This is a genomic window from Kitasatospora sp. NPDC041988 (assembly GCF_055588525.1).
In genome coordinates, this window is the sequence record NZ_JBVJCO010000002.1 from 277,420 (window position 1) to 327,537 (window position 50,118).

Sequence of the window (50,118 nt, forward strand, 5' to 3'; positions counted from 1 at the left end):
GCCGGGTTCGAACTCGCCCTCACCAAGGACATGCTGCGCGAGTCGATGCAGCTCTCGCTGCGCGCCGAGGGCCGGCTGCTGCCCTCGCCGGTGGAGGGCAAGGAGAACCGCCTCTACCGCCTGCCGGTCGGCGTGGTCGGCGTGATCAGCCCGTTCAATTTCCCGCTGTTCCTGTCGCTGAAGGCCGTCGCCCCGGCGCTGGCGCTCGGCAACGGCGTCGTGCTCAAGCCGCACCAGGAGACCCCGATCGTCGGCGGCACCCTCATCGCCAAGATCTTCGAGGAGGCGGGCCTGCCCGCGGGCCTGCTCAACGTCGTCGTCACCGACATCGCCGAGATCGGCGACGCCTTCATCGAACACCCGGTGCCCAAGGTGATCTCCTTCACCGGCTCCGACAAGGTCGGCCGGCACGTCGCCACCGTCGCCGCCTCGCACTTCAAGCGGACCGTGCTCGAACTCGGCGGCAACAGTGCACTGATCGTCCTCGACGACGCCGACCTCGACTACGCCGTGGACGCCGCCGTGTTCAGCCGCTTCGCCCACCAGGGCCAGGTCTGCATGGCCGCCAACCGGGTGCTGGTCGACCGCAGCGTGGCCGACGAGTTCACCGAGAAGTTCGTCGCCAAGGTCGCCACCCTGCGGGTCGGCGACCCCAGGGACCCGGCCACCCAGATCGGCCCGCTGATCAACCCCGTCCAGGCCGACGCCATCACCGCCCAGGTCGACCAGGCGATCGCCGCCGGCGCCACCGCCCTGCTGCGCGGCGAGACCGACGGCAGCCTGATGGCCCCCGTCGTGCTCGGCGACCTGCCGGCCGGCGCGCCTATCCTCCAGCGCGAACTCTTCGGCCCCGTCGTCCTGGTGGTGCCCTTCGACGGTGAGGACGAGGCCGTCCGGCTCGCCAACGACACCCCCTTCGGCCTCAGCGGCGCCGTCCACACCGCGGACGTCGAGCGCGGCGTGCGGGTGGCGCAGCGGATCGAGACCGGCATGGTCCACGTCAACGACGGCACCATTGCCGACGAGCCCGTCGTGCCCTTCGGCGGCGAGAAGAACTCCGGCGTGGGCCGGCTGAACGGCGACGCCACGGTGGACGCCTTCACCACGGTGAAGTGGATCTCCATCCAGCACGGGCGCAGCCGCTTCCCGTTCTGACGCCTCGACGCGGCGGAGCCCCCGGTACGGCGGAGCCCTCCAGCGCGGCGGAGCCCCCTGCCGTCTGCCGGGGGCTCCGCCGCCGTCTGCCGCGGTGTGCGTCGCAGCGCCGGCTCAGGCGGCCGGGCAGCGGATCAGGTCCTCGGTGGCGAGGTCGAAGGCGAAAGGCGCCGGAATCGGCACCCGGTCGCCGAACCTGCCGGTCCACCTCGGCGCGTACGCCAGCAGCCGGGCGTGCCGTTCGGAGCCACGGGACCCGGTCATGCCGCCATCCTCTCACCGCCGGGGTCGTTCTCCCGGGGTCCGGCCGGACGACGGCAGCCCCGGACCGCCGATGCGGTCCGGGGCTGCCGTCGTGCTCAGCGGGCTCAGAACACCGGCTGGCCGGCGCGGACGAGCCGCCACGACTCGCCGGCGAAGTCGGCCGGGTCGATGACGCCCTTGGCCTTCACCCAGGCGATCATCGCGTTGCGGATCTCGTCGGAGTTGGCCCACACCATCTGGGCCTTCGCGACGTGCGGGAAGTTGCCGCCGCCGTTGGCGCGGTAGTTGTTGACGGCCAGCACGAACTGGGCGGCCGGGTCGATCGGCTTGCCGTCGAACGACAGGTTGACGATCCGCGAGCCGACCGGCTGCGAGATGTCGATGTCGTACGAGACGCCGTACACCGCGTCGTAGTTGTAGTCCGGCGTGGTCTGCGCGTTGGTCAGGGCGTCCTTGTCGATCGGCGCGCCGGGGGCGACCTGGGCGTAGTACTTCGCCGAGTACTCCAGGTAGTCCTTGATCTGGGCGCCCGTCAGGATGCGGGCCTCCAGGGTGTTCTCGTAGATGTACAGCCCCGCGGCGTCCCGCAGCTTGACCTGCCCGGCCGGGATCAGGGCGGTGCGGTTGAACGGCGCGGCCTGCGCCAGCACCGGAAGCTTGGCGTACTGGCCGCCGGACAGCGCCTCCCGCACGACGTCGGCCTGGACACGGCCGATCAGGTCGATGATCGGGGTGTCCCTGAACCGGGCCTCGGCGATCGACAGCTCGGCCTTGCACGTGCCGATCGGCTGGTTGACGTACGCGACGACCTTCTTGTGCTGGTCCGCCAGCGCGTTCGCGATCTCCGGGTCCTCCGGCACCGTGTTGGAGTTCAGCACCCGGGAGGAGAGCGAGACCAGCTTCCACGCGCCCCGGTCGAACTCCACCTCGAAGTCGAAGCAGGTCAGCCGCTGGCCCCAGCAGAGCGGCTCGGAGAGCACCACCGTCTTGCCGGTCTGCTTGTTGACGATCAGCCGCTGCGCCACCTCCTTGTGGGTGTGGCCCACCAGCACCGCGTCGATGTCCGGGACGGTCTCGGCCATCTCGCCCGAGGCGTCCTCCGGCCAGGGCAGCTGGTCGCCGTACGTGGTCGGCTCGTCGATGCCGGAGTGGGCGGACACCACGATGATGTCGGCGCCCGCGGCCTTCATCCGGGGGACGTACTTCTTCGCCATCTCCACGATGCCGGGGAAGACCATCTTGCCGGCGACGTTGGCCTTGTCCCAGATCGCGATGCCGGGGTTGGTCAGACCGAGGATGCCCACCTTCAGGGGCCGCCCGCCGCCCAGGTGCAGCTCCTTGATGACGAACGGCTTGAAGGCGGGCTTCTCGTCCTTCGCGTGCAGCGCGTTGGCACCCAGCAGCGGGAAGTCCAACTGCTCCTCGAAAGCCCGCAGGGTGGGGATGCCGTAGTTGAACTCGTGGTTGCCGAGCGCTGCCGCGTCGTACTCCATGAGGTTCATGGCGAGCGCCATCGGGTGCTCGGGGGCGGTGTCCGCGTCGGTGGCGATCGGCTCCACGCGGGCGAAGTAGTAGGTCAGCTGGGTGCCCTGGATGATGTCGCCCGCGTCGATGAGCAGGCAGCGGTCCCAGCCCTTCTCCTCACGGACCTGCTTGGCCAGGCTGGAGATCTTGGCGAGGCCGACCTCGTTGTGCGCCTTGTCGGCGTACACCGCGTCGGTGAAGTAGTCCCAGTTCAGCACCCGGCCGTGCAGGTCGGTGGTGCCCATGACGGTGAAGGCCTGCTTCTTGGCCGGCTTGCCCTTGGCGCGGGCGTCGTCCGGACCGGCCGCCGCGGCGGGGGAGGCGGCGGCGAGCGTGACGCCACCGGCGAGGGCGGCGCCGGCGGCGGTGGCGGCGGACCGGGTGACGAAGTCACGGCGGTTCAGGGGCATGGACGACTCTCCCGGGTGGGGACTGCGGACGGACCGTCAATAGTGTGGTGACGCGCGTAGAGGTACGCGCGTAGAAGTTTGCCGCGCGGCCTCGCGGATTGATAGCCCCGGGACGTTTCCAGCAGGTGAGATCTTGGCGACTCGTTCGTGACACGGCCGGGCGGATGCCGCAGGGTACGGCCGGACCCGAAGAGCGCGGCCGGGCGGGCGCCGCAGGGTACGGCCGGACCGGAAGAGCGGCGCCGCGGGGTACGGAAGTGCTCGCCCGGAAAACACGCCACCCGCCACGCCGTGCGGGCACGGCGGGCGGGTGGAATGGCTGCCCGAAAGGAGAGGACCAGCGTCCTAGATGTAGCCCTCGCGCACGGCGTGGGCGACGGCGTGCGCCCGGTTGCGCAACTGCAGCCGGGTGGTCAGGCCGTGCAGCACGTTCTTGACGGTGCGCTCGGAGTACGACAACCGGGCCGCGATCTCCCCGGTGTCCCAGCCCTCGGCGACCAGCCGCAGCACATCCGACTCGCGCTCCGACAGCCCCGCCGGCGCGTGCCCCGGCATCCCCTGGACGCTCCGCTGCAACCGGCCCACCTGGCTGATCAGCCGGCCCAGCAGGTCGGCCGGCAGATCACCGTCGCCGCGCGCCGCGGCGAGCACCGCCCGCCCCAGCCGCTCGGCGGTCGCCTCCCGCCGCCAGAGGATCGCGGCCACCCCGCACTCCACCGCCTCCAGCAGCTCGGCCTCGCGCATCCGCTCGACGACCAGCACCACCTTCTGGTCGGCGCCGCGCACCAGCCGGCGCAGCGTCGCCACCACGGCGGCGTCCGCCGACTCGGCGAGCAGCACGGTGACGGCGCCGGGCGCCCCCGCGTCGTCCGCCACCAGCTCCAGGCCCGGGTGGCGGCGCAGCTGCGCCTCCGCACCGGCCCGCGAGATCGGGTCCGCGGCCCGCACCACCACGCCGGTACGGACGCCGCCGGCCGGGGAGGCGGCGGGCGCGGGGGCGTGGCGGGCGGGCGCGGGGCGCTGGGACGGGACGGTGCGCGGCATCGTCGTCGCGGGCACCCGCCGGGCCGTGCCGCGGTGGTCGGGCTCGGTGTGCAGGACAGTCAATCTGGCCCCCTCCTGGAGAATCCCGGCCCGCCACCCGGACGACCGGTATGCGGCGCCTGAGGGCGTTGCATGGACTCGACCGGACGGGGGGCCGTGCGGTGACGCGTCCCGGGGCAGCGGTGCCCCCGGGTACCCGGAGCGGCGTGCCCGAGTTGACTCCCATGCTTTCCCGCCGTGGGCGGCCCCGGCCATCGTGGTCCACCACGAGATCGGGCCGCCCGGCGGCCCCGGCACCTCGGCACGGCACCCCGGCGCCATCCGCGCAGCAGGGCACCACCGCCCCGGCACCACCGCCCCGGCACGATGGCAACGCCCCTGGCGGCGGGCCGGAGGTAGGGTGCGGAGCGGTACCGGACGGCCGGTTGGACGGACAAGGTTGTACGGACAACCAGGGGCCGCGCCGGGCCCGGGGCGGGCCCCGCCGTACCCGCCCGGACGGGGTGCGACGAGAATCACATCACTAGCCCAGGCGTTGACACACCGTCAAGCCGTTTCCCCGGATGAGGGCGAAGAGTGCCCGACCGGCCACGCCGGAAGGAACCACGGGGAGGGGAAGCAGATGAGGACCGTCAGGATCCGCCGACCGCAGCAGGCCGCCCGCGCGCCCCTCACGGCCCGCGACCCCCAGCTGGACCGGATCGCCGCCCTCGCCGACCGCGCCCGGACCGGCGCCGGAGGCGTCCTGCTGCTCACCGGCGCCGCCGGCACCGGCCGCAGCACCCTGCTCGCCGAGGCCGCCCGCCGCGCGGCCGCCGAGGGCACCACCGTGCTCTGGGCCCGCTGCTCGGCCGACGAGGCCGGCACCCCGTACGCGGCCGCCCGCCAGCTGTTCGAGACCGGCCCCGAGGCCGGCCCGGTCCGCGCCGAACGCCTCGACCGCGCCGACCGTTCCGACCCGTCCGGATGGGCCGGACAGACCATCAGGACAGGCCGGACGGACCAGCCCGACCGGCCCGAAGAGCCCGCAGCCGCCGACCTCTGGGCCCTGCTGCGCCTGCACGCCGCCCACAGCCCCGTCCTGCTCGCCGTCGACGACATCCACCACGCCGACCGCCCCTCCCGCGACTGGCTGCTCCAGGTCGCCCGCCGGATCGACCGCCTGCCCGTCCTCCTCCTCGCCACCGAACGCCGCCAGTCCGTCCTCGGCACGCCGCACACCCGCTTCGTCCGCGACCTGCCCCCCGGACTGGCCGAGACCGCCCCGCTCGGCCCCCTCGACACCTCCGCCACCACCCGGCTCGCCGAACACCACCTCGGCCCCGGCACCCCCACCGCCCTCACCGCCGACTGCGTCCGCGCCACCGGCGGCAACCCCCTGCTCCTCACCGCCCTCCTCACCGACCTGCACCACCACCCCGACCGACCCGCCCCGCCGGCCCTCCCCGACACCTGCGCCCGGCTGCCCGGCGACGCCTTCCCCGAAGCCGTCGAGGCCTGGCTGCGCAGCGGCGGCGACCGCGCCCTCAGCGCCGCCCGCGTCATCGCCCGGATGCACGAACACCCCGCCGCCCGCACCGCACCACTGCCCGGCGCCGGCCACAGCGACCCCACGCCCATGCTCGCCGAACTCGCCGACGCCGACCCCGACCAGCTCGCCGGCTGGCTCGCCGACCTCACCACCCAGGGCCTGCTCGACGACCCCGGCCCCGGCCACTGGCCCCGATTCACCCACCCGCTGCTGGCCGACGCCGTCCTCACCGGACACGAACCCGGCCACCGCGCCCACGTCCACCGCGCCGCCGCCGCCTTCCTGCACCGCGCCGGCGCCCCCGACGAACGCGTCGCCGGACACCTGCTCTTCACCCCCGCCCCCGGCCCCCGCTGGGCCGCCGACACCCTGCGCTGCGCCGCCCGCAAAGCCGCCGACGCCGACCGCCCCGCCGACGCCGTCACCCTGCTGCGCCGCGTCCTCGCCGAACCGCTCGGCGACCGCCGGCGCGGCCTGGTCCTCACCGAACTCGGCAGCCTGGAGGTGACCCTCGGCCCGGACGAGCGCACCGCCGGCGTCCGCCACCTCGCCGAGGCCGTCCACCTCCAGCAGTCCGACGAGGGCGTCTTCCGCACCGCCAACACGCTCGGCGCCGTCCTCGCCGCCCGCGGCGACACCCCCGCCGCGCTGGAGCTGATGGAGGAACTGGCCGAGCGCTTCGCCGACCGGGACGACCTCGTCCACGCCGTGCAGGCCGCCGCCGCCCTGATCGCCGCGCACGACGGGAAGAGCTGGCTCCAGATCGTCGAGGGCGTCCGACGGTTCGCCGCCCGCAGCACCCAGCGGCCCGCGCCGCCCGCGTACGCGCTGCTCACCGAGTTCGACTCGACCAGCGGGGTGCTGGCCGCCACCGAGGTCGCCGGGCGGATCCGGGAGCTGCTCGACGCCCCGGTCGACCCGCTCTGCCGCTCCTACGTCCTGGTCTCCGCGGCCACCCTGGCCCAGTGGGCCGACCTGCTCCCCGAGGCAGACCGGCTGGTGGAGCGCGGCCTCGCCGCGTACCGAGGGCCCTCGCTGGACCCGGGCTACCAGTGCCTGCTGAGCGTCCGAGCCGAGGCGCGGGTGATGCGGGGGGAGTACCAGGCGCTGCTGGACGACCTCGCCCTCACCGGCCCGGCGCCGTCCGGGGGCGCGCACCCCGGGGCGCGCGAGCTCGGTGAGGCCGTCGGCCGGACGCCGCAGGTCAGGCCGGAGTGGCCCGAGTGGCCGGAGCGGTCGGAGCGGTCGGAGCGGCCGGAGCGCCAGGAGCGGTCGGTCTGGTCCTGGTGGTGCGGCACCCCACCGGAGAACGGGCCCGCCACCGGCCCCGACGGCCACGGGCCGGACCGGCACGCACACGACCCCCACCGACAGCACCGGCACGGAACGGACGGAGCCGCCGGCACCGAGGCCGCCCGCGCCCGCTACGCCGGACTGCTCGGCCAGCAGAACGCCCACCTGGTCGCCCAGGCCGTCCTCGCCCTCACCGAGACCGGCCGGTACTGGCAGGCCCATGGCCTGGCCCGCGCCGTCGCCGCCGACCGCGCCCAGGGCTCCTGGGAGTGGAACGAGTACCTGTACGCCCGCGGCATGCTCCGCCTCGCCACCGGCGAGCCCGCCGAGGCCCTCGCCGACCTGATGGAATGCGGACGCCGACAGGACGAACGGCAGGTCCTGAGCCCGATCGTCACCCCCTGGCGGTCCGCCGCCGCCGACTGCCACACCCTACTCGGCGAACCCGGCCCCGCCGTCGCCCTCGCCGAGGAGGAGCTGCGGCTCGCCCGCGTCTGGGGCACCCCGCGCACCGTCGGCCGCGCCCTGCGCGCCCTCGCCGCCGCCACCGGCGGCCGACACGGGCTCGACCTCGCCGCCGAGTCCGTCGAACTCCTGCGCGGCGCCGAGATCGAGACCGAACTGATCCCCGCGCTGATCACCTACGGCCGGCTGCTCGCCGACGGCGGCCGGCGCGGCGCCGGCCGCCGGGCCCTGCGCGAGGCCGCCGTCCGCGCCGAACAACTCGGCGCCGTCCGGCTGCGGACGGTCGCGGTGGAGTCGCTGCGCGCCTCCGGCGCCCGGCTCGGCCGCGGCGAGCACGCCGGGGCCGAGGCACTGACCGACAGCGAGCTGCGGATCTGCCGGCTGGCGGCCGCCGGGAACTCCAACGCGGAGATCGCCGCGATGCTGCACCTCGCGCTGCGGACGGTGGAGACGCACCTGACCAACAGCTTCCGCAAGCTCGGCGTCCGGCGCCGGGCGGAGCTGGCGGGGGTGCTGGAGGGCTGAGACGGGCCCGCAGGCTCCACGCCCCGGCTCAGGCCCGCCCCGGGCTCCACACCCCGGCCGATCAGCCGGTCAGGCCCGCCGCCATCAGCTCGACCTCGTGGGCGAGTTCCGCCCCCGCGTCGCCCGCATCCGTCCGCCACGGCTCCCACGTCCGGGCCCGCAGGTAGCCGTCCACCGCCACCGGCAGCCGCCGGCCGACCACCAGCTCGGTGGACGGCCGCGGCCCGAGCTCCGCCAGCCGGTCCAGCAGCCCCTCCAGCACCGCGTCCAGCTTCGCCCGGTCCTGCGGCCGAGGCACGCCCCGCAGGTAGACCCGCAGCTCGTCCAGCTCCTCCCAGCCCCGCGGGGGCTGCGGCCGGCCCGGACCGCCCGCACCGGCCTGCCCGCCGGTGCCGCCCTGCCCGCCCGACGTGCCCGTGCCGCCCCGTCCACCCTGCCTGCCCTGTCCGCCCTGTCCGCCCGGCCCTCCCGGCCAGAGCAGCACCCCCGCGCCGTACAACGCGGCCACGATCCCCGGCCACCACGCACCGCCCAGCCCCGCGAAGTGCAGCCCCAGCCCGCCCGCACCGGCCGCGCAACCGACCAGGTTCCGGGTCGACTCCAGGTACCCCAGCACCCGCCGCCCGCCCGAACCCCCGCCACCCCCACGGCCGTTGGAACCGCCAGGCCCATCAGCCCCACCGGGACCGGGACCAGGACCAGGACCAGGACCAGGACCGGGGCCGATGGGACCGGGGCCGGTACCGCTACTGGTACCCACGGATCTCCTCGAACGCCCCGTCCAGAGAACCCGTCCCGTCGAACAACTTGCCCCCGGTCAGATCCGCGATCCCCTGCAACTGCCCCTTCGCCGCATCACCGAACAGGATCGGGAACACCGGCACCGCCTTCTGCGACGACGAGAGCCCGTTGTAGAAGTCCTTGAAATCCCGGTCCGACGCACCCTCGTTGCTCTCGCCGTCCGTCATCACCACGATCGACGTGAACCGGTCATCCTTGGCATCGGCCTGCTGCCGCTCGATCAGCTTGTACGCCTCCTCCACCGAGCTGTACACCGCCGTACCGCCATCCGCCGACAGCGCCTGCACATCCGCGTTGATCGACGCAAGCTCCTGCTGCGAATCGGTCGCCGGCACCGCATGCGTCTTCGCCGACTTCACCTTCGATGCGAAAGACATCAGCGTCACCTCCTCACGGTTGCGGAACCGCCGCACCCCCCGCGTGTCATCCACCCCCGTCAACCGCCCCAACGCCTTCTTCAACGACGCCAACCGGTCACCCGCCATCGAACCCGACGTGTCCAGCACATACACCGTCCGCGACGGGCGCCGTAGCTCGTTCTGGTACGACGCGAGCAGCCCATCCGCCACCGACTTCGAACCAGGGAACGGCAGTTCACGCCGCCGGTCGGCCGGCAACGACGACGCAGGCGCCGCACCCGCCGCCACCGGACGGCGCAACGTCAGCTCCGAAATCCGCTTCTGCACATCATCCTTCAGCAGATACGCCGTCAACCGCTGGAACGAATCCCGCTCACGCTGCGCCGACGAACCGAGCAGCGTCAACGGATAGTCCGCCGACACCACCCCATCCGTCGGCCGCACCACCGTCAACCGCTGCCCCTCCGACAGCGTCCTGTTCATCGACAACAGCACCGACTCGTAGTTCACCAGCGCCCCCACCCGGCCCTGCTCCGCCCGGCTGTACGCCTGCGCCAGCCAGCCCGACGAACCCGACGTCAGCTTCTGCCCGGTGAAGAACTTCTTCAGCGACGGCGTCGCCTTCTGCACATCCGCATCGGTGAGCGCCGACTCCGCCCCCGAGAACGCCGACGCCACCGCGACCAGCGCCGAGAAACCCGAATTCGACCGCGACGGATCCGCCATCCCGTACGCCAGCTTGCCGGCCGAGGCCGCGTCCGCCACCTGCGCCCAGCTCACCTTCGAACCGTCGCCCCAGCCGAGCTCGCCGAGCGTCGCCGAACGCACCCCCACCGCCACCGGCGACACCATCACCGGCGTCTCCGACAGCAGCTTCGACCGGCCCGAATCGTCCAACCGCAGATAGTGGTTGGACGGGAACCACACCGCGTCGTACTTGCCGTCCGCCCGCCCCGAGGAGACCGCGTCCGCACCGTCCAGCGAACCCGTCCAGGCGAACTGCACCGTCACCCCGGTCGCCTTCTGCGCCTCCTCCAACACCGGTGCCATGTCCTGAAGTTCACTGCCGGCCAGAATCCGCAGCACACCCGCCTGCGCGGTCGGCGCAGGCGCGTCCGTCGGCCGGGGGGCCGGAGACGAGCCCGATGAGGAGGTGCACGCCGTCGCCACCAGCAGAGCCAGCCCCGCCGCGAGCACCCGGCCGCCGCGCCTGGCCGCGGTCTTCACACGCATCGCCGTCGCCATCCCCCGTCACTTCCCCTTGGCCGCGTTGATCAGTTTGTTCAGGACCGCCACCGTCGGCACCTGCGCCTGCTGCACGCCCGCCGCCGCCAGATCGGGCGCGTAGGCCGGGCCCGGCTTGTTGCGGACGGCCTTGCTGAGCGCCAGCGGGTCGGCCTGCGGACGGAAGCCGTACTTGGCCTCCAGATCACGCAACACCTGGTCGTCCCGCAGCAGTTCGGCGAGCTTCTCGGCCCCCGGCTTCAACGCCACCAGCGTGTGGTCGCTGAACACCGTGGTGTCCGGATAGAGCACCACCAGATCGCCCGCCGAACCACCGGGCGTGGACACGCCCTTCGCGGTCAGCGCCGCCACCTGCGACTCGTACGCCAGCACCGGCCCGTTGCCCACCCCGGACAGGAAGTCCTTGAACGGGCCGTCACTGCTGGTCTTCTGGTCACCCTGCACCGACGTCACCTGTCGGACCACGTCCTTGACCAGGCCCACCCCGGCATCGTCCGACACCACCTGGTGGCCGTTGGCCAGGTACGAGATCGTCGCCAGGTACAGCGCCCCGGAGGAGGAGGTGGACGGGTCGGTGGTGGTGAGGAAGAGCAGGCCCTTCAACTCGTTGTGGCTGCTCGCCCCCTTGAGGTCCTGCCACTTCCGGCCCTCCTGGACGGCCTTCAGATAGGCGTCCATCCTGAGCGTCCAGACCTTGGGATCCGACTCGCTCTGGGCGGCCAGACCGTTGTCCTTGAGGACCTCCGCCATCGACTGGTGGGCCAGCGCCACCAGCGGCGAGTAGAACGGCCGCACCGGCTCGCTCTTGATCTGCCGCTGCTTGCGGATCTCCTCCGCGGGCGACAGGCTGGCCGGGAAGGCGAAGTCGTACCGCGCGAGATCACTCTCCCCCATCAGCCACGAGCCGGTGGTGTCGGTGATGACCTTGAGGCCCTGCTTCTGCAGCTCCGCGATGACATCCGGGTCGGCGAAGAACTCCCGTTTCTCCGAGCCGATCAGACCGGAGATGGTGACGACCTTGCCCGAACCGGGAGGATCGTCATCCGACCAGAGCAGCGCGACCCCCACCCCGGCAAGCAGCGCCAGCGCCGCCAGTACCCCGAACACACGCCTCATGCCGGACGATTCCCCCTCGTCGGATCCCTGCCCGGGCTCCCACCCGGGTGACGAGCGTCCCGCCGGGCCGCGAGCGGCGGCGGAAGTCACGGTGAACCGGGGGTGAACACCCCTTCACGGAATCGCATCGGCGAACGGCTGCCGGCCGCCCGCGCGCACATCTGTCCGAGCATGTGTCAGATTGTTCAACTCGCCTTCCGGCAAAGGTCATCCCCCTGTCCGGACGCACGTCGATGTTACGCGCCGGTAATGCCTACGCTCAGGGGTATGCGCCGAGCAAAAATCGTCTGTACCCTCGGGCCCGCCACCGACTCGTACGACCAGATCAAGTCCCTGGTCGACGCCGGGATGGACATCGCCCGATTCAACCTGAGCCACGGCTCCCACATCGAGCACGAGGAGCGCTACCGCCGGGTCCGCAAGGCCGCGGACGAGACCGGCCGCAGCGTCGGCGTGCTCGCCGACCTTCAAGGCCCGAAGATCCGACTCGACACCTTCGCCGACGGGCCGGTACTTCTCGAACGCGGCGACGAGTTCACCATCTCCACCGACAAGGACGTCGTCGGAGACCAGAACATCTGCGGCACCACCTACGCCGGCCTCGCCGCCGACGTCACCCAGGGCGAGCGGATCCTCGTCGACGACGGCCGGGTCACCCTGGAGGTCGTGAAGGTCGACGGGCCCCTCGTCCGCTGCACCGTGATCGAAGGCGGCCTCGTCTCCGACCACAAGGGCCTCAACCTCCCCGGCGTCGCCGTCTCCGTGCCCGCGCTCAGCGACAAGGACGTCGCCGACCTGCGGTGGGCCCTGCGGACCGGCGCCGACCTCATCGCCCTCTCCTTCGTCCGCAGCGGCCGCGACATCGAGGACGTCCACCGGGTCATGGCGGAGGAAGGACGCTTCGTCCCCGTCATCGCCAAGATCGAGAAGCCGCAGGCGGTCGAGAACCTCGACTCCATCGTCGACGCCTTCGACGGCATCATGGTGGCCCGCGGAGACCTGGGCGTGGAGATGCCCCTCGAACAGGTCCCGATGGTCCAGAAGCGCGCGATCAAACTGGCCAGGCGCAACGCCAAACCCGTCATCGTCGCCACCCAGATGCTCGACTCGATGATCAACGCCTCCCGCCCCACCCGCGCCGAGGCCTCCGACGTCGCCAACGCCGTCCTCGACGGGACGGACGCCGTGATGCTCTCCGGCGAGACCTCCGTCGGCAAGTACCCCGTCGAGACGGTCAAGACCATGGGCCGCATCATCGAGGCGGCCGAAGCGGACATCCTCGCCGCCGGCCTGCCGCCGCTCACGGCCTCCAACAAGCCCCGCACCCAGGGCGGCGCCGTAGCCCGCGCCGCCGCCGAGATCGGCGACTTCCTCGGCGCCAAGTACCTCGTCGCCTTCACCCAGTCCGGCGACACCGCCCGCCGCCTCACCCGCTACCGCTCGCCCATCCCCGTCCTCGCCTTCACCTACGAACCCGCCGTCCGCAGCCAACTCGCCCTCACCTGGGGCGTCGAGACCTTCCTCGGCCCCTTCGCGGCCACCACGGACGAGATGGTCGAACAGGTCGACGCCGCGCTGCTCTCCCTCGGCCGCTGCCGCAAGGGCGACATCGTCGTCATCACCGCCGGCTCCCCGCCCGGCCTCGCCGGCTCCACCAACCTCGTCCGCGTCCACCACGTGGGCACGCTGGACGACTGACACCGCTCCCTGATGGCGGCACGCTCATGGAGCGTGCCGCCATCAGTACTTGGGGCCGATGTGGGTGTCCATGAGGGCGACGGACTCCTTGCGGGCGACGGAGACGTTCACCTGGCCGGTGGGACGGGGGATCGACGCCTTCCACTGGACGCCGACGGCGTCGAGGGTGCTGGTGAAGAGGCGCGTGATGTCGGTGGAGGTGTTGGTGAAGAAGTAGCGCGGGTACTCATAGCGCTTTTTGACGCCGCCGACCGTGCGGGTCGCCCAGTTGGTGATGCGGCAGCCGTCGGAGTGGATGAGGCCCCGGAGGAACTCCCAGGGGTGGGCGTCGACGATCTCCTGCTGCCAGGGTTCCAGGGCTATGAGGCGCTCATGTTTCTTGCCGGGGCCATGCTGGGGGAAGTGGCAGGTCAGGTGATTCGAGTAGACCTTGACGTCGTGGCAGCCGGTACGCCTCACGCGGCAGGGTTTGTTGTTGGGGAGGACCTGGCGGATGGCACGTTCGACGGAGTCGGTGATTCCGGGCCAGTGGTCGTCGCAGGTGATCTGAAGGCTCTGGGTTCTGCGGTAATCGTTGGGAAGCAGGATGTGGCCGTCGCCGAGGTAGAGGCCGAGCAGGTAGGCGTAGGCGGGACGGTCCAGCTCGTCGCCGTAGCAGTGCATGCAGGCGGAGCGCTTGCGGCCGGGGAGCTTGCCGTGTCTGGCGAGATCCTCGTGCTTCCACCAGGAGACCGTGCCGGGAGGGACGCCGAGGCGCCTGGCTACTTCGGCATTGCGGACGCCGCGGCGCAGGAGGTGGACGGCTTGTTCGCGCACAGATGGGGTGGTCATGTGCGCCAGCATGGGAGCCGAGCGGCCGGGCAATGGATGGTTCGCGCATGGACCATCAGATGTGATGAACTTCCCATCACCTGGGAATAAGAGGGAAAATCTGGTGCCGAGTGTGGGATTCGAACCCACACGCCCTTTCGAGCAATCGCTTTTGAGGCGATCGTGTCTGCCCTTCCACCAACCCGGCAAGTTCGCGCCCGTGAAGGATACCCTGCGCACGTTGTCCGGCGCAGCTAGGTACCCTCGTGCATGCAGTACCCCGCCGGAATGAGGAGCCCCGTGAGCACCGCCGACGAGCAGGCCGAGCCGCTTGAGACCGATATGCCCCAGATCACCCGGATTGTGATCGCCGAGGACGAGGCGTTGATCCGTCTCGATCTGAAGGAGATGCTCGAAGAGGAGGGGTACACCGTCGTCGGCGAGGCCGGGGACGGGGCGACGGCGCTCAAGCTGGTCGAGGAGCTGCGGCCGGATCTGGCGATCCTGGACGTGAAGATGCCCGTCCTGGACGGGCTCTCCGCCGCCGAGCAGATCCACGAGGCGCACTTGGCGCCCGTCCTGATGCTGACCGCGTTCTCGCAGCGCGAGCTGGTGGACCGGGCGCGGGACGCGGGCGCGATGGCGTACATCGTGAAGCCGTTCTCCAAGAGCGACCTGGTGCCGGCGATCGAGATGGCCGTCTCCCGGTACACGGAGATGCGGACGCTGGAGGAGGAGATCGCCGATCTCACCCAGCGGCTGGAGACCCGGAAGCTGGTGGACCGGGCGAAGAGTGTCCTGCAGACCAAGTTCGGGTTGAACGAGCCGGCCGCGTTCCGGTGGATCCAGAAGACCTCGATGGACCGTCGCATGACGATGGCCGCGGTTGCGGAGGCCGTGATCGAGGAAGGCGAGGCCCAGGACAAGAAGAAGGCCGACGAGGGCAAGGCCGAGGGCTGAGAAGCACGAGAGGGGCCCCGTCCGGTCGGACGGGGCCCCTCGCCGTGTGCGGGTCGGTCAGTCCTCGCCGAGGTACGCCTTGCGCACGGACTCGTCGTGGAGCAGGTCGGCGCCGGTGCCCTGGAGGACGATCCGGCCGGTCTCCATCACGTATCCCTGGTCGGAGAGCGACAGCGCCGCCTGGGCGTTCTGCTCGACCAGCAGGATCGTCGTGCCGGAGGACTTCAGCTCGACGATGGTCGCCATGATCTTCTGCATCATCAGCGGCGAGAGGCCCATCGACGGCTCGTCCAGCATGAGCAGCTTGGGCTGGGACATCAGTGCCCGTCCCATCGCGAGCATCTGCTGCTCGCCGCCGGACAGCGTGCCCGCGGCCTGCTTCCGGCGCTCGCCGAGGATGGGGAAGAGGCCGTAGGCCCGTTCCACGTCGGCGGCGATGCCGGCGGTGTCGCTGCGCAGGAAGGCGCCGAGGAGCAGGTTCTCCTCGATGGTCATGCGGGGGAAGATGTGCCGGCCTTCGGGGGAGTGGGCGAGGCCGAGGGCGACGATCTTGTGGGCGGGGACGGTGTTCAGCGGCTGCCCGTCGAACACCACCGTCCCGCTGGTGGGCTTGAGGAGCCCGGAGAGGGTGCGCAGGGTGGTGGTCTTGCCGGCGCCGTTGGTGCCGATGAGGGTGGTGACCTCGCCCTGGTTGACGGTGAAGCTGATGCCCTTGACGGCTTCGATCTTGCCGTAGGAGACGCGGAGGTCCTCGACCTCAAGGAGCGCGGTCACTGGTTGTCCTCCGAAGCGGTGGTGCCTTCGAGCGGGGCGCCGAGGTAGGCGGTGATGACGCGTTCGTCGTTCTGGACGGTTTCGCGGTCGCCTTCGACGATCTTCTGGCCCTGGACGAGGACGGCGGTGCGGTCGCAGAGGTTGAAGATGAACCGCATGTCGTGCTCGATGACGAGGATGGAGACGCCGCGGTCGCGGATGGCGAAGACGAGTTCCTCGGCGGCCCTGGTCTCCTGGGGGTTCATGCCGGCGGTGGGCTCGTCGAGGAGGAGCAGGCCGGGGTCGGAGGCGAGGGCGCGGGCGATTTCGAGCTTGCGCTGCTCGCCGTAGGGGAGGTTGCGGGCGAGGTGCTCGGCCTTGTCGGCGAGCCCGGTGAACTCGAGGAGTTCCATGGCGCGGGCGCGGCTCTCGGCTTCGGCGCGGTGGTAGCCGGGGCCGCGGAGGATGGCGGAGAAGAGGCCTTCCTTGGTGCGGCTGTGGCGGCCGACGAGGACGTTTTCCAGGACGGTCATGTTGGCGAAGAGCCGGATGTTCTGGAAGGTGCGGGCGATGCCGGCCTGGGTGACGAGGTGCGGCTTCGGGGGGAGCACGGTGCCCTGGTAGGCGACGCGTCCTTCGGTGGGGACGTAGAGCCCGGTGAGGCAGTTGAAGAAGGTGGTCTTGCCGGCGCCGTTGGGGCCGATGAGACCGATGATCTCGCCTTCGCCGACGGTGAGGGAGACGTTGTTGACGGCGGTGAGGCCGCCGAACCGCATGGTGACGCCGGAGACCTCGAGGAGGGGCTTGGCGACGGCGGGGGTGCTGGGGGCGTCGGTGGTGGTCATCTGGCTGTTCACGCCCCTGCCTTGGTGAGTGCGGTGGCGTCGCCGGTGGGCTGTGCCGGGATCGAGGCCTCGTGGAACTCCAGTTGGCGGCGCCGGTTGGGGATGAGCCCTTCGGGGCGGACGCGCATCAGCACGATGAGGGCGATGCCGAAGGCGAGCAGCTGGTAGTTGGAGAGGAATTCGAGCTTCTTCGGGACGAGGAAGAGGAGGGTGGCGCCGGCCAGCGGTCCGCTGATGGTGCCCATGCCGCCGAGGATGACGGCGGCGAGCAGGAAGGCGGAGTTGGGCGGCAGGGCCTCGGCGAAGGTGTACTGGTCGGGGGTGACGGTGTAGCTGACGTGGGCCTGGACGGTGCCGGCGAGGCCGGCGAGGCAGGCGCCGAGGGCGAAGGCGAGGAGCTTGAGGCGGAAGCCGTTGATGCCCATGGCTTCGGCGGCGGTCTCGTCCTCGCGGATGGCGACCCAGGCGCGGCCGATCCGGGAGTTGCCGACGCGGGCGAAGACCAGTACCACGAGGGCGGTGACCAGCAGCATCAGCAGGTAGTAGTTGGAGAAGCGGCCGAGTTCGATGCCGAAGATCGTGGTGGGCTTGCCGAGGTCCCAGCCGAGGATGTTGAGGTCGGGGATCCGCGGGATGCCGTTCGACCCGTTGGTGATCTTGGGGCCGGTGGTGCCGTTGAGGTTGAGCATGGTGATGCGGAAGATCTCGCCGAAGCCGAGGGTGACGATGGCGAGGTAGTCGCCGCGCAGTCGCAGGGTGGGGGCGCCGATGAGGACGCCGAAGACCATGGAGACGACGGCGCCGGTCAGCATCGCGGCCCAGAACGGGAACTGGACGTGGATCGGCGAGGCGGGGGAGCCGGAGACCAGGGCGGCGGCGTAGGCGCCGACGCCGAGGAAGGCGACGTACCCGAGGTCGAGCAGGCCGGCGAGGCCGACGACGATGTTGAGGCCGAGGGCGACGGTGGCGAAGATCAGGATGTTGGCGGCGACCGAGGTGTACTGGTCGCTGGTCTGGGTGAACGGGAAGCTGGCGGCGGCGGCGAACGCGGCGCCGGTGGTGACCGAGCGGTACTTGACGGTCAGGGCGCGCAGCCGGGGCAGCAGACCGGACCTGGTGATCGCGGGGACGACGGTGGCGGCGAGCAGCAGGTAGCCGATGAAGAGCTCGCCGTACTCGGTGTCGATGCCGAAGGTGATCGCGAACAGGCCGATGGCGAAGGCCACGACGATGAGCAGGACCTCGGCCCAGGAGGGGAGTTCGCGGGCGGCGGGGAGCGGCCGGGCGATGGTGCCCAGGCGCAGCCAGTGGTGGGCGAGGTGGCCGAGCTGGATGAGCAGGACGGCGGCTGCGGCGATGACCACGCCGTTGGCGAGGGCGGTCATGACGGGGGCGACGGGCTTGCTCTCGGGGATCGCGTTGGCGCCGAGGTAGGCGATCAGGGCGATCGGGACGAGGAGGAAGAGCCGCCGGTCGAGGATGCGCAGTTTGACGTCGGTGCGCCGGTCGAGGGGGAGGCCGAGGGCGCCGGCGAGGGTGAGCAGTGAGCCGGCGCCGAGGATCCAGCCGCCGGGTTCGAGGTTGGCGAGGCCGCCGAGGTCGACGGCGATGGCGGTGATGGAGAACCAGGCGACGGCGGCGGCGCCGGCGGCGGCGAGGAGGACGGCGTTGTTGCTGCGGGTGGGGGCGGCCCAGCGCAGGCCGGGGACGCCCTGGGTGGCGAGCAGCAGGACGAGGGTGAGGAGTCCGGCGGTGAGGGCGAGCCACTGGAGGCCGGCGGGGGAGCCGAAGTAGGTGAGGTCGCCGGGGAATTCGGAGGTCCAGGTCCAGGACATCAGGGCGGAGCCGGCGGTGGCGGCGGCGCCGAGGCCGGTGAGGAGGGCGGCGGCGCGGGCGGGCAGCGGGATGACCGGGGTGGTCTCGGTGTTGGGGGTGGTGGTCATGGTGCTCACGCCCTGTCCGCGACGCGCTCGCCGAGCAGGCCTTGGGGCCGGACGAGCAGCACGACGATGAGGAGTACGAAGGCCCAGACGTCCTTCCAGGCGCCGCCTCCGAAGAGGTGCATGCCGGGGAGGTGCTGGATGTACCCGGTGGCGAGGGCTTCGGCGAGGCCGAGGGCGACGCCGCCGAGCATGGCGCCGTAGATGTTGCCGATGCCGCCGAGGACGGCGGCGGTGAAGGCCTTGAGTCCGAGGATGAAGCCCATTCGGAAGTCGACCTGGCCGCTGCGCAGGCCGTAGGCGACGGCGGCGACGGCGGCGAAGGCGGCGCCGATGGCGAAGGCCATGACGATGATCCGGTCGGTGTCGATGCCCATGAGCTTGGCGGTGTCGGGGTCCTGGCTGGTGGCCTGCATGGCGCGGCCGGAGCGGGTGCGGGTGACGAACCAGCCGAGGGCGAGCATGCAGAGCGGGGCGGCGATGATCAGGAAGATGTCGCTGCGCTGGATGGTGACGGAGCCGAGCTCGAAGGGGTCGCCGGGGATCTTCGGGAAGACGCGGGCCTTCTTGGCGTCGGGGTAGAAGGAGAAGACCAGCTGCTGGAGGACGATCGACAGGCCGATCGCGGTGATCAGGGGGGCGAGCCGGGGGGCGGTGCGCAGCGGCCGGTAGGCGAAGCGCTCGGCGGCGACGGCGGTGAGGGTGGAGACCAGGATGCCGGCGATCAGCATCAGCGGTAGGGCCAGCCAGAGTGTGGTGCCGCCGGGGAGGGCGAGGTAGGCGGTCAGGGCGCCGAAGCCGCCGACCATGACGATCTCGCCGTGGGCGAAGTTGATGAGCTGGACGATGCCGTAGACCATCGTGTAGCCGATCGCGACGAGCCCGTAGAGGGCGCCGAGGATCAGGCCGTTGGCCAGCTGCTGCGGTAGGTCGTGCACCGCTGGGCCTCCGTTGTGCGTGGGGTGGGTCCGCGTGGGTGGTGGATGTGAGGCGCGCGGGGGCACTCGTGGCGCCCCCGCGCGGGTAACTCCGACGTGCTGTGGTTCTGCTGACGCTGGGTCAGGTTCAGCCGTTGAAGGTGCCGGACTTCTCCACGGCCCACTTGCCGTCCTTGACGGCGTAGACGGTGAGCTGCTTGTTGGTGGTGTCGCCGAACTCGTCGAAGGAGACCTTGCCGGTGACGCCGTCGAAGGAGACCTTCTGGACGGCCTCGACGACCTTGGCGCGCGGGTTGTCGGGGAGCTTGCCGTTGTTGGCCGTCACGACGGCCTTGACGGCCTGGATGATGGCCCAGCCGCTGTCGTAGGAGTAGCCGCCGTAGGTCTCGTAGGCGTCCTTGTAGCCGGCGGCCTTGTAGTCGGCGATGAACTTGGCGGCGGTGGGGAGCTGCTCGACGGGCAGGCCGACGGCGGTGGCGTAGTCGCCCTGGCTCTTGGGGTTGAGCTTGATGAAGTCGCCGCTCTGGATGCCGTCGCCGCCCATCAGCGGGATGTTGACGCCGGCGTCCTTGAGCTGGAGGGAGAGCGGGCCGGCGGCGGGGTACTCGCCGCCGTAGTAGACGGCCTCGGCGCCGGAGGTCTTGACCTTGGTGACGACGGCGGAGAAGTCGCGGTCGTCGGGGTTGACGTGCTCCTCGCCGACGATGTTGCCGCCCTGCTTGGTGAACTCGCCCTTGAAGGTGGCGGCGAGGCCGGCGCCGTAGGTCTTCTGGTCGTCGATGAGGAAGACCTTGGTCTTCTTGGCGTCCTTGGCCAGGAACTGGGCGGCGAAGGGGCCCTGGACGGCGTCGGTGGTGGCGGTGCGGAAGTAGGACTTGAAGGGGCGGGCCTTGGTGCCGCTGGCCCACTTCTCGCCCTGGCTGAGGGCGACGCCGGTGTTGGCGGGGGAGATCTGGACGAGGTTGGCGTCGTTGAAGATCTGCTGCATGGACTGGGCGACGCTGGAGTTGAGCGGGCCGACGACGCCGATGACGTCCTTGTCGGCGACCAGCTGGGTGGCGTTCTGCTGGCCGGGGGCGGGCTTGGCGGTGTCGTCCAGGGCCTTGATCTGGAACTTGACGCCGGGCACCTCGTTCTTCTCGTTGGCCTGCTTGACCGCGAGCTCGACGGAGTTGCGGATGCCGAGGCCGAGGGCGGAGAGGTCGCCGGTGAGCGGGGCGTCGACGCCGATGGTGACGGTGGTGCTGGACCCGGCGTTGTTGCCGTCCCCGGACTTCTTCTCGTCGCGGGAGCCGCAGGCGCTGAGGCTCAGGGCGCCGATCACGGCAATGCTCACGACAACTGCTGAACGGTGACGCACGAGGGTCCCCTTCGGTTCGGGAGGGCGCCGCGCCGCGATGGCGGGAACCGGATGCGCGGTGGGTCTGGCCCGATCCGGTGGCGCGGTGACTGGCCGTGACTCTAGATGCCGTTCGGCGCCCCGGGCAGGGGTGTGGCGAGGCTGTGATTCTCTTGTTATGAGCACACGGAGCGCCCGTCTCACTATGTGGTCGTTTCGGTTCGATCGATCCTGTACTACCGGGCATCTACTCGCTGGTAGGTGGATGTAAGGCCCAGAAATGCGGGTCACTCCTGGCCTCTCCGATAATCGGACGCGACCGTTCGCGGTGCTGGTTTCGGGCGTGTGCGTCCGAATAACGGACGATGGAGAGGCTGACGCCGGAATCCCGGGTCGACACGGGGTCCGGGAGGTGCGGAATGCTCGGATTTCCTAGCTGTTACGCAGTGTTACATTCTGAAAGTCTGCCAACATGACAACGCCCCCTTGTATAGACCAACGCCTGCCCAGGGCAGTCGAAGGTCAAACAAGGGGGCGGACAAGGGAATTGACGGTCGGCCGGACCGTCCGGGGAGGGCCGGCCGGCCGACGGCGCGTCAGAGGTCGCGGAGCATGCAGGTCAGCCGGCAGCTGGTGACCCGCCGGCCGGTGTCGTCGGTGATCGCGATCTCGTAGGTGGCGGCGGTGCGCCCCTTGAACACGGCGGTCGCCACCCCGGTGACCAGCCCGGAGGTGGCCGAGCGGTGGTGGGTGGCGTTGAGGTCCACGCCCACCGCGTACCGGCCCGGGCCGGCGTGCAGCATCGCGCCGACCGAGCCGAGGGTCTCGGCCAGCGCCGCCGAGGCGCCGCCGTGCAGCAGCCCGTACGGCTGCTGGTTGCCCTCGACCGGCATGGTGCCGACCACACGGTCGCCCGAGGCCTCGACGATCCGGATGCCGAGCTTCTCGCCGAGGTGGCCGCCGGAGAAGGTCGCCGGGTCGACGCCGAGCTTGGCGAAGTGGTCCAGCACCTCCTGCGGGACCTTCAGGACGGGGGCCGCGTCGGGGGCAGCTTCGGTCATGGGGGAGCTCCTGCCGCTTGGGGTCACGTCATCGTGCTGCCAGTGATCGTACGACCGTCCTACTCGGCGGTAGCGGTCGCCTCGGGGGGCTGGCGCGTCGGTGCCCGGCCCGGCGGGCGGCCGGTGTGGGCGGGGGGTGGGTGCGGGCGGCGGTGCGGGCGGCGGGCACCGGCTCCGGCGCGCCCCTTTTGTCGGTGCCGGGCCATAGGATCGGTGACCGGCAGTGGAATCGGCAGGAACGGACGTTGACGTGGCTACGCAGAGTACGGACAAGAGCGCGGCGGGTGGCGGCGGGGCCCGGCCCCGGCTGATGCTGCTCGACGGGCACTCGATGGCCTACCGGGCGTTCTACGCGCTGCCCGTGGAGAACTTCAACACCTCCACCGGCCAGCCCACCAACGCGGTGTACGGCTTCGCCTCGATGCTCGCCAACACCGTCCGGGACGAGCAGCCCACCCACCTCGCGGTGGCCTTCGACCTCTCCCGGCAGACCTTCCGCTCCGCCGAGTTCCCCGACTACAAGGCCAACCGGGCCAAGACGCCGGACGAGTTCCGCAGCCAGGTCCCCCTGATCGGTGAACTCCTCGACGCCATGCGCGTCCCGCGGATGACCGTCGAGGGCTTCGAGGCCGACGACATCATCGCCACCCTGGCCACCGCCGCCGAGGCGGCCGGCTTCGACGTCGACATCGTCACCGGCGACCGGGACTCGCTCCAGCTGGTCACCGAGCACGTCACCGTCCTCTACCCGACCAAGGGCGTCTCCGAACTCACCCGCTACACCCCGGAGAAGGTCGCCGAGAAGTACGGCGTCACCCCCCGCCAGTACCCCGACCTCGCGGCGCTGCGCGGCGACCCGTCCGACAACCTGCCCGGCATCCCCGGCGTCGGCGAGAAGACCGCCGCCAAGTGGGTCAACCAGTTCGGCTCCTTCGACGAACTCGTCACCCGCGCCGACGAGGTGAAGGGCAAGATCGGCGAGAAGCTGCGCGAGCACCTCGACTCGGTCAAGCGCAACCGCATCCTCACCGAACTGGTCCGCGACGTCGAACTCCCGCTCGGCATCGACGACCTGGGCCGCGCCGCGTTCGACCGCGAGGCCGTCGGCACCCTGATGGAGTCGCTGGAGTTCCGCAACGCCAACTTCCGCGACCGCGTCTATGGCATCGACCCGGCCGCCGCCGAGCCCGAGGCCGCCGCCGAGCTCGCCCCCGGCGTTGAGGTCGACGGCGAGCTGCTCACCGACCCGGGCACGCTCGCCGCCTGGATCCGGCAGCACGCCACCGGCAAGGCGCCCGTCGCGCTCGCCGCCGTCTACCAGTGGGCGCTCGGCGCTGGCGAGGTCACCGAGGTGGCGCTCGCCGCCGGAGAGGCCGCCGCCTGGTTCGACCCGGCGCTGCTCGCCGAGGAGGACGAACGCGCCTTCGCCGACTGGCTGGCCGACCCGGCCGCCCCCAAGGCCCTGCACATCGCCAAGCAGGTCATGCGCGCCTTCGCCGAACGCGGCTGGCGGATCGAGGGCGTCGTCGCCGACACCGCCCTCGCCGCCTACCTGGAGAAGCCGGGCCGCCGCACCTTCACCCTGGAGGTGCTCGCCGAGGAGTACCTGGCCCGCTCGCTCGCCCCGGCCCCCGCCGCCGAATCCGGCCAGCTCGCCTTCGACGCCCCCGACGAGGACGCGTCGGCCGCCGCCCAGGCGCTGATGCTCCAGGCCCGCGCCGTGCTCGACCTCGCCGCGCTCTTCGACACCCGCCTCGCCGAGGTCGGCGCCACCGAGCTGCTGCGCGACATGGAGCTGCCGATCGCCGCCCTGCTGGCCCGGATGGAGCGCACCGGCATCGCCGCCGACCGCCCCTGGCTCACGAGCCTGGAGAACCAGTTCGCCGCCGAGATCCAGCGCGTGGTGGAGGAGGCGCACGCCGCGGCCGGCCACGAGTTCAACCTCGGCTCGCCCAAGCAGCTCCAGGAGATCCTCTTCGGCGAGCTGGCCCTGCCCAAGACCAAGAAGATCAAGACCGGCTACACGACCGACGCCGACGCGCTCACCTGGCTCGCCACCCAGACCGACAACGAGCTGCCGGTCATCCTGCTGCGCCACCGCGACCAGGCCAAGCTGCGCACCACCGTCGAGGGCCTGCTCAAGACGGTCTCCCCGGCCGGGCGGATCCACACCACCTTCAACCAGATGGTCGCCGCCACCGGCCGGCTCTCCTCGCAGGACCCGAACCTGCAGAACATCCCCGTCCGCACCGAGGAGGGCCGGATGATCCGCCGCGCCTTCGTCGTCGGCGAGGGCTACGAGACGCTGCTGACCGCCGACTACTCGCAGATCGAGCTGCGCATCATGGCCCACCTCTCCGAGGACGAGGCCCTGATCGAGGCCTTCGCCACCGGCGAGGACCTCCACACCACCGTCGCCTCCCAGGTCTTCGAGGTCCCCGGGGACGCGGTCGACGCCGAGATGCGCCGGAAGATCAAGGCGATGTCCTACGGCCTGGCCTACGGGCTCTCCGCCTACGGGCTCTCCCAGCAGCTCGGCATCAAGCCCGCCGAGGCCCAGGGCCTGATGGACACCTACTTCGAGCGGTTCGGCGGCGTCCGCGACTACCTGCGCCGGGTCGTCGACGAGGCCCGCGCCACCGGCTACACCGAGACCCTGCTCGGCCGCCGCCGCTACCTGCCGGACCTCAACAGCGACAACCGCCAGCGCCGCGAGATGGCCGAGCGGATGGCCCTCAACGCCCCGATCCAGGGCTCGGCCGCCGACATCGTCAAGATCGCCATGCTGCGGGTCGACGAGGCGCTGACCGCCGCCGGCCTCACCTCCCGGATGCTGCTCCAGGTGCACGACGAAATCGTGCTGGAGCTGGCCCCCGGCGAGCGCGAGCGGGTCGAGGCGATCGTCCGCGAGCAGATGGCCGGTGCCTACCCGCTGCGCGCCCCACTCGACGTGTCCGTCGGCGTCGGCGCCAACTGGGAGGTCGCCGCGCACTGACGCGCTGTCAAGGAGTCGCGGGCGCAAGCCGGTTCCCGGATCCGCCCGCGGCTCCTACCCTGGTCCCATGGGGATTGCGGGGGTGCTGCGGAGCGGGCCGGAGTCGGCGGCCCTGGTGCTCCGGGAGGGCGGCGGGACGCGGCGCCGGGCGCTCGCGCACTGCCTGACCGCGTTCGGGACGGCGCTGGGCGCGCCGCTGGTCCTGGCCGTGCCGACCCTGCTGGTCGCGTTCTTCATGCTGCTCGCCGGAGCGACCGCCGCCACCATCGGCCGGGTGGCCGGTGGGATCGCCGGCGTCGAGTACCTGTTGGCCGTCCCGCTCCTGGCCCGGCTGGCGTACACCACCGTCCACCGGCTGGAGTTCGCCCCGGCGGCGGCCCCGGACAGGTTCCGGCTGGTCCGGGCCGGACACCCCGGCGCCTGGCAGCCGCTCGCCGGGCTCTGCGGCATCCGGTTGGAGCACAAGGTCACCGAACCCCACCCGGGCGATCCGCAGCCGGCCGAGGAGCAGCTCCTCGTCCGCCTGGACCTCGCCGGCGACGATCTCCGGTGGACCCCGCCCGCCGGCACCGACCCGGAGCAGCTGCACCGGGCCCTGACCGCACTGCTCGGCCCCGGCGGCGTGCGGGTCGAGCTGTTCACCGAGCGCACCGTCCGGTCCCGCCCGACGCGCGGGCCCGGCCGGACCACCGGCGGCTCGGCCTCCGCCAACTCCGGCGGCTTCTCGGGTGGCGGCTGAGCCGGCCCGGCCCCTCGTGAGGCCCTACCTGCGGGCGTTGGTGCGCTTGGTCGGCTCGGCGGTGGTCGGGTCCTCCGGCCACGGGTGGCGGGGGTAGCGGCCGCGCAGGTCGGCGCGGACGGCCCGGTAGCCGTCGCGCCAGAACGAGGCGAGGTCGCCGGTGACGGCGGCCGGGCGCCCGGCGGGGGAGAGCAGGTGGACGGTGAGCGGCACCCGCCCGCCGGCCAGCGCGGGTGCCGCGGCCCAGCCGAACAGCTCCTGCAACTTCACTGCCAGCACCGGGCGTTCGCCGCTGTAGTCGAGCCGGATCCGGGAGCCGGACGGCACCGTGATCCGCTCCGGCGCCAGCTCGTCCAGCCGCCCGGCCTCGCCGGTGGCCCAGGGGAGCAGGCGTTGGAGGGCGGCGGTGGTGTCGATGCGGGCGAGGTCGGAGCGGCGGCGGGCGCGGGAGAGTTCGGGATCCAGCCATTCTTCGGCGCGTTCGAGGAGCGCGGCGTCGCTGACGTCGGGCCAGGGGTCGCCGATCGCGGCATGCAGGAAGGCCAGGCGTTCGCGCAAGCCGGGGGAGGGCCAGCTCAGCAGCGCGCCCACGCCCTCGCGGTCCAGCCCCTCCAGCAGCGCGGCGCGCACCAGCGCCGGTTCGGGCCGGTCCAGCTTGGCCGAGGCCAGTTCGACGGCGCCCAGCGACTCCACCCGCCGGGCGGTCACCTCACCGTGCCGGGTGGACCAGTGGACCTCCTCCCGGGCGGCCAGCAGCGGCGCACCCGCCAGCCGGGCGGTGGCCTCGTCCAGCGCGGCCGCGTGCAGCACCCGTGCGGAGGGCGAGCCCGCGGCGCGATCGGCGACGGCGACGGCCAGCCACGGGAGGGCGCCCAGCGTGGTGCCGGGGGTCAGCTCGGCGGCCGTCCCGGAGGCCATCAGGTACGGGCTGCGCTCGCCGGGCTCGGGCCGCTCCACCCGGGCCCGGGCGATCCGCTCGGGGAAGGCCAGCGCCACGACGAGGCCGACGGCCGCGGCGTCCGGCAGGGCGGTGGTGGGGGTGTCGTCGACGCCGCGCCGCAGCCGGCGGACCTCCTCGCGCCAGCGGCCCGCGTAGGGGTCGCGGGAGTCCCGGACGGTGCGCCACACCGCGCCCAGGTCGTCCCCGAGGGCGCGCGGGGGCTCCTCGGAGAGCAGCGCGACCACTTCGGCGGCCCGGCGCGCGCCGACCGCCGGCCCGCCGTCCACCAGGGCGCGGGCGAGGCGCGGGTGCAGCCCGGTGCGGGCGAGTCGGATGCCGCGCGGGGTGGCCCGGCCGTCCTCCTCCACCGCGCCGAGTGCCCGCAGGGTCTGCCGGGCGGCGGCCATCGCGCCGGCCGGGGGCCGGTCGGGCAGGGCGAGGCCGGTGGCGTCCGGGTCACCCCAGCAGGCGGCCTGGAGGGCGAACGGGGTGAGGTCGGCGAGCGCGATCTCGGGGGTGGGGTAGCGGGCGGCGAGGGCGTCCTCGGCCTCGGCCCAGCAGCGGTAGACGGTGCCGGGGGCCTCACGGCCGGCGCGGCCGGCGCGCTGGCGGGCGGCGGCCAGCGAGGCGCGGACGGTGACCAGGCCGGCCAGGCCGCGGGCGTGGTCGGTGCGCGGCTCGCGGGCCAGCCCGGCGTCGACCACGACCCGCACGCCCGGCACGGTGAGCGAGGACTCGGCGACGGCGGTGGCCAGCACCACCCGCCGCCCCTCGCCCGCGGCCAGCGCCGCGTCCTGCACCGCCTGTGGTGCGCGGCCGTGCAGTTGGAGGACGTCGGCGGGTGCCCCGGCGAGCAGCCCGGCGACCCGGGTGATCTCGCCGACGCCGGGCAGGAAGCAGAGCACGTCTCCGTCGCGCTCGCCGAGGGCCCGCCGGACGGTGGCGGCGACGTGTTCGAGCAGCGCCGGGTCGACCCGGGTGCCGTGCGCGGGGCGGACGGCGCGCGGCGGTGGCGCCCAGACCGTCTCGACCGGGTGGGCGACCCCGTGCGCCTCCACCACCTCGGCGCCGCCGAGCAGTTCGGCCCAGGCCGCGGTGTCGGAGGTGGCCGAGGCGCAGACGATGCCCAGCTCGGGCCGGAGCGCGGCCCGGACGTCGAGCAGGAAGGCGAGCGCGGTGTCCGCGTCGAGGTGGCGTTCGTGGCACTCGTCCAGTACGACGAGGTCGACGCCGGGCAGCTCCTGGTCGCGCTGGAGCCGCTGGAGCAGCACGCCGGTGGTGACCACCTCGACCACGGTCCGCGGTCCGGTCCTGCGCTCGCCGCGCACGGTGTAGCCGACCTGGCCCCCGACGGCGGAGCCGAGCAGCCAGGCCATCCGCCGGGCCGCGGCCCGGACGGCGAGCCGGCGCGGTTCGGCGACCAGCACCCGGCGGACGGGGCGGCCGTCCCCGAGGAGGCCGGCCAGGGCGAGCGGCACCAGCGTGGTCTTGCCGGTGCCGGGCGGCGCCGCCAGCACGGCCACCCCGTGAACGTCGAGCGCGCGGTGCAGGGCGGGCAGGGCGGTACGGACGGGCAGCTCGCGCCAGGCAGGGTTCACCCGCACAGTCTCCCCGATGGCCCCGGTGCCCCGGCGACGCTGAGACCCCGGCGGGCCCGGCACCCGACGGCCGCGAGGCCCCGGTGCCCCGGGCCCGCCCGGCTCAGTCGCGCTCGGCGACGAAGATCGCCGTTCCCGGGATCAGCCGCCCGCGCAGCGGCGACCAGCCGCCCCACTCCTGCTCGTGCCCTTCCGGCCACTCCGGCTCGACCAGGTCCACCAGCCGGAACCCGGCGCCGACCAGCTCACGCACCCGGTCCCCGACGGTGCGGTGGTGCTCGACGTAGGTGGCGTGCCCGTGCTCGTCCTGCTCGACGTACGGGGTGCGGTCGAAGTAGGAGGCGACGGCGGTCAGCCCCTCGACGCCGGGCTCGTCGGGGAAGGCCCAGCGGATCGGGTGGGTCACCGAGAACACCCAGCGCCCGCCGGGCCGCAGCACCCGGCGCACCTCGCGCATCAGCGCGTCGGTGTCGGCGCTGAACGGCACCGCGCCGTACGCGGAGCAGGCGAGGTCGAAGGAGCCGTCGGCGAACGGCAGCACGGCCGCGTCGGCCTGGACGACCGCCACCGGCGGGGTGTCGCGGGCGAGGTCGATCCGGACGGAGTGCTGGAGCTGGCGGAAGGAGATGTCCAGGGCGACCGGCCGGGCGCCCTGGCGGGCGAGCCAGCGCGAGCACTGGGCGGCGCCGGCGCCGATCTCCAGCACGGTCAGGCCCTCGACCTCGCCGAGCAGCCGGGCGTCGGCCTCGTCGAGGCCCTCGGGGCACCAGGTGAACCGGTCGTCGCCGAGGAACTCGCCGTGCTCGTCCTGGTATTCGTCGGCGTTGCGGTCCCACCAGTGGCGGCTGGCCCGGCTGCTCTCGCCGGCCTGGGCGTCGCGCCTTACCGCGTCGTCGCCGTCGTCGTCAAGATCATGGACGTCGGACTGGGGGGTGGTGGCCACGGTGATAATGCCCATCGCGTAGGGTGTGGTCTGCGGAAGCGCCGCTGCCGCGAACCGGCCCGCAAGGGTCCGGGTCCTGGCGGTGGCATCCGGGGAAAGGCTTCCTGCGGCCGCCACTGTGAGGTGCGCAATCGGAGGATATGGCCTGATCCATACCGGCCTCCACCGTCTTGGCGCCCTTGGCGTTGACCGTGCCTGGCCGTCCCCGTATGCTACAAGTTGCGCTGCGGGCCTGCGCGCCTCGGACGGAGCAGGTCGCGCTCGCATCTGTCGAAGACCCCACGGTCGCAAGACGGACACCGATTTCTCGCTGTTTGCGGGAATTCTGGTGAGCCGTGTTCTTGGCTGTCCGGCTTTCGGTGGGAGCGATACGGGCCCTCCGCGTGGCATTACCTACGACTTCATGTCCGTACCGGAGCCCTTTTCCTAATGACGAGCCCCACCGACTCCTCCACCAGCACCACCCCGCAGGTCGCGGTCAACGACATCGGCGACGCTGAGGCCTTCCTCGCCGCCATCGACGAGACCATCAAGTACTTCAACGATGGCGACATCGTCGAGGGCGTCATCGTGAAGGTCGACCGTGACGAGGTGCTCCTCGACATCGGTTACAAGACCGAGGGCGTCATCCCGTCCCGTGAGCTCTCGATCAAGCACGACGTTGACCCGCACGAGGTCGTCTCCGTCGGTGACAACATCGAGGCCCTGGTTCTCCAGAAGGAGGACAAGGAGGGTCGTCTCATCCTGTCCAAGAAGCGCGCTCAGTACGAGCGTGCCTGGGGCACGATCGAGAAGATCAAGGAAGAGGACGGCATCGTCACCGGTACCGTCATCGAGGTCGTCAAGGGTGGTCTCATCCTCGACATCGGCCTCCGTGGCTTCCTGCCGGCCTCGCTCGTCGAGATGCGTCGTGTTCGCGACCTCCAGCCCTACGTGGGCAAGGAGCTCGAGGCCAAGATCATCGAGCTGGACAAGAACCGCAACAACGTGGTCCTGTCCCGCCGTGCCTGGCTGGAGCAGACCCAGAGCGAGGTCCGCCAGACCTTCCTCACCACCCTGCAGAAGGGTCAGGTGCGCTCCGGCGTCGTTTCCTCGATCGTCAACTTCGGTGCGTTCGTGGACCTCGGCGGCGTCGACGGTCTGGTTCACGTCTCCGAGCTGTCCTGGAAGCACATCGACCACCCGTCCGAGGTTGTCGAGGTCGGCCAGGAGGTCACCGTCGAGGTTCTCGACGTTGACATGGACCGCGAGCGCGTCTCCCTGTCGCTGAAGGCGACCCAGGAGGACCCGTGGCAGCAGTTCGCCCGTACCCACCAGATCGGCCAGGTCGTTCCGGGTAAGGTCACCAAGCTGGTTCCGTTCGGTGCGTTCGTCCGCGTGGACGAGGGCATCGAGGGTCTGGTCCACATCTCCGAGCTGGCCGAGCGCCACGTCGAGATCCCGGAGCAGGTCGTCCAGGTCGGCGACGAGATCTTCGTCAAGGTCATCGACATCGACCTCGAGCGTCGTCGCATCAGCCTCTCGCTGAAGCAGGCCAACGAGGCCCTCGGTGCCAACCCGGCCGAGGTCGAGTTCGACCCGACCCTGTACGGCATGGCCGCTTCGTACGACGACCAGGGCAACTACATCTACCCGGAGGGCTTCGACCCCGAGGCGAACGACTGGCTGCCCGGCTTCGAGAAGCAGCGTGAGGAGTGGGAGCGCCAGTACGCCGAGGCGCAGTCCCGCTTCGAGCAGCACCAGGCCCAGGTCATCAAGAGCCGTGAGGCCGACGCCGAGGCCGCTGCCGAGGGTGGCGACGCTGTTGCCGCCGCCGCCGGTGGCTCGTACTCCTCCAGCAGCGACGAGGGCTCCGGCGCTCTCGCTTCGGACGAGGCCCTGGCTGCCCTGCGCGAGAAGCTGGCGGGTGGCCAGAGCTGAGGCTCTGACCCTGCTGGTGCTCGGCGCATAGCGCCATAGCGTCACCGATGAACCCCACCCGGTATTCCGGGTGGGGTTCATTGTTTTGCTGCGACTCGCCCGCTCGCCTCCGGGAGTTGTTCGGGGCGTTCACTTATTTGTTCATTATGTGCACGATTTTTGTGATAAGGGGCTCATCGGATGCCTATGGGCGATTCGGGACCTAGGACCTACCTTGGGATGAGTTGCCCGATGGGCGGCTCCCCCCGGCCCCGCACGCTAGGCACCCCCCCACATGCGCCGTAGCACCGCAGTGACCTCCTCCGCTCCTTCGTCCGCCGACCCCAAGGTCGACGGACGCCTTGCCGCCCTCGGCCGGTTCTGCTTCCGGCACCGGCGCTGGGTGCTCGGCTTCTGGGCCGTCGTCCTGGTGATAGGCGTGCTGATCGGCGGCCGGGTCTTCGCGGGTTCGGTGGCCGGCGCCTCCTCGGCCAGCTCCGAGGCCGACCGGGGCAGCGCCGTGGTCACCGCGGCCGACCCGGCCCGGGGCACGGTCACCGCCGTGGTGGACGGAAAACCGGTGGACGACCAGGCCGTGCGGGCAGCCGTCACCCGGGCCACCGCCGAGATCACCGCCCTGCCCGGGGTCTCCTCGGCCACCGACGCCTACGGCCCCGGCCCGGCCGGCGCCGCGCTGCGCTCCGCCGACGGCAACGCGAGCCTGGTCTCGGTGCGGATGGCCGACACCAGCACCGACGCCCAGACCGCCGCCGTCACCCAGCGCCTCGCGGACATCAAGGCCGACGGGGCCCAGGTCAAGGTCGGCGGGGACCTGGTGCTCCAGGACGAGGTCAAGAAACAGACCGAGAAGGACACCCGGTTCGGCGAGATCGTCACCCTGCCGCTGACCCTGATCGTCATGGTGCTGGTCTTCGGCGGCCTCGCCGCCGCCAGCCTGCCGGTGATCGGCGCCGTCGCCTCGGTGGGCGGCGCGCTCCTGGCCATGTTCGGCTTCAGCAAGATCATGGACATCGACACCAGCGTGCTGCCGATCGCCACCGTGCTGGGGCTCGGCCTCTCGATCGACTACGCGCTGCTGATGGTCAACCGCTTCCGGGAGGAACGCGGCCACGGCGCGGGCATCGCCGCCGCCGTCGAACGGACCGCCGCCACCGCCGGCCGGACCGTCGCCTTCTCCGGGCTGACCGTCGCCGTCGCCCTCTCCGGCCTCTTCGTCTTCACCAGCCCCGTGCTCGGCGCGGTCGCCGCCGCCGGCGTGAGCGTGGTGGTGATCGCGGTCGCGGCCGCGCTCACCCTCGTCCCGGCGTTGCTCGGCTTCGCCGGCAGCCGGATCAAGGCGCCCACCGCCCCCGTGCCCGACGAGGGCTTCTTCAGCCGGACCGTCCGCCGGGTGCGCAAGCGCGCGATGCCGGTCGCGCTCGCCTGCGTCGCGCTGCTGATGGCCGCCGGGGCGCCGTTCCTCCACGCCGACATGCGCAGCTCGGGCGCCGCCGTCCTGCCCGCCTCCTCGGCCGGCCGCCAGGTCGCCGACACGATCGACCAGCGCTTCCCGCTGGCCTCGCAGGCCCCGATCACCGTGGTGGTCGAGGGCGGCGCCCCGGTCGCCCAGGCGTATGCCGACGACGTGGTGGCCAAGCTGCCCGGCGTCAGCGGGGTCCGGGCGGTCACCCCGGTGAGCGACAAGGTCTCCACCATCGACGTACTGGTGCACGGCGACCCGCAGGGCGGGCAGGCCAAGAAGGTGGTCGACGAGCTGCGCGCCGACCGCGGCGGGCTCACCACCCACGTCACCGGCGGCGCGGCCTCGATCGTCGACTTCCAGCACGAACTGCTCACCCGGGGGCCGATCGCGCTCGGCCTGGTGGCGCTCGGCACGCTGGTGCTGCTCTTCCTGATGACCGGCTCGGTGGTGATGCCGGTCAAGGCCCTGCTGATGAACCTGCTCTCGCTGGGCGCCTCGCTCGGCGCGCTCACCCTGGTCTTCCAGGACGGGTACTTCAGCGGGATGCTCGGCTTCAGCCCCGCCGGCGGGCTGGAGACCTTCATCCCGGTGCTGGTCTTCGCCTTCGCGTTCGGGCTGTCGATGGACTACGAGGTCTTCCTGCTCGCCCGGATCAAGGAGCTCCGGGACAAGGGCCACAGCTGTACGAGGGCCGTGGAGCTGGGGGTGCAGCGCAGCGGGAAGATCATCACCTCGGCGGCGCTGCTGATGGTGATCGTCTTCGCCGGCTTCGCGCTCGGCGACATGCTGATGGTCAAGCAGATGGGCATCGCGCTGGCCGTCGCGGTGGCCGTCGACGCGACGCTGGTCCGCTGCCTGCTCGTCCCCGCGGCGATGAGCCTCTTCGGCGAGTTCAACTGGTGGGCGCCGGCGCCGCTGCGCCGCCTGCACAACCGGTTCGGGCTGAGCGAGCACGTCGAGCTGCCGACCATCGAGCCCGCGGTGATCCCCGGCCAGCGCCCGGCGGCCAAGGAGCTCGTGGGTACGACGCCCTAGCTTGGGTCAGCGGGCGGGGTCCGCGGCCGGCTGCCGGAGGAGGGCGAGGCGGCTGGCGGTGCGGTCGAGGTCGCGTTGCAGGGTGGAGTCGGCGGGGAGGCCGGCCAGGGGGTCGGCGCCGATCAGGACCAGCCGGAGGTCGCGGTCGCAGCAGACGTCCACCAGGTTGGCGAAGCGCCGGCGGGCGTCGGGTGAGGCCTCGGTGAGGGGCGGGACGCCGTCGAGGACGAGGGTGGGGAAGCGGTCGGCCAGCGCGAGGTAGTCGGGGACGGCGGTGCGGCCCTCGCACAGCTCGGCGAAGCCGAACCAGACCAGATCGTCGCGGACCGCCCGGGCCGGCAGCTCGTGGTGGTGCACGGCCACCGGGCCGGCCTCCTCCGCCCGGGGCGGGGTGAGCCCGGCCGCGGCCTCGTCGCCGGGGTGCAGACGGGCGCCGAGGGCGAAGCCGTGGGTGCCCTCCGGCCGGGGCTGCCGCCGGAAGTCGACCGGCCCGGAGACGTCGATGACGTCCATCCGCTCCTCGATCAGCCGGATCGTCGGCTCGAAGAGGTGGTGGTACAGCGGGTCGGGCATCAGGCCGGCGGGCGGGTAGTTGGACGTGGTGACGAGGGTGATCCGCCGGTCCAGCAGGGTGCGGAAGAGCCGGGCGACCAGCATCGCGTCGCCCGCGTCATGGGCGTGGAACTCGTCGAAGACGAGGATCCGGCAGTCGCCGAGCAGCTCGTCCACGGCCCGGTCCACCGCGGCGCCGTCCCCGTGCGGGCCGTCGGTGTGGTGGCTGTCCGAGTGGTGGGCGACGCCCTCGTGCAGCCGGCGGAAGAAGTCGTGGAAGTGCAGCCGCCGCTTGCGTGGGGTCGGCAGGCCGTCGAGGAAGGTGTCCACCAGCCAGCTCTTGCCGCGGCCGACCGGGCCCCAGAGGTAGAGGTGGCGCGGCGGGCGCCGCAGCCGCCAGGCGGGGTGGGCCAGTTCGCCGGCGAGCCGGCTGAGCCGCTCGACCGGGGGCTCCTGGGCGGGGTCGAGTGTGAACCCGCGCTGCCCGGCGGCGCGCAGGAAGTGCGCGCGCATCGACTCGTACTGTTTCCCCGCCCTGTCCGTCACGGGTTGGGACCCTAGCAGGGCGTCAGAGCGGCCATGATCGCGGGGAGTTCCCCTTCCTCGGGCGTTCAGTGCAGGCGGCGCAGCAGTCCGACGGCCGTGCGGAGGGTCTCCTGCTCCTCCGGGGTGAGGCGGGCCTCGATGGCGGTGGCGATCCGGCTCTCGCGGCGGGCGCGCTGTTCGTGCAGGGCGGCGCGGCCGGCGTCGGTGGGGGTGACGAGGAGCTTGCGGCCGTCGGTGGCGTGGGGTGTCTGGGTGACCAGGCCGGCCTCGGTGAGCAGGGCGACCGTGCGGGCCATCGACTGGTGCCGGACGCGCTGGTGGGCGGCCAGTTCGCTGACGGTGCGGGCGCGGGCGTCGCGGATCAGCAGGCCGAGGACGGCGGCCTGGTTCTGCGGCAGGGCGTCGCCGGTCCGCAGGGCGCGGACCAGCTCGCCGACGGCGGTGCGGAGGTCGGCGGCGAGTTCGAGGGTGTCCGGGTGCGGGGTCTCGGGTGCGTGTGGGGCCTGCGGTGCCTGCGGGGGCTGGGGTGTGCGCGGGGGCTGGGGTGCGTTGCCGGTCATGGGAGAAGCCTAGCGGCACGGTCTACAGCAAAACTGCACAGCCTTGCTGTATGTTCTGAGGCATGCGAATCACCAAGTTCGGACATGCCTGCGTACGCCTGGAGCACGACGGCACCACCGTCGTCGTCGACCCGGGCGTGTTCACCGGCCCCGCCGCCCTCGCCGGCGCGGACGCGGTGCTGATCACCCACGAGCACTTCGACCACTTCGAGGAGGCCCGGCTGCGCGCCGCCCTGGAGGCCGACCCGGCGCTGCGGGTCTGGACCAACAGCGCGGTCGCCGCGCAGCTGGACGGCGTGGCGCAGCGGGTGACGGTGGTCGGCGAGGGCGATGCCTTCGAGGTCGGCGGGATCGGCGTCTCCGTGCACGGCGAGTGGCACGCCGTGATCCACCCCGACATCCCGTTGGTGCCGAACATCGGGTTCCTCTTCGACGGCCGGCTCTTCCACCCCGGCGACGCGCTCACCGTGCCGCCGCACCCGGTGGAGACGCTGCTGCTGCCGATCGCCGGGCCGTGGACCAAGGTCTCCGAGCTGATCGACTACGTGCGGGAGGCGGGCCCGCGGCAGGCTGTGCCGGTCCATGACGCGGTGCTCAGCCCGGCCGGTCTGGCCGTGCACACCCGCCTCGTCGGCCCCGGCGGCCCGGGCACGGGGGCGGAGCTGCGGACGCTCGGTGAGGGCGAGAGCCTCGACCTGGGCTGACCGGGCGCCGTGGGCGCCGGTAGCCTGGCGCCATGCTGAAGATCGGACTGACGGGCGGTATCGGTGCGGGCAAGAGCGAGGTGTCGCGGCTGCTCGCCGCGCACGGCGCCGTGCTCGTGGACTCGGACGTGATCGCCCGCGAGGTGGTCGCCCCCGGCACGGACGGCCTGCGGGCCGTGGCCGCCGAGTTCGGCCCTCAGGTGCTCCGGGCCGACGGGTCGCTGGACCGCCCCGCGCTCGGCGCGATCGTCTTCGCCGACCCCGAGCGGCTGACGGCCCTGAACGCCATCGTCCACCCGCTCGTCCGGGCCCGTTCCGCCGAGCTGGAGTCGGCGGCGGCCCCGGACGCGGTGGTGGTGCACGACGTCCCGCTGCTGGCCGAGAACGGGCTCGCCCCGCTGTACGACCTGGTCGTGGTGGTCGACGCCGAGGACGACGTCCGGATCGACCGCCTGGTCCGGCTGCGCGGCATGGCGGAGGACGAGGCCCGGGCCCGGATGGCCGCGCAGGCCACCCGGGCCGACCGGCTCGCCATCGCCGACGTGGTGATCGACAACAGCGGGCCGCTGGAGGCGCTGGCCCCCCGGGTCGCCGAGGTCTGGGGCGAGCTGAAATCCCGTCAGGGCTGATCTGGCCAGATCGCCCGGGTAACGGCGATCATGGAGTAATGGCTGATCACATAGCTCCCACAGTCGTCCACCTCGCCGAGTACGGCCGGCCCGAGCAGGCCGAGATCCTCGGTGACGGCCCCGATCCGTACGGTGTCGCGCACACCGGGCTGACCTTCCGGCCCAAGGAGATCCACTTCGGAATCCGCGAGGTGGGCGGCCGTCTGGTCGCCCACACCGGCCTCCTGCGGCTGCCGCTCACGGTGGGCGGTGTCGACCTGGACGTGATGGGCGTCGGCGGGGTGGCCGTCGCCCCCGACGCCCGGGGGCGCGGCCTGGCGCGCACGGTGGTCGGCGCGGCCCTGGGCCACGCGCGGACGCTTGGCCCGCGGTACGCGCTGCTGTTCTGCAGGCCGCCGCTGGTCGGGCTCTACCGGCGGCTGGGCTTCCGGGAGTTGCTGGGGGACGTCCACGTGGAACAGCCCGAGGGGCGGGTCGTGGTCATGCCGCTGCGGACCATGTGGACGCCGCTGCACGGGGACGCCGGCTGGCCCGAGGGGCCGGTGCGGCTGCGCTCGCTGCCGATGTGAGCGGGGCGGCGGCTACTCCGGCCAGGCGGAGGTCTCGATCACCTCGACGAAGTCGGTCCGCTCGAACCCCGGGTCGAACCGGGCCAGGACGTCCGCCTTGACGTTTCCGAAGGTGGTCTCCGGCCTGGGGGCGATCCCCTCGTGGAAGGCGCGCAGGATGCCGCGCTTGAAGTCCGGCCGGGGGTGGGCGGCGGTGACCGCGTCCCGCGCCCCGGCGGGGAGGTCGTGGTAGCCGATGCCGAGCACGTCCAGCTCGACGCCGGCGGTGGTGAGGGCGATCTCCGGCTCCAGGTACTCCGGGATGCCGGGCGTGGTGTGCAGGGCGATCGCCTCCCAGACCAGGCGGGTCCGCTGCTCCGGCACCTGGTGGGCGCGGAGGAACGCGGCGGCCGCCTCGGCGCCGTCGATCTCGAACCGCCGCCCGGAGGCGCGGTGTTCGGGGGCGAGGCCGAGGTCGTGGAACATCGCGGCCAGGTAGAGCAGTTCGGCGTCGAAGGCGAGGCCGCGGCGCTGCCCCTGGAGGGCGCCGAAGAGGTAGACCCGGCGTGAGTGGTGGTAGAGCAGTTCGGTGGAGGCGTCCCGGACCAGTTCGGTGGCCTCGGTGGCGAGCCTGCTGTCGGGGATCCTCACCCCGGCGATCTCGGCGATCTCGGCAATCTCGGCGATCCCGGTGGTCCCGGCGATCCCGGCGGTCCTGGTGGTCATAGGGCTGCTCCTTCGGACGTGGTGATGGTGCCGTGCTCGACCGCGGCCGCGGCGAGGGCGCGCAGGATCGGGTGTGCGCGGGTGCCGTCGCCGGCCAGCTCCGGCTGGAACAGCGTGGCGAGGAAGAACGGGTGTCCGGGGAGTTCGAGCACCCGCAGGTCGCCGTCGTCGTCCACGCCGCTGAACCGCAGCCCGTGCTCGCGCAGCCGGTCCAGGTACGCGGAGTTCAGGCCGTACGCGCAGTGGTAGCGCTCCAGCGTGCGGGTCGTCCCGAGGACGCGCTCGGCGAGCGACCCGGGGGCGATCTCCACCGCTCCCTCGTGCCCGACCAGCGAGCAGCTGAGCGGCACGATCACCAGGTCGTCCTCCTCGGGGTGGCTCTCACCGTGTGCGGCGCCGCCGATGCCGCAGACGGTGCGGGCGTACTCCAGGACGGCGTGCTGGAAGCCGGCGCAGGTGCCGAGGAACGGGATGCCGCGCTCGCGGGCCGTCCGGACGGCGGCCACCGCGCCCGACTCGCTGCGGTACGGGCTGCCGGGGAGCAGCCAGATCGCGTCGAAGCCGTCGAGGGCGGTGGCCGTCCCGGCGTCCTCGGTCGGGATCCAGTAGGCGTCCAGCACGAGCTGGTCGCGGGTGGCGAGCGCGTCGAGCAGCCCGGGGATGCGGGCGTGCGAGCGGACGGCGGGGGAGCGGTCGCCGACCAGGGCGATGCGGGGGGTTCGGTACGTCATGCGGCTATCCTGACCGCGCGTTGGGCATCAGCGCCAACGATGATTTCTGACCCGTCGATCAGAGGTTCTGATAACCGTGGATCCGCACCAGCTGCGCACCTTCGTCACCGTGGCCCGGCTGGGCTCCTTCTCCGAGGCGGCCCGCGAGCTCGGCTACACCCAGTCCGCCGTCTCCCAGCAGATCGCGGCCCTGGAGGCGGACCTCGGCGCCAGTCTGCTGGTCCGCCGCCCGGTCGGCCCGACGGAGGCCGGCGTGCGGCTCCTGGAGCACGCCGCTCCGCTGTTGCTGCGGCTCGACGCGGCGCGCGCCGACGTCGCGCGCCTGGCCGGCACCCCGGTCGCCCGTCTGCTGCTCGGCGCCACCCCGCTGGCGGTCGGCGCAGCCCTGGGGCGCGCGCTCGCCGAGGTGCGCCGGGCGTACCCGAGGGTGGACCTCACCGTGCGGGTGGTCGCGCAGGAGGTCCTGCCCCCACTGGTCGCCACCGGCGAGGTGGACCTCGCGCTGATCGACGGCCTCGCCGCCCCCAGCGACCCGCTGCCGCTGCCGGACGTCGGCCCGCTCACCACCGTCGCCGTCGACGAGCAGCCGCTCGCTGTCGCCCTGCCCGCCGGCCACCCGCTGGCCGGTCACCTGGGCCTGGCCCTGGCCGACCTCTCGGCCGCCCGCTGGCTGGACGCCCCCGACATCGCCCCCGCCGCCGCCCGGCTGCGCGCCGCCACCGCCGTCGACGGCTTCCGTCCGGCCGCCCGGTACCTGGGTACGGACGTGCGCGGGCTGCTCGCCCTGGTCGCGGCCGGGCACGGGCTGGCCGTGCTGCCGGCCTCGGCGCTCGACGGTGCGGCGGGCGTGGCCGCGGTGCCCGTCCGGGAGCCGCGGCTGGTCCACCGGACGGAGCTGGTGCACGGCAGCCTGCCCGAGGGGCCGGCGGCGCTGCTGGCGCGGCTGCTGGACGGCTGACGGCCCAGTGTCCTATCCGACGATCTCGGCACCCTCGCAGCACGGCCCGTCGAGCTGGTAGCAGAGGTAGCGCAGGCACCCGAGGCAGATCTCGATGTTCTCCATCCGCCAGGTGTCGCCGTGGCAGGCGCAGACGGCGCGTTGGCGCAGCGTCATGTCCCAGCCGGAGCGGCCGCCGAGGGATTCGTAGGCCTGCTCCAGGAAGGCCGTTGTCGGCTCGCCGAGGTGCCTGCCCCGGCGTACGGCGTCCAACTGCCAGCAGCGGAGGGCGAAGAAGGCCCTGCCGTCCACCAGTCCGGCGGGGCTGCGGCCGTTTTCGTCCCAGGCCCGGGCCGCCGCGGCGACCCGCTCGGGGAAGGGGAGGGTGCGGTCGAGGAGGAGGGAATTCCTTCCCGGTGTGGTGGAGTTCGGTATCTGGCCGGTCGTCATGGCGGCCCCCTTTCGGGGCTCACGGTAGGTCATCGCCCATCGCGGGCGTCAACGCGGGGTGCCGGTCTGCCCTCCGCCCTGCCTCCCCCGTCCCGGTGTGCCCGTCCCGCCGCCCCCGTCCCGCCGTACGGGCTACCGGCGGAGTGGCGTGCGCGGGTTCGCCGGGCCCGGCCGCCCATAGTGCGTCCATGACGCGTACACGGACGGCGGCCCTGCTCTGTGCCGCCACACTGATCGCCACCGCCCTCCAGACCACGGCCGCGGCAGTCGCCGGCGTGCCGGAGTACCGGCCCTGTGTCAGCTCCCCGGAGCCCGCCGGCGGCCCGGCCCGGCAGGTGCTCGACATCGCCCGGCAGGCGAAGGAGGAGCTCCACCTCAAGTCGGTCGTGCTGAGGGTCACCATCGACGGCCGGGAGGTGGTCACCGGTGCCCTCGGCGAGTCGATGACCGGCGTGCCCGCCGAGCCGGGCATGCACTTCCGCGCCGGCTCGGTCGCCATCGCCTACCTGGGCACCGTGCTGCTCCAGCTCGTCGACGAGCAGCAGGTGGGCCTCGACGAGCCGCTCGCCCGCTGGCTGCCCGACGTGCCGCACGCCGACCGGATCACCCTGCGCATGCTCGGCGACTCCACCTCCGGCCTCGCCGACTACGTCACCGACCCGGAGTTCCTGGCCGCGTACAACGCCGACCCGTTCCGCCAGTGGACGCCCGAGGAGGTGGTCGGGATCTCGACCTCCCACAACCTCTGGTACGACCCGGGCACCAACTGGAGCTACTCGCACGCCAACTTCCAGCTCCTCGGCGCCGCGCTGGAGAAGATCACCCACACGCCGCTGGACAGGCTGCTGGAGCAACGCATCACGGGCCCGCTCGGGCTGCGCGACACCCGGGACGGCACCACCCCCGACATCCCCACCCCCGTGCTGCACTCCTTCACCGCCGAACGCGGCACCTACGAGGAGTCCACCTTCTGGAACCCGTCCTGGACCACCGCCCCCGGCGCCGTCCTCACCACCCACATCTGTGACCTCGCCCGCTCGGCGGAGGCCATCGGATCGGGCGAGCTGCTCTCGCCGGCCGCCTACCGGACCCAGCTCGACCCCGGGACGGTCGGGCTCCCCGGGCCCACCAGGACCTGCCCGGAGACCGTCTGCCTGCCGGGCTTCAACACCGAGGCGAAGCACTTCGGGCTCGGCGTCACCGTGGTGAACGGCTGGGTGATCCAGAACCCGTCCTTCGCCGGCTACGCCGCCGTCCAGGCCTACCTGCCGGCCGACCGCCTCGCCATCGCCGTCACCACGACCAAGGAGTGCGACGCCCCCGAGGGCAACAACTCCGACACCATCACCAAGCGCATCGCGGCGGCGCTCACCCCCGACCACCCGATCGACTGACGGGTTCTTCCATCCGGAGTGGCGTCCCGAGGCACGCCCCGGGACGCCACGCCTTTCGCGGGCCGGTCACTCAGGCGCGGTGGCCGTGGCCTTCCCGTCGGCGACCAGGGCGCGGAGCGAGGTGCGCTGGGCGTAGGCCATCAGGGAGACGGTCAGGGTGGCCATCACGACCGCGAAGACGGCGTGGCCGAGGGTGGAGGTGACGCCGAAGCCGATCGCGCCGAGCACCAGGTGGCTGCCGAGGCGCAGGCCGAGCAGGGCGAGGGCGATGTTGCGGGTGCTCTTGCCGCGCCAGAGCAGTGCGGCGAGCTTCAGCCGCGGGCGCAGCACGGTGAGGGAGACCGTGATGTTGGCGACGATCAGCGCGACCAGGGCGGGCCAGGCGGCGGGGAAGGCGTGCAGCAGGTCGAAGGCGCCGGCGATGACACCTTCGAAGCCGAAGTACCAGGTGGGGAGGCGGAGTTCCGCGACGGTGGGGATCGGCTTGGTGTCGGCGGTGGCGGTGGCGGTGGCGGTGGCGGTGGCGGTGGCGGTGGCGGTGGCGGTGGCGGTGGCGGTGGCGGTGTCGGCGGTGTCGGTGGTTGCGGTGCTCATGGTGTTCCCCCGTGCGGTCCTGGTCCGGCCCTCGCCGGTGTGATCACGACTATGCCGGGTGGGCGGCCACCGCCGAAAGGATCTGACCTCACGTCTGTCGTATGACGACTGTCATAGCGAGGTCGTGCCCAGGCGCCCGCCCGCCGGGCCGGTCGTTGCGGGAGAGCCCCGTCGGCAGTCCGAAATGAGCCATCATGCACGGTTCGGGGCAAGGTGATTCGGTGGCCATTCGGCGGGGGTAATCTTCACAACATTCCCAGTAGCGTCACATCCACTTCCGCTGCAGGGGTGCCCGCGGCTCGGCGGGCACCATCACCTGCGCACTACCGAAGGGACCAGTGACATGATCAAGCGCGCCCGCCGACGGTCGCCACTGCGCGCGGTGTTCGCCGCCGCCGCCACCCTGTTCGCCACCGTCCTGCTCGCCGGTACGGCCGCCGCGCCCGCCAGCGCCGCCACGACCTGGAAGCGGCCGGCCGGCGGCTGGAGCTGTTCCGGCGCGGCCCTTCCCGCCGGGTGGGTCATCACCGACTACGACAGCTCGGGTTGCGGCGGCTTCGGCTCCTGGTACCAGGAGCCCGTGCACGACAAGATCCTGACCTGCTCGGGCTCCCGGGTCATCGCCGGGTACGTCATCACCGAGTACTACAAGACCGGCTGTCGGGGCATCGGCGCCTGGTTCCACGAGCTGGCCCACGACAAGCAGTGGACCTGCAGCGGCTCGCCGATTCCGCCCGGCTACCACTCCACGAGGTTCGTCTCGGCCGGCTGCAACGGCATCGGCATGTGGTACATGGAGCGCATCTGACCGAAGGTTTCGCACGGCACCGCCTCGCAGGTCCCGGCCTGCGGGGCGGTGCCGTGCGGCACGCGGCCGGTCGGGCCTACGCGAGGGGACGCCGGAACAGCGCGCTGAGCAGCACCGGGATGCCGAACAGCGGCGAGCCGGCCGGCTGCGGCTCCATCGGGCGGATCTCGACCTCGGTGAACTCCGAGAAGAGGTGGCGCAGTTCGTCCGGCGTGTAGGCGAGCCCGCCGTCCAGCCGGCCGTTGCGGTAGAGCTCCTCGTCGGGCAGCTCGGACCCCATCGCCCCGGCGGCGAAGGCGTTGACGACGAGGTGGCCGCCGGGCGCGAGGACCCGGTCGAGGAGGGCGAGGTAGCTGATCCGGCGGTGCGGCGGGAGGTGGTGGAGGCAGCCCGAGTCGTACACCACGTCGTACTGCCGGTGGGGGAGTTGGACGTCGAAGATGTTGCCGCAGTGGAACCGGACGTCGACGCCCGCTTCGCCGGCCCGCTCCTCGGCCCAGGCGACCGCGGTGGGCGAGAGGTCGACGGCGTCCACCTCGAAGCCGAGCGAGGCGAGGTGGATCGCGTTCCGCCCCGGCCCGGCCCCGAGGTCCAGGGCGCGGCCGGGTGCGGTGAGCAGGCCGCGGTCCAGGTAGGAGACGAGGTTCTCGTCGGGCTTGGGCACGAAGAACGGCCGCCCGGCGGACCGGTCCGCGTAGAACTGGTCCCACCAGCCGGCGGCCTCGTCCGTCCACCGGTCGGCCTCCGGGAGGAAGAGCCGGTCCAGCAGGCGCAGAACGTCTTCGGTCGTGCGGATGTCGCGGTGCATGCAGAGCCCCCTCCACGGGCGGACGCCGGTGTGTCCGCTGCTGTGAATTTTAGTGATCCGGGGGCAGGAAATCCCTGGTCAGATGGGGTTCGTGCCTTGCTCGGAGGGTGTCGCCAGGGAGCTCTGGAGTGGCTTTGATCCCGACCCCTTCCGGGCACCATGCGCGCGGCCGCGGGCCCCCGCGGAGGGCCGTCCTGGGGCGTTTGCGGGGCGCGACGGCATCCGGGTTTCCGGGGGCCCGGATAACGCTTTCGCCACGGATGGGGTCAGCCCGCCGAGTCGGCCAACACGCGGGCGGCAGCAAGGACACCGTCCTCCCAGGCGCGGTACTCGGCCGGCCGGTAATCGGCGAGATGGTCGACCAAGTACTCTTCGCCCATGGCGTCGAGGAACGCGCGCTCGGGCGCCGTCCGGACGTCGGCCCGGAACTCCCCGCACCAGACCCGCCCGGCGACCGCGCCCGCCGAGACCTCGCCGGCCCGGAGCTGTGCCGCGAGGTGGTGGAGCAGGCAACGCTCGGCGGTCGCGGCGTCGGGCATGGCGACGCCCAGCTCGTCCAGGGCCTGCCGGAGCAGCGTGGCGAGCTCCTCGGAGTCGTCGCGCCGCCCGCGCCCGGCCAACTCCCGCAGCACGGGGGAGTCGTACCCGTGTGCGAGCAGCACCGCCGCCCCCATCGGCAGCTCGTCGGCCGGCACGAGGTTCGTGAGGTACTGCCAGGCCAGCTCGAACGGTTCGTCCATGTCTGGATTCTGCGGACTACGAGCGTGAGCCGTCCAGCCGGTTTCCCGTGGTCAGGGGCTGGTGGGGAGGCCGCCGGAGTGGAGGGCGGTGACGAAGGCGCGCCAGGCGTCGGCGGTGAAGGTGAGGCCGGGGCCGTGAGGGTCCTTGCTGTCACGGACGGGGACGGCGTCGGGGATGCCGTCGGCGACTTCGATGCAGTCGCCCTCGCCGTTGCTGTAACTGCTCTTGCGCCAGTGAGTGTCATTTGGGTCGTGCAGCATCAGGCCCTGCTCCTCTGCGGTGTCCCCTTTTTCCAGCAGCGTGGCACCCGGCGCGGGCGCACGCAACAGCCCCCGCGCCGGTGGCGCGGGGGCTGGAGTGGGTTACGAGTTGGGGAGGTCGCCGGTGTGGATGGCGGTGATGAAGGCGCGCCAGGCGTCGGTGGTGAAGGTGAGGGACGGCCCGTGGGGATCCTTGCTGTCCCGGACCGGGACGGCGCCGAGGATGCCGCCGTCAGCAACTTCGATGCAGTTTCCGCCTTCGCTGCCGCTGTAACTGCTCTTGCGCCACGCCAAGTCAGTCGTCATTTCCGTACCCCTCTGTAACTAGCTTGTGCATCCAGGACAAGGAATCCTCAGCGCTCATCGAAGCCGCCGCAAGCTGGTTGAACACAAGTTCATGGCGGGCGATGTCGGACTCCTTCTCTATGTAGAGGCTGCTTGTCAAGGCCTCCACATAGACGATGTCGCCGGGTACATCGGCGAAGGAGAGGATGTGAAAGGCCATGCTCATGGAGGGGTGAGTGCCGGCACTGAACGGAAGAACCTGAACCGTGATGCTCGGCTTCTGTGTCAGCTCAATGAGGTGATGTACCTGTGCCCGCATGACGGCTGCTCCACCGACCGGTCGGCGTAGAACCGATTCGTTGAGGACTGCCCGGATGACTGGCGGATCCGGCCGGTGAAAGACCTCTTGACGCTGGATCCGGAGCTTAACGCGACGTTGGATCTCATCCTCGCCTTGCTCGGACGGCGAGATCTGGAACATAGCGCGAGCGTAGTCGGGCGTCTGAAGCAAGCCAGGGATGAGTTCGGTTTCGTAGGCGCGGATGTGTGACGCATCTGCTTCCATCCCGACGTAGGTCTGGAACCACTCGGGCAGCGCGTCTCCGTAGTCGTGCCACCAGCCCCGCTGAGTACTTCGGCGAGTGAGTGAGACGAACTGTCGTAGCTCGGCTTCGTCCGTGACGCCATAAAGTTCGAGCATGGCGCGGACGTCCGATTCCTTCAGGGTCGTCTGACCTGATTCGATTCGGGATACCTTCGTCGCGCTGAACCGCAATGTGTCGGCCGCAGCCTTGGCCTGGAGCCCGGTGCGCTCGCGAAGTCGTCGCAGCTCAGAGCCGAGCCTACGCCGCAGCACAGTCGGACTGTCCACTCTCGTAGCTCCCTCTTGGTTGACGTCGAGTCACAGTCTGCCACCTCCCTCTGTGATCACAAGAGTCTTGCGATAGCGCGCAATTGCGGAGACTGGCGCTTGCGAAATGACGCCATCGCGGAGCATGCTACAGGGAGTAGCTCTACGGTTCGCCTGAGTGATCAAGGCGGCTGGTTGCCGGGCATCCCTATGCCCTCTCCCAATCGCCCTCCGGCATCAACTCGCCTTCAACTCCCTGCGCCTGGAAGGTGGCTCCGCCATGCCTGAAATCGCCGACTCGTCCCCCGTCTCCGCCGCTCAGGCTTCCTGCTGGCTGGCCCGCAGCCGGCGGTCGCCCGGTGAAGCGCGTCGATTGCTCGAAAAGCTGCTCGCTGACGTCCCAGACGGCCAACGCTTTGCCGGCGTGGGGCTGTTGCTCTGCTCCGAGCTGGTGACGAACGCCGTTCTGCACGGCACGCCCAGCGGTAATCGCATCCGCCTGGCGCTCTCCGTCGACGCCGCCCGCCTGCGGATCGAGGTGCATGACGCGCGGGCGGAGCGGGAGCCCGTGCTTCGCCCCAGCTCCGCCGACGACGAGAACGGGCGCGGCCTCATCCTCGTCAAGTCCCTCTCGCTGCGCTGGGGTTGCTGCCCGCGCGTGGGGATCGGCAAGATCGTCTGGGCTGAGATCGGCCCGGACGCCACCGCCGGGGAGCGTGCCGCGTGAGGGATGACCGCCTCGTCACGGCCGAGATCACCGGCGGCATCATGCCGCCGACGACCTTCCCGCTTCTCCCCAGGGCCCTGGGCGCGCTCTGGTTCGCCCTCCAGTTCCGCCCGCTCCGCAGACCGCAGTGGATGTGGTTCGAGCGCTACCTCACCGGCCCGGCCGCCGAGCGCGTCGTCGCCGAACACCTCAACTACACCGGGCCGTTGTCCCTCCCGGTCATCCTCCCCGAGGGCGTCCAACACCTGTGCGTCCACTGGACCGCACTGGGGGGCGACCGGTGATCCACCGCTTTTGCCCCTGGTGGTTCCTGCACTGTTCCCGTGCGCCCGTCGCGCGCCTGCTCCGGGCCGAACGACGCCGCCTCGATGCCGAGTTGGCGCTCATCCTCCCGGAGGCGTCCGCCCGTATCCGCGAACGCGTCCTGGCGTCCCTCGCTTCGCAGTACCCGCGCTGACGGCGTCTGCAGCCGCCCCGGAGCAGGATGTCGGCCGGTCCGACTTCCTGCTCCGTCACCCGCAAGCCCTCCAGGGAGCCAGTGGGCACGGGTTCGCGTGATCAATGAGTTCCGTGCGCTCGGTGGTCAACCACGGCAACGGACGCGCTCCGTACGGGCTCGCCATCGATGTCTTGTCGCCCTTCCTGCAGTTCCTGGGGCTGACGCGACCCGATGAGCTCTGCCCGAGCCTCGGCAACGTTGGCCAGGACGTCGCCATGCACGGACTCGGCGAGGAACGGGACGGTGTGGGGGTGAGGGTAGCCCCCGTATCGACTCGGGTGTCACCACGGTGGGCGGCTGGTGCGGTGGCCCGGCACGCTGGGGCAGGAAGGGCGCAGGCAAGCAACAGGAACAGGAGTGATCGGTGAAGGCACGTGCGGGGGCCGCAGCACTGTGGGTGGGGATTTGCGCGGTGGCGGTATCGGGGATCTTCCCGGCAGCGGCTGCGGCGGAGCGGGCGTCGGCCTCGCCGCCCGCCGGCCTCAAGCAGGCCGTCGAGCAGACGGTCGCGGACGGATTCCCGGCTGCGGTGGCGTATGCCAGGAACGGAGCGCGGGAGTCACGGATGGCGGCAGGGCTCGCGGACACGGCGACCGGCGAGCGAGCCCGGCCGGACCAGCGGTTCCGGATCGCCAGCAACACCAAGTCGTTCGTGTCGACGGTGCTTCTGCAGCTGGAGGGCGAAGGGCGGCTCTCGCTCGACGACAGCGTGGAGAAGTGGCTGCCAGGAGTGGTCCAGGGCGACGGCAACGACGGCGGGGCCATCACCATCCGGCAGCTGCTCAACCACACCTCGGGCATCTACGACCCCACCAACGAGCCGGAGTTCTTCGCCCCCTACCTGGAGCGCCACGACTGGGGCCACGTCTACACCCCTCGGGAGGTGATCGCCCGCGCCGTCCGGCACGAGCCGCTGTTCGCGCCCGGCGGCGGGTGGTCGTACTCCAACACCAACTACCTGCTCGCCGGGCTGGTGATCGAGGCGGCTACACATCGCAGCGCGTCCTCCGAGGTCCATCGGCGGATCCTCGCCCCGCTCGGTCTGAACGACACCTCCTTCCCGCTGACCGATCCGGCCGTTCACGGCCCTCATCTGCACGGGTACGACCTCAAGGGGCGCGATGTGACCCGGTTCAGCCCGTCGTACGACTGGACCGCCGGCGCCATGGTCTCGACCGTCGACGACCTGGCCCGTTTCCACCGGGCCCTGTTCACCGGCAAGCTGCTGCGCCCCGCCCAGCAGCGCGAACTCCTGACCACGGTGCAGTTCCCCGACGAGCCGGCGTACGGACTCGGCGTGCAGCGCGAGGAGGTGACATGCGGCTCGGGGGCGGACGCCAGGCCGGTCAGTGTCTGGTCGACCGACGGCGGCGGGCCCGGCTTCACCAGCATGTCGCTCACCACCCCCGACGGTGAGCGACAGCTGGTCCTCGCCTTCAATGTCTTCGACCTCGGAGCGGACCTGAAGCACGAGCGGCCCTTCCCGGTTAGCACGGCACTGGTGAAGGCGCAGACGGCAGCCCTGTGCGACTGAGGCACTGCCATGCCTCCACGAGCCGGCCCACTGGCGTGGTGCGCAGGCTCGCGGGCCGGGGCCCTCTTGGGGCCCCGGCCGCGTTCTGGTGCGCGCGTACGATCGTCGAGTCGACCGCGACGACCCGGTCCAGGTCGCCCTCGGCGTCGGCCCGGGCCCCGGCCTGGGCGGGTAGGACCGTGAAAACTCGCTCCCAGGTGCCGTCGATCGCCCGGTTCCGCAGCAGGGTGTACCAGGCGCCCCACCGCCCCGAGGTGGGCGATGGGCTGATGGCCGTGCTTGATCGGAGAGAAGCGACCTAGTCCCGCCTGAACACCATCCGGAGCACCGACTGGGCCAACTCCTCCACATCGCCTTCCGCGCTCTCCGGCAGTGCGCCGCTCAACCAGAGACTGGCGAAGCCGTGGGCCAGCGACCACGCGGCGATCGTCGTCGCCCGGTCCGCCTCCTCGCCGGGCGACAGCTTCTGCGCACTCGCGGCCAGGACCGCGCCGGCGCGCTTCTGTGCCGCTGTCACCTCCGGGTCGTCCGCCCGGTACAGCTCCGGTCGGAACATCACCTCGAAGTACGGCCGGTGGTCGACGGCGAACCGGACGTACGCCACGCCGGCCCCGTACGGGTCGCCGGCCGCCCGTTCCAGGCTGTCCGCGAACAGTCCGAACCCCTCCGCGGCGACCGCCGTCAGCACTCCCGTCTTGTCCCCGAAGTGGTGTGCCGGCGCCGCGTGTGACACTCCCGCGCGCCGGGCCAGCTCGCGCAGGCTCCACCCGGACGCGCCGGACTCGCCGATGGCTTCCAGGGCCGCGTCGAGCACGGCGCGCCTCAGGTTTCCGTGGTGGTAACTCGCCTGGTTGATCGGTCCCGCCTCCACTCTCGGTCGTTCTTCTTCCTCCCCACTCTATCTAGACATTGACAAGATGGCGCGCGTGCTCCAATCTTGCCAGTGGCAAGATTGGAGGCCGGGATGGTCCCGCTCATCGCTCTCATCGGCGGCTTCGCCGTCCTTCGGCTGCTCGGCCTGGTCGCCGTGGACGCCCTCGACTCCTGGCAGCCCGCCCTGCGCGGCGGCCTCGCCCTGATGTTCGTCACCACTGCGGTGCCGCACTTCATCGCCTCCTGGCGGTGTGACTTCGTCGCGATGGTCCCGCCGGCGCTGCCCCGGCCGGACCTGCTGGTCACCCTCACCGGCGCCCTGGAGCTGGCCGGCGCCGTCGGCCTGCTGATCCCGCCGCTCGCGCCGTTCGCGGCCGCGGGCCTGGCCCTGCTCATGCTCGCGATGTTCCCGGCCAACGTGTACGCGGCCCGGGGCGGGCTCACCCTCGCCGGAAAGCCCGTGACTCCGCTGCCCGCCCGTACCGCGCTCCAGGTGGTCTTCGTCGCCGCTGCCGTCGCCGCGACGCTCTGAAACACGCGCGCGGGGGGGGGGGGGGGGGGGGGGGGAACCCCCCCCCCCGCGCGTGCGAGGGCCCCCCCCCCTCCCAACCGCGAAGGAGGCGTTGGCTGGGGAAGAGGGTCTCCCCCTCTTTT

General features: G+C 72.0%; 45 protein-coding genes and 1 tRNA gene (1 of these 46 only partly in view). 18 read left to right on the top strand and 28 right to left on the bottom strand.

All coding sequences use genetic code 11. From position 1 onward, the window contains the following. Positions 1-1,155, top strand: the 3' portion of a protein-coding gene (locus ACZ6NC_RS04180; RefSeq protein ID WP_465728765.1) for an aldehyde dehydrogenase family protein. It extends 303 nt beyond the left edge of the window; 1,155 of the gene's 1,458 nt are visible here — the last part of the coding sequence; the start codon falls outside the window, past its left edge; its stop codon occupies positions 1,153-1,155. A 114-nt stretch (positions 1,156-1,269) separates the two neighbouring features. On the opposite strand, the gene ACZ6NC_RS04185 is transcribed toward ACZ6NC_RS04180, so the two are convergent. From ACZ6NC_RS04185 to ACZ6NC_RS04195, 3 genes are all read right to left on the bottom strand, one after another. Continuing rightward, entirely contained in the window at positions 1,270-1,419 is a 150-nt protein-coding gene (locus ACZ6NC_RS04185) for a hypothetical protein (RefSeq protein ID WP_465728767.1), read from the bottom strand. Between the two features lie 104 nt (positions 1,420-1,523). Beyond that, positions 1,524-3,353, bottom strand: coding sequence for a bifunctional metallophosphatase/5'-nucleotidase (locus tag ACZ6NC_RS04190; RefSeq protein ID WP_465728769.1), 1,830 nt, complete (start codon positions 3,351-3,353; stop codon positions 1,524-1,526). Positions 3,354-3,698: 345 nt separating this feature from the next. Continuing rightward, a complete protein-coding gene (locus tag ACZ6NC_RS04195) occupies positions 3,699-4,397 on the bottom strand; it encodes a helix-turn-helix transcriptional regulator (protein ID WP_465728957.1) in 699 nt (232 codons plus the stop codon). Between the two features lie 622 nt (positions 4,398-5,019). On the opposite strand from ACZ6NC_RS04195, the gene ACZ6NC_RS04200 reads away from it, so the two are divergent. Next, complete coding sequence (locus tag ACZ6NC_RS04200; RefSeq protein ID WP_465728771.1) at positions 5,020-8,211, top strand: helix-turn-helix transcriptional regulator; 3,192 nt, start codon at positions 5,020-5,022, stop codon at positions 8,209-8,211. A gap of 61 nt (positions 8,212-8,272) precedes the next feature. Here ACZ6NC_RS04200 and ACZ6NC_RS04205 read toward each other — a convergent pair whose 3' ends face one another. The 3 genes from ACZ6NC_RS04205 to ACZ6NC_RS04215 all read right to left on the bottom strand — a co-directional run bounded on the left by ACZ6NC_RS04205 (position 8,273) and on the right by ACZ6NC_RS04215 (position 11,732). Further along, on the bottom strand, positions 8,273-8,827 hold the full coding sequence (locus ACZ6NC_RS04205) for a hypothetical protein (RefSeq protein WP_465728772.1): 555 nt from the start codon (positions 8,825-8,827) through the stop codon (positions 8,273-8,275). Positions 8,828-8,957: 130 nt separating this feature from the next. Beyond that, positions 8,958-10,604 carry a VWA domain-containing protein gene (locus ACZ6NC_RS04210; protein WP_465728773.1) on the bottom strand — a complete coding sequence of 549 codons (1,647 nt, stop codon included), beginning with the start codon at positions 10,602-10,604 and terminating at the stop codon, positions 8,958-8,960. Between the two features lie 18 nt (positions 10,605-10,622). Continuing rightward, on the bottom strand, positions 10,623-11,732 hold the full coding sequence (locus ACZ6NC_RS04215) for a hypothetical protein (protein WP_465728774.1): 1,110 nt from the start codon (positions 11,730-11,732) through the stop codon (positions 10,623-10,625). Between the two features lie 267 nt (positions 11,733-11,999). Between ACZ6NC_RS04215 and pyk the strand changes: the two genes are divergently transcribed. After that, positions 12,000-13,430: a pyruvate kinase gene (gene pyk, locus ACZ6NC_RS04220; RefSeq protein ID WP_465728776.1), complete on the top strand. Its 1,431-nt coding sequence runs from the start codon at positions 12,000-12,002 to the stop codon at positions 13,428-13,430. 42 nt (positions 13,431-13,472) lie between these two features. On the opposite strand, the gene ACZ6NC_RS04225 is transcribed toward pyk, so the two are convergent. Together ACZ6NC_RS04225 and ACZ6NC_RS04230 are read right to left on the bottom strand one after the other, a co-directional pair. Beyond that, entirely contained in the window at positions 13,473-14,261 is a 789-nt protein-coding gene (locus ACZ6NC_RS04225; RefSeq protein WP_465728778.1) for a transposase, read from the bottom strand. A 101-nt stretch (positions 14,262-14,362) separates the two neighbouring features. After that, positions 14,363-14,448: transfer RNA gene (locus ACZ6NC_RS04230), tRNA-Leu, on the bottom strand. A gap of 62 nt (positions 14,449-14,510) precedes the next feature. Between ACZ6NC_RS04230 and ACZ6NC_RS04235 the strand changes: the two genes are divergently transcribed. Further along, positions 14,511-15,200, top strand: coding sequence for an ANTAR domain-containing response regulator (locus ACZ6NC_RS04235; RefSeq protein ID WP_465728780.1), 690 nt, complete (start codon positions 14,511-14,513; stop codon positions 15,198-15,200). 57 nt (positions 15,201-15,257) lie between these two features. Here the strand turns inward: ACZ6NC_RS04235 and ACZ6NC_RS04240 are convergent, their stop codons facing one another. The 6 genes from ACZ6NC_RS04240 to ACZ6NC_RS04265 all read right to left on the bottom strand — a co-directional run bounded on the left by ACZ6NC_RS04240 (position 15,258) and on the right by ACZ6NC_RS04265 (position 22,076). After that, the gene (locus ACZ6NC_RS04240) at positions 15,258-15,974 is read right to left on the bottom strand and encodes an ABC transporter ATP-binding protein (protein ID WP_465728782.1); all 717 of its coding nucleotides are present in this window, start codon (positions 15,972-15,974) and stop codon (positions 15,258-15,260) included. Next, a complete protein-coding gene (locus tag ACZ6NC_RS04245; protein WP_465545815.1) occupies positions 15,971-16,798 on the bottom strand; it encodes an ABC transporter ATP-binding protein in 828 nt (275 codons plus the stop codon). Before ACZ6NC_RS04245 ends, ACZ6NC_RS04240 begins: the two co-directional genes overlap by 4 nt. An 8-nt stretch (positions 16,799-16,806) precedes the next feature. After that, positions 16,807-18,741, bottom strand: a complete 1,935-nt coding sequence (locus ACZ6NC_RS04250; RefSeq protein ID WP_465728959.1) for a branched-chain amino acid ABC transporter permease — start codon at positions 18,739-18,741, stop codon at positions 16,807-16,809. Between the two features lie 5 nt (positions 18,742-18,746). Continuing rightward, positions 18,747-19,676 (bottom strand): branched-chain amino acid ABC transporter permease, encoded by a 930-nt coding sequence (locus tag ACZ6NC_RS04255; protein WP_465728784.1) that lies wholly within the window; start codon positions 19,674-19,676, stop codon positions 18,747-18,749. 127 nt (positions 19,677-19,803) lie between these two features. Next, entirely contained in the window at positions 19,804-21,036 is a 1,233-nt protein-coding gene (locus ACZ6NC_RS04260) for a branched-chain amino acid ABC transporter substrate-binding protein (RefSeq protein WP_465728786.1), read from the bottom strand. Positions 21,037-21,611: 575 nt separating this feature from the next. Then, the gene (locus ACZ6NC_RS04265) at positions 21,612-22,076 is read right to left on the bottom strand and encodes a PaaI family thioesterase (protein WP_148645592.1); all 465 of its coding nucleotides are present in this window, start codon (positions 22,074-22,076) and stop codon (positions 21,612-21,614) included. A gap of 310 nt (positions 22,077-22,386) precedes the next feature. Between ACZ6NC_RS04265 and polA the strand changes: the two genes are divergently transcribed. Then, entirely contained in the window at positions 22,387-25,071 is a 2,685-nt protein-coding gene (gene polA / locus ACZ6NC_RS04270) for a DNA polymerase I (RefSeq protein ID WP_465728961.1), read from the top strand. A gap of 67 nt (positions 25,072-25,138) precedes the next feature. Beyond that, on the top strand, positions 25,139-25,810 hold the full coding sequence (locus ACZ6NC_RS04275) for a hypothetical protein (RefSeq protein ID WP_465728788.1): 672 nt from the start codon (positions 25,139-25,141) through the stop codon (positions 25,808-25,810). A gap of 24 nt (positions 25,811-25,834) precedes the next feature. On the opposite strand, the gene hrpB is transcribed toward ACZ6NC_RS04275, so the two are convergent. Together hrpB and ACZ6NC_RS04285 are read right to left on the bottom strand one after the other, a co-directional pair. After that, positions 25,835-28,348, bottom strand: a complete 2,514-nt coding sequence (gene hrpB / locus ACZ6NC_RS04280; RefSeq protein ID WP_465728790.1) for an ATP-dependent helicase HrpB — start codon at positions 28,346-28,348, stop codon at positions 25,835-25,837. Positions 28,349-28,451: 103 nt separating this feature from the next. Beyond that, positions 28,452-29,306: a class I SAM-dependent methyltransferase gene (locus ACZ6NC_RS04285; RefSeq protein WP_465728792.1), complete on the bottom strand. Its 855-nt coding sequence runs from the start codon at positions 29,304-29,306 to the stop codon at positions 28,452-28,454. Positions 29,307-29,720: 414 nt separating this feature from the next. On the opposite strand from ACZ6NC_RS04285, the gene rpsA reads away from it, so the two are divergent. Both rpsA and ACZ6NC_RS04295 read left to right on the top strand, forming a co-directional pair. After that, the gene (rpsA, locus tag ACZ6NC_RS04290) at positions 29,721-31,211 is read left to right on the top strand and encodes a 30S ribosomal protein S1 (RefSeq protein WP_360183362.1); all 1,491 of its coding nucleotides are present in this window, start codon (positions 29,721-29,723) and stop codon (positions 31,209-31,211) included. A gap of 274 nt (positions 31,212-31,485) precedes the next feature. Then, complete coding sequence (locus ACZ6NC_RS04295; RefSeq protein WP_465728795.1) at positions 31,486-33,708, top strand: MMPL family transporter; 2,223 nt, start codon at positions 31,486-31,488, stop codon at positions 33,706-33,708. A gap of 6 nt (positions 33,709-33,714) precedes the next feature. Here ACZ6NC_RS04295 and zapE read toward each other — a convergent pair whose 3' ends face one another. Continuing rightward, positions 33,715-34,806: a cell division protein ZapE gene (zapE, locus tag ACZ6NC_RS04300; RefSeq protein WP_465728797.1), complete on the bottom strand. Its 1,092-nt coding sequence runs from the start codon at positions 34,804-34,806 to the stop codon at positions 33,715-33,717. Between the two features lie 65 nt (positions 34,807-34,871). Beyond that, positions 34,872-35,366, bottom strand: a complete 495-nt coding sequence (locus tag ACZ6NC_RS04305; RefSeq protein ID WP_465728799.1) for a MarR family winged helix-turn-helix transcriptional regulator — start codon at positions 35,364-35,366, stop codon at positions 34,872-34,874. 62 nt (positions 35,367-35,428) lie between these two features. On the opposite strand from ACZ6NC_RS04305, the gene ACZ6NC_RS04310 reads away from it, so the two are divergent. The 3 genes from ACZ6NC_RS04310 to ACZ6NC_RS04320 are packed head-to-tail and all read left to right on the top strand — an operon-like array spanning position 35,429 to position 37,268. Then, complete coding sequence (locus ACZ6NC_RS04310) at positions 35,429-36,070, top strand: MBL fold metallo-hydrolase (protein ID WP_465728801.1); 642 nt, start codon at positions 35,429-35,431, stop codon at positions 36,068-36,070. A 32-nt stretch (positions 36,071-36,102) separates the two neighbouring features. Next, positions 36,103-36,699 (top strand): dephospho-CoA kinase, encoded by a 597-nt coding sequence (gene coaE, locus ACZ6NC_RS04315; RefSeq protein ID WP_465728803.1) that lies wholly within the window; start codon positions 36,103-36,105, stop codon positions 36,697-36,699. A gap of 38 nt (positions 36,700-36,737) precedes the next feature. Next, positions 36,738-37,268, top strand: a complete 531-nt coding sequence (locus ACZ6NC_RS04320; protein ID WP_465728805.1) for a GNAT family N-acetyltransferase — start codon at positions 36,738-36,740, stop codon at positions 37,266-37,268. Positions 37,269-37,280: 12 nt separating this feature from the next. Here the strand turns inward: ACZ6NC_RS04320 and ACZ6NC_RS04325 are convergent, their stop codons facing one another. Further along, positions 37,281-37,973, bottom strand: a complete 693-nt coding sequence (locus ACZ6NC_RS04325) for an HD domain-containing protein (RefSeq protein WP_465728807.1) — start codon at positions 37,971-37,973, stop codon at positions 37,281-37,283. Then, positions 37,970-38,704, bottom strand: coding sequence for a CTP synthase C-terminal region-related (seleno)protein (locus ACZ6NC_RS04330; protein WP_465728809.1), 735 nt, complete (start codon positions 38,702-38,704; stop codon positions 37,970-37,972). Before ACZ6NC_RS04330 ends, ACZ6NC_RS04325 begins: the two co-directional genes overlap by 4 nt. A 76-nt stretch (positions 38,705-38,780) precedes the next feature. On the opposite strand from ACZ6NC_RS04330, the gene ACZ6NC_RS04335 reads away from it, so the two are divergent. Next, a complete protein-coding gene (locus ACZ6NC_RS04335; RefSeq protein ID WP_465728811.1) occupies positions 38,781-39,662 on the top strand; it encodes a LysR family transcriptional regulator in 882 nt (293 codons plus the stop codon). A 12-nt stretch (positions 39,663-39,674) separates the two neighbouring features. Here ACZ6NC_RS04335 and ACZ6NC_RS04340 read toward each other — a convergent pair whose 3' ends face one another. After that, a complete protein-coding gene (locus ACZ6NC_RS04340) occupies positions 39,675-40,091 on the bottom strand; it encodes a hypothetical protein (protein WP_465728813.1) in 417 nt (138 codons plus the stop codon). A 188-nt stretch (positions 40,092-40,279) separates the two neighbouring features. On the opposite strand from ACZ6NC_RS04340, the gene ACZ6NC_RS04345 reads away from it, so the two are divergent. Then, positions 40,280-41,485, top strand: coding sequence for a serine hydrolase domain-containing protein (locus ACZ6NC_RS04345; RefSeq protein WP_465728815.1), 1,206 nt, complete (start codon positions 40,280-40,282; stop codon positions 41,483-41,485). Between the two features lie 66 nt (positions 41,486-41,551). Here the strand turns inward: ACZ6NC_RS04345 and ACZ6NC_RS04350 are convergent, their stop codons facing one another. Next, complete coding sequence (locus tag ACZ6NC_RS04350; RefSeq protein ID WP_465728817.1) at positions 41,552-42,079, bottom strand: hypothetical protein; 528 nt, start codon at positions 42,077-42,079, stop codon at positions 41,552-41,554. Between the two features lie 343 nt (positions 42,080-42,422). Between ACZ6NC_RS04350 and ACZ6NC_RS04355 the strand changes: the two genes are divergently transcribed. After that, positions 42,423-42,887 carry a hypothetical protein gene (locus tag ACZ6NC_RS04355; protein ID WP_465728819.1) on the top strand — a complete coding sequence of 155 codons (465 nt, stop codon included), beginning with the start codon at positions 42,423-42,425 and terminating at the stop codon, positions 42,885-42,887. A gap of 76 nt (positions 42,888-42,963) precedes the next feature. Here ACZ6NC_RS04355 and ACZ6NC_RS04360 read toward each other — a convergent pair whose 3' ends face one another. The 5 genes from ACZ6NC_RS04360 to ACZ6NC_RS04380 all read right to left on the bottom strand — a co-directional run bounded on the left by ACZ6NC_RS04360 (position 42,964) and on the right by ACZ6NC_RS04380 (position 45,852). Continuing rightward, a complete protein-coding gene (locus tag ACZ6NC_RS04360) occupies positions 42,964-43,695 on the bottom strand; it encodes a class I SAM-dependent methyltransferase (RefSeq protein ID WP_465728821.1) in 732 nt (243 codons plus the stop codon). Positions 43,696-43,961: 266 nt separating this feature from the next. Then, complete coding sequence (locus tag ACZ6NC_RS04365; protein ID WP_465728823.1) at positions 43,962-44,435, bottom strand: hypothetical protein; 474 nt, start codon at positions 44,433-44,435, stop codon at positions 43,962-43,964. Positions 44,436-44,486: 51 nt separating this feature from the next. Next, positions 44,487-44,696, bottom strand: a complete 210-nt coding sequence (locus ACZ6NC_RS04370; protein WP_465728825.1) for a DUF397 domain-containing protein — start codon at positions 44,694-44,696, stop codon at positions 44,487-44,489. A gap of 102 nt (positions 44,697-44,798) precedes the next feature. Next, positions 44,799-45,002, bottom strand: a complete 204-nt coding sequence (locus ACZ6NC_RS04375; protein ID WP_465728827.1) for a DUF397 domain-containing protein — start codon at positions 45,000-45,002, stop codon at positions 44,799-44,801. Then, a complete protein-coding gene (locus ACZ6NC_RS04380; RefSeq protein ID WP_465728829.1) occupies positions 44,992-45,852 on the bottom strand; it encodes a helix-turn-helix domain-containing protein in 861 nt (286 codons plus the stop codon). The genes ACZ6NC_RS04375 and ACZ6NC_RS04380 overlap by 11 nt, the downstream gene beginning before the upstream one ends. A 259-nt stretch (positions 45,853-46,111) precedes the next feature. Here ACZ6NC_RS04380 and ACZ6NC_RS04385 point away from each other — a divergent pair, with 259 nt between their 5' ends. The 3 genes from ACZ6NC_RS04385 to ACZ6NC_RS04395 all read left to right on the top strand — a co-directional run bounded on the left by ACZ6NC_RS04385 (position 46,112) and on the right by ACZ6NC_RS04395 (position 48,591). After that, positions 46,112-46,558, top strand: coding sequence for an ATP-binding protein (locus ACZ6NC_RS04385; RefSeq protein WP_465728831.1), 447 nt, complete (start codon positions 46,112-46,114; stop codon positions 46,556-46,558). After that, positions 46,555-46,842: a hypothetical protein gene (locus ACZ6NC_RS04390; protein ID WP_465728833.1), complete on the top strand. Its 288-nt coding sequence runs from the start codon at positions 46,555-46,557 to the stop codon at positions 46,840-46,842. Before ACZ6NC_RS04385 ends, ACZ6NC_RS04390 begins: the two co-directional genes overlap by 4 nt. A 627-nt stretch (positions 46,843-47,469) precedes the next feature. Continuing rightward, positions 47,470-48,591, top strand: coding sequence for a serine hydrolase domain-containing protein (locus ACZ6NC_RS04395; protein ID WP_465728835.1), 1,122 nt, complete (start codon positions 47,470-47,472; stop codon positions 48,589-48,591). Positions 48,592-48,889: 298 nt separating this feature from the next. Here the strand turns inward: ACZ6NC_RS04395 and ACZ6NC_RS04400 are convergent, their stop codons facing one another. Further along, on the bottom strand, positions 48,890-49,462 hold the full coding sequence (locus tag ACZ6NC_RS04400) for a TetR/AcrR family transcriptional regulator (protein WP_465728837.1): 573 nt from the start codon (positions 49,460-49,462) through the stop codon (positions 48,890-48,892). Positions 49,463-49,534: 72 nt separating this feature from the next. Between ACZ6NC_RS04400 and ACZ6NC_RS04405 the strand changes: the two genes are divergently transcribed. Continuing rightward, complete coding sequence (locus ACZ6NC_RS04405) at positions 49,535-49,996, top strand: DoxX family protein (protein WP_465728839.1); 462 nt, start codon at positions 49,535-49,537, stop codon at positions 49,994-49,996. Positions 49,997-50,118: the final 122 nt, after the last annotated feature.

What these genes read in the sequence shown, in the direction of transcription:
- ACZ6NC_RS04345 (WP_465728815.1), top strand. Translation starts at nt 40,280, where the DNA reads ATGACGCGTACACGGACGGCGGCCCTGCTCTGTGCCGCCACACTGATC.
- ACZ6NC_RS04235 (WP_465728780.1), top strand. Translation starts at nt 14,511, where the DNA reads ATGCAGTACCCCGCCGGAATGAGGAGCCCCGTGAGCACCGCCGACGAG.
- ACZ6NC_RS04250 (WP_465728959.1), bottom strand. Translation starts at nt 18,741, where the DNA reads ATGACCACCACCCCCAACACCGAGACCACCCCGGTCATCCCGCTGCCC.
- ACZ6NC_RS04185 (WP_465728767.1), bottom strand. Translation starts at nt 1,419, where the DNA reads ATGACCGGGTCCCGTGGCTCCGAACGGCACGCCCGGCTGCTGGCGTAC.
- ACZ6NC_RS04215 (WP_465728774.1), bottom strand. Translation starts at nt 11,732, where the DNA reads ATGAGGCGTGTGTTCGGGGTACTGGCGGCGCTGGCGCTGCTTGCCGGG.
- ACZ6NC_RS04225 (WP_465728778.1), bottom strand. Translation starts at nt 14,261, where the DNA reads ATGACCACCCCATCTGTGCGCGAACAAGCCGTCCACCTCCTGCGCCGC.
- ACZ6NC_RS04320 (WP_465728805.1), top strand. Translation starts at nt 36,738, where the DNA reads ATGGCTGATCACATAGCTCCCACAGTCGTCCACCTCGCCGAGTACGGC.
- ACZ6NC_RS04360 (WP_465728821.1), bottom strand. Translation starts at nt 43,695, where the DNA reads ATGCACCGCGACATCCGCACGACCGAAGACGTTCTGCGCCTGCTGGAC.
- ACZ6NC_RS04365 (WP_465728823.1), bottom strand. Translation starts at nt 44,435, where the DNA reads ATGGACGAACCGTTCGAGCTGGCCTGGCAGTACCTCACGAACCTCGTG.
- ACZ6NC_RS04385 (WP_465728831.1), top strand. Translation starts at nt 46,112, where the DNA reads ATGCCTGAAATCGCCGACTCGTCCCCCGTCTCCGCCGCTCAGGCTTCC.
- ACZ6NC_RS04355 (WP_465728819.1), top strand. Translation starts at nt 42,423, where the DNA reads ATGATCAAGCGCGCCCGCCGACGGTCGCCACTGCGCGCGGTGTTCGCC.
- polA (WP_465728961.1), top strand. Translation starts at nt 22,387, where the DNA reads ATGCTGCTCGACGGGCACTCGATGGCCTACCGGGCGTTCTACGCGCTG.
- ACZ6NC_RS04195 (WP_465728957.1), bottom strand. Translation starts at nt 4,397, where the DNA reads ATGCCGCGCACCGTCCCGTCCCAGCGCCCCGCGCCCGCCCGCCACGCC.
- ACZ6NC_RS04370 (WP_465728825.1), bottom strand. Translation starts at nt 44,696, where the DNA reads ATGCTGCACGACCCAAATGACACTCACTGGCGCAAGAGCAGTTACAGC.
- ACZ6NC_RS04285 (WP_465728792.1), bottom strand. Translation starts at nt 29,306, where the DNA reads ATGGGCATTATCACCGTGGCCACCACCCCCCAGTCCGACGTCCATGAT.
- ACZ6NC_RS04305 (WP_465728799.1), bottom strand. Translation starts at nt 35,366, where the DNA reads ATGACCGGCAACGCACCCCAGCCCCCGCGCACACCCCAGCCCCCGCAG.
- ACZ6NC_RS04245 (WP_465545815.1), bottom strand. Translation starts at nt 16,798, where the DNA reads ATGACCACCACCGACGCCCCCAGCACCCCCGCCGTCGCCAAGCCCCTC.
- ACZ6NC_RS04295 (WP_465728795.1), top strand. Translation starts at nt 31,486, where the DNA reads ATGCGCCGTAGCACCGCAGTGACCTCCTCCGCTCCTTCGTCCGCCGAC.
- rpsA (WP_360183362.1), top strand. Translation starts at nt 29,721, where the DNA reads ATGACGAGCCCCACCGACTCCTCCACCAGCACCACCCCGCAGGTCGCG.
- ACZ6NC_RS04275 (WP_465728788.1), top strand. Translation starts at nt 25,139, where the DNA reads ATGGGGATTGCGGGGGTGCTGCGGAGCGGGCCGGAGTCGGCGGCCCTG.
- pyk (WP_465728776.1), top strand. Translation starts at nt 12,000, where the DNA reads ATGCGCCGAGCAAAAATCGTCTGTACCCTCGGGCCCGCCACCGACTCG.
- ACZ6NC_RS04310 (WP_465728801.1), top strand. Translation starts at nt 35,429, where the DNA reads ATGCGAATCACCAAGTTCGGACATGCCTGCGTACGCCTGGAGCACGAC.
- ACZ6NC_RS04375 (WP_465728827.1), bottom strand. Translation starts at nt 45,002, where the DNA reads ATGACGACTGACTTGGCGTGGCGCAAGAGCAGTTACAGCGGCAGCGAA.
- ACZ6NC_RS04330 (WP_465728809.1), bottom strand. Translation starts at nt 38,704, where the DNA reads ATGACGTACCGAACCCCCCGCATCGCCCTGGTCGGCGACCGCTCCCCC.
- ACZ6NC_RS04200 (WP_465728771.1), top strand. Translation starts at nt 5,020, where the DNA reads ATGAGGACCGTCAGGATCCGCCGACCGCAGCAGGCCGCCCGCGCGCCC.
- ACZ6NC_RS04325 (WP_465728807.1), bottom strand. Translation starts at nt 37,973, where the DNA reads ATGACCACCAGGACCGCCGGGATCGCCGGGACCACCGGGATCGCCGAG.
- ACZ6NC_RS04350 (WP_465728817.1), bottom strand. Translation starts at nt 42,079, where the DNA reads ATGAGCACCGCAACCACCGACACCGCCGACACCGCCACCGCCACCGCC.
- coaE (WP_465728803.1), top strand. Translation starts at nt 36,103, where the DNA reads ATGCTGAAGATCGGACTGACGGGCGGTATCGGTGCGGGCAAGAGCGAG.
- ACZ6NC_RS04210 (WP_465728773.1), bottom strand. Translation starts at nt 10,604, where the DNA reads ATGCGTGTGAAGACCGCGGCCAGGCGCGGCGGCCGGGTGCTCGCGGCG.
- ACZ6NC_RS04265 (WP_148645592.1), bottom strand. Translation starts at nt 22,076, where the DNA reads ATGACCGAAGCTGCCCCCGACGCGGCCCCCGTCCTGAAGGTCCCGCAG.
- ACZ6NC_RS04190 (WP_465728769.1), bottom strand. Translation starts at nt 3,353, where the DNA reads ATGCCCCTGAACCGCCGTGACTTCGTCACCCGGTCCGCCGCCACCGCC.
- ACZ6NC_RS04340 (WP_465728813.1), bottom strand. Translation starts at nt 40,091, where the DNA reads ATGACGACCGGCCAGATACCGAACTCCACCACACCGGGAAGGAATTCC.